This window comes from Nocardia sp. XZ_19_231, from assembly GCF_015355705.1.
Lineage (GTDB): Bacteria > Actinomycetota > Actinomycetes > Mycobacteriales > Mycobacteriaceae > Nocardia > Nocardia salmonicida.
On the sequence record NZ_JACUZI010000002.1, the window covers coordinates 1,087,156 to 1,144,175 of the forward strand.

At 67.9% G+C, this 57,020-nt stretch carries 54 protein-coding genes and 1 riboswitch (1 of these 55 running past the window's edge); of the genes, 35 read left to right on the forward strand and 19 right to left on the reverse strand.

All coding sequences use genetic code 11. From position 1 onward, the window contains the following. Positions 1-56: 56 nt before the first annotated feature. From IBJ82_RS12080 to IBJ82_RS12100, 5 genes are all read left to right on the forward strand, one after another. On the forward strand, positions 57-248 hold the full coding sequence (locus IBJ82_RS12080; RefSeq protein ID WP_194825960.1) for a PspC domain-containing protein: 192 nt from the start codon (positions 57-59) through the stop codon (positions 246-248). Positions 249-339: 91 nt separating this feature from the next. Further along, entirely contained in the window at positions 340-648 is a 309-nt protein-coding gene (locus IBJ82_RS12085; protein ID WP_056818233.1) for a DUF6802 family protein, read from the forward strand. Between the two features lie 130 nt (positions 649-778). Continuing rightward, a complete protein-coding gene (locus IBJ82_RS12090) occupies positions 779-1,093 on the forward strand; it encodes a type VII secretion target (RefSeq protein WP_194825961.1) in 315 nt (104 codons plus the stop codon). Positions 1,094-1,141: 48 nt separating this feature from the next. Next, positions 1,142-2,737 carry a hypothetical protein gene (locus tag IBJ82_RS12095; RefSeq protein ID WP_194825962.1) on the forward strand — a complete coding sequence of 532 codons (1,596 nt, stop codon included), beginning with the start codon at positions 1,142-1,144 and terminating at the stop codon, positions 2,735-2,737. 25 nt (positions 2,738-2,762) lie between these two features. Continuing rightward, positions 2,763-3,104, forward strand: coding sequence for a hypothetical protein (locus IBJ82_RS12100; protein ID WP_056818229.1), 342 nt, complete (start codon positions 2,763-2,765; stop codon positions 3,102-3,104). A 64-nt stretch (positions 3,105-3,168) separates the two neighbouring features. Here IBJ82_RS12100 and IBJ82_RS12105 read toward each other — a convergent pair whose 3' ends face one another. After that, the gene (locus IBJ82_RS12105) at positions 3,169-4,023 is read right to left on the reverse strand and encodes a dienelactone hydrolase family protein (protein WP_194825963.1); all 855 of its coding nucleotides are present in this window, start codon (positions 4,021-4,023) and stop codon (positions 3,169-3,171) included. A 36-nt stretch (positions 4,024-4,059) separates the two neighbouring features. Here IBJ82_RS12105 and glmS point away from each other — a divergent pair, with 36 nt between their 5' ends. Beyond that, positions 4,060-5,940 carry a glutamine--fructose-6-phosphate transaminase (isomerizing) gene (glmS, locus tag IBJ82_RS12110; RefSeq protein ID WP_194825964.1) on the forward strand — a complete coding sequence of 627 codons (1,881 nt, stop codon included), beginning with the start codon at positions 4,060-4,062 and terminating at the stop codon, positions 5,938-5,940. Between the two features lie 35 nt (positions 5,941-5,975). Here glmS and IBJ82_RS12115 read toward each other — a convergent pair whose 3' ends face one another. Continuing rightward, the gene (locus IBJ82_RS12115) at positions 5,976-6,401 is read right to left on the reverse strand and encodes a plastocyanin/azurin family copper-binding protein (protein ID WP_194825965.1); all 426 of its coding nucleotides are present in this window, start codon (positions 6,399-6,401) and stop codon (positions 5,976-5,978) included. 71 nt (positions 6,402-6,472) lie between these two features. Here IBJ82_RS12115 and IBJ82_RS12120 point away from each other — a divergent pair, with 71 nt between their 5' ends. The 7 genes from IBJ82_RS12120 to tsaD all read left to right on the forward strand — a co-directional run bounded on the left by IBJ82_RS12120 (position 6,473) and on the right by tsaD (position 12,951). Continuing rightward, a complete protein-coding gene (locus tag IBJ82_RS12120; RefSeq protein ID WP_194825966.1) occupies positions 6,473-7,945 on the forward strand; it encodes a bifunctional ADP-dependent NAD(P)H-hydrate dehydratase/NAD(P)H-hydrate epimerase in 1,473 nt (490 codons plus the stop codon). Then, the gene (gene alr, locus IBJ82_RS12125; RefSeq protein ID WP_194825967.1) at positions 7,942-9,105 is read left to right on the forward strand and encodes an alanine racemase; all 1,164 of its coding nucleotides are present in this window, start codon (positions 7,942-7,944) and stop codon (positions 9,103-9,105) included. Before IBJ82_RS12120 ends, alr begins: the two co-directional genes overlap by 4 nt. Continuing rightward, on the forward strand, positions 9,102-10,178 hold the full coding sequence (locus tag IBJ82_RS12130; protein WP_194825968.1) for an alpha/beta fold hydrolase: 1,077 nt from the start codon (positions 9,102-9,104) through the stop codon (positions 10,176-10,178). Before alr ends, IBJ82_RS12130 begins: the two co-directional genes overlap by 4 nt. Further along, complete coding sequence (tsaE, locus tag IBJ82_RS12135) at positions 10,171-10,626, forward strand: tRNA (adenosine(37)-N6)-threonylcarbamoyltransferase complex ATPase subunit type 1 TsaE (protein ID WP_194825969.1); 456 nt, start codon at positions 10,171-10,173, stop codon at positions 10,624-10,626. The genes IBJ82_RS12130 and tsaE overlap by 8 nt, the downstream gene beginning before the upstream one ends. A 65-nt stretch (positions 10,627-10,691) precedes the next feature. Next, a complete protein-coding gene (tsaB, locus tag IBJ82_RS12140) occupies positions 10,692-11,384 on the forward strand; it encodes a tRNA (adenosine(37)-N6)-threonylcarbamoyltransferase complex dimerization subunit type 1 TsaB (RefSeq protein ID WP_194825970.1) in 693 nt (230 codons plus the stop codon). 29 nt (positions 11,385-11,413) lie between these two features. Next, on the forward strand, positions 11,414-11,908 hold the full coding sequence (rimI, locus tag IBJ82_RS12145; RefSeq protein ID WP_194826240.1) for a ribosomal protein S18-alanine N-acetyltransferase: 495 nt from the start codon (positions 11,414-11,416) through the stop codon (positions 11,906-11,908). Continuing rightward, positions 11,905-12,951, forward strand: a complete 1,047-nt coding sequence (tsaD, locus tag IBJ82_RS12150; protein WP_194825971.1) for a tRNA (adenosine(37)-N6)-threonylcarbamoyltransferase complex transferase subunit TsaD — start codon at positions 11,905-11,907, stop codon at positions 12,949-12,951. Before rimI ends, tsaD begins: the two co-directional genes overlap by 4 nt. 52 nt (positions 12,952-13,003) lie before the next feature. On the opposite strand, the gene IBJ82_RS12155 is transcribed toward tsaD, so the two are convergent. Next, positions 13,004-14,488, reverse strand: a complete 1,485-nt coding sequence (locus IBJ82_RS12155; RefSeq protein WP_194825972.1) for an Hsp70 family protein — start codon at positions 14,486-14,488, stop codon at positions 13,004-13,006. A 351-nt stretch (positions 14,489-14,839) separates the two neighbouring features. Between IBJ82_RS12155 and groES the strand changes: the two genes are divergently transcribed. Together groES and groL are read left to right on the forward strand one after the other, a co-directional pair. After that, positions 14,840-15,139: a co-chaperone GroES gene (groES, locus tag IBJ82_RS12160; RefSeq protein ID WP_056818214.1), complete on the forward strand. Its 300-nt coding sequence runs from the start codon at positions 14,840-14,842 to the stop codon at positions 15,137-15,139. Positions 15,140-15,223: 84 nt separating this feature from the next. Continuing rightward, complete coding sequence (groL, locus tag IBJ82_RS12165) at positions 15,224-16,834, forward strand: chaperonin GroEL (protein ID WP_194825973.1); 1,611 nt, start codon at positions 15,224-15,226, stop codon at positions 16,832-16,834. Positions 16,835-16,895: 61 nt separating this feature from the next. Here the strand turns inward: groL and IBJ82_RS12170 are convergent, their stop codons facing one another. The 3 genes from IBJ82_RS12170 to IBJ82_RS12180 all read right to left on the reverse strand — a co-directional run bounded on the left by IBJ82_RS12170 (position 16,896) and on the right by IBJ82_RS12180 (position 18,208). After that, positions 16,896-17,147, reverse strand: coding sequence for a hypothetical protein (locus tag IBJ82_RS12170; RefSeq protein ID WP_194825974.1), 252 nt, complete (start codon positions 17,145-17,147; stop codon positions 16,896-16,898). 1 nt (position 17,148) lies between these two features. Beyond that, the gene (locus IBJ82_RS12175; protein WP_370585279.1) at positions 17,149-17,766 is read right to left on the reverse strand and encodes a sigma-70 family RNA polymerase sigma factor; all 618 of its coding nucleotides are present in this window, start codon (positions 17,764-17,766) and stop codon (positions 17,149-17,151) included. A gap of 148 nt (positions 17,767-17,914) precedes the next feature. Then, entirely contained in the window at positions 17,915-18,208 is a 294-nt protein-coding gene (locus IBJ82_RS12180; protein ID WP_022567299.1) for a WhiB family transcriptional regulator, read from the reverse strand. A 621-nt stretch (positions 18,209-18,829) separates the two neighbouring features. On the opposite strand from IBJ82_RS12180, the gene IBJ82_RS12185 reads away from it, so the two are divergent. The 3 genes from IBJ82_RS12185 to IBJ82_RS12195 all read left to right on the forward strand — a co-directional run bounded on the left by IBJ82_RS12185 (position 18,830) and on the right by IBJ82_RS12195 (position 21,494). Continuing rightward, positions 18,830-19,663: a hypothetical protein gene (locus IBJ82_RS12185; RefSeq protein WP_194825976.1), complete on the forward strand. Its 834-nt coding sequence runs from the start codon at positions 18,830-18,832 to the stop codon at positions 19,661-19,663. A 156-nt stretch (positions 19,664-19,819) separates the two neighbouring features. Continuing rightward, positions 19,820-20,398, forward strand: coding sequence for a sigma-70 family RNA polymerase sigma factor (locus tag IBJ82_RS12190; protein WP_194825977.1), 579 nt, complete (start codon positions 19,820-19,822; stop codon positions 20,396-20,398). Next, the gene (locus tag IBJ82_RS12195) at positions 20,391-21,494 is read left to right on the forward strand and encodes an anti-sigma-D factor RsdA (RefSeq protein ID WP_194825978.1); all 1,104 of its coding nucleotides are present in this window, start codon (positions 20,391-20,393) and stop codon (positions 21,492-21,494) included. Before IBJ82_RS12190 ends, IBJ82_RS12195 begins: the two co-directional genes overlap by 8 nt. Before the next feature lie 170 nt (positions 21,495-21,664). On the opposite strand, the gene IBJ82_RS12200 is transcribed toward IBJ82_RS12195, so the two are convergent. Continuing rightward, positions 21,665-22,078 carry a DUF5319 domain-containing protein gene (locus tag IBJ82_RS12200; RefSeq protein WP_022567296.1) on the reverse strand — a complete coding sequence of 138 codons (414 nt, stop codon included), beginning with the start codon at positions 22,076-22,078 and terminating at the stop codon, positions 21,665-21,667. Between the two features lie 221 nt (positions 22,079-22,299). Here IBJ82_RS12200 and guaB point away from each other — a divergent pair, with 221 nt between their 5' ends. Both guaB and IBJ82_RS12210 read left to right on the forward strand, forming a co-directional pair. Then, positions 22,300-23,844 (forward strand): IMP dehydrogenase, encoded by a 1,545-nt coding sequence (guaB, locus tag IBJ82_RS12205; RefSeq protein WP_194825979.1) that lies wholly within the window; start codon positions 22,300-22,302, stop codon positions 23,842-23,844. Positions 23,845-24,112: 268 nt separating this feature from the next. Further along, the gene (locus tag IBJ82_RS12210) at positions 24,113-25,267 is read left to right on the forward strand and encodes a GuaB3 family IMP dehydrogenase-related protein (RefSeq protein ID WP_194825980.1); all 1,155 of its coding nucleotides are present in this window, start codon (positions 24,113-24,115) and stop codon (positions 25,265-25,267) included. 5 nt (positions 25,268-25,272) lie between these two features. Here IBJ82_RS12210 and IBJ82_RS12215 read toward each other — a convergent pair whose 3' ends face one another. Then, positions 25,273-26,073, reverse strand: a complete 801-nt coding sequence (locus IBJ82_RS12215; protein ID WP_194825981.1) for an alpha/beta fold hydrolase — start codon at positions 26,071-26,073, stop codon at positions 25,273-25,275. Between the two features lie 132 nt (positions 26,074-26,205). Here IBJ82_RS12215 and guaA point away from each other — a divergent pair, with 132 nt between their 5' ends. Next, positions 26,206-27,780 carry a glutamine-hydrolyzing GMP synthase gene (guaA, locus tag IBJ82_RS12220; protein WP_370585280.1) on the forward strand — a complete coding sequence of 525 codons (1,575 nt, stop codon included), beginning with the start codon at positions 26,206-26,208 and terminating at the stop codon, positions 27,778-27,780. A 1-nt stretch (position 27,781) separates the two neighbouring features. On the opposite strand, the gene IBJ82_RS35070 is transcribed toward guaA, so the two are convergent. From IBJ82_RS35070 to IBJ82_RS12240, 5 genes are all read right to left on the reverse strand, one after another. Continuing rightward, the gene (locus IBJ82_RS35070; protein ID WP_255532877.1) at positions 27,782-27,916 is read right to left on the reverse strand and encodes a hypothetical protein; all 135 of its coding nucleotides are present in this window, start codon (positions 27,914-27,916) and stop codon (positions 27,782-27,784) included. 87 nt (positions 27,917-28,003) lie between these two features. Continuing rightward, entirely contained in the window at positions 28,004-28,216 is a 213-nt protein-coding gene (locus IBJ82_RS12225) for a hypothetical protein (RefSeq protein WP_194825982.1), read from the reverse strand. Further along, a complete protein-coding gene (locus IBJ82_RS12230) occupies positions 28,209-29,927 on the reverse strand; it encodes a PspC domain-containing protein (RefSeq protein ID WP_370585281.1) in 1,719 nt (572 codons plus the stop codon). Before IBJ82_RS12230 ends, IBJ82_RS12225 begins: the two co-directional genes overlap by 8 nt. A gap of 65 nt (positions 29,928-29,992) precedes the next feature. After that, entirely contained in the window at positions 29,993-33,820 is a 3,828-nt protein-coding gene (locus IBJ82_RS12235) for a WD40 repeat domain-containing protein (RefSeq protein ID WP_194825983.1), read from the reverse strand. 84 nt (positions 33,821-33,904) lie between these two features. Next, positions 33,905-34,534 (reverse strand): MspA family porin, encoded by a 630-nt coding sequence (locus IBJ82_RS12240; protein WP_194825984.1) that lies wholly within the window; start codon positions 34,532-34,534, stop codon positions 33,905-33,907. 704 nt (positions 34,535-35,238) lie between these two features. Between IBJ82_RS12240 and IBJ82_RS12245 the strand changes: the two genes are divergently transcribed. Both IBJ82_RS12245 and IBJ82_RS12250 read left to right on the forward strand, forming a co-directional pair. Then, on the forward strand, positions 35,239-36,567 hold the full coding sequence (locus IBJ82_RS12245; RefSeq protein ID WP_194825985.1) for an ATP-binding protein: 1,329 nt from the start codon (positions 35,239-35,241) through the stop codon (positions 36,565-36,567). Between the two features lie 167 nt (positions 36,568-36,734). After that, a complete protein-coding gene (locus IBJ82_RS12250) occupies positions 36,735-37,370 on the forward strand; it encodes a response regulator transcription factor (RefSeq protein ID WP_194826242.1) in 636 nt (211 codons plus the stop codon). On the opposite strand, the gene IBJ82_RS12255 is transcribed toward IBJ82_RS12250, so the two are convergent. Next, positions 37,371-38,504, reverse strand: coding sequence for a serine/threonine-protein kinase (locus IBJ82_RS12255; RefSeq protein ID WP_194825986.1), 1,134 nt, complete (start codon positions 38,502-38,504; stop codon positions 37,371-37,373). 199 nt (positions 38,505-38,703) lie between these two features. On the opposite strand from IBJ82_RS12255, the gene IBJ82_RS12260 reads away from it, so the two are divergent. The 4 genes from IBJ82_RS12260 to IBJ82_RS12275 all read left to right on the forward strand — a co-directional run bounded on the left by IBJ82_RS12260 (position 38,704) and on the right by IBJ82_RS12275 (position 42,751). Continuing rightward, complete coding sequence (locus IBJ82_RS12260; protein WP_228536854.1) at positions 38,704-39,444, forward strand: hypothetical protein; 741 nt, start codon at positions 38,704-38,706, stop codon at positions 39,442-39,444. A gap of 201 nt (positions 39,445-39,645) precedes the next feature. Beyond that, complete coding sequence (locus tag IBJ82_RS12265; RefSeq protein ID WP_194825987.1) at positions 39,646-41,217, forward strand: DNA polymerase Y family protein; 1,572 nt, start codon at positions 39,646-39,648, stop codon at positions 41,215-41,217. Between the two features lie 95 nt (positions 41,218-41,312). Further along, positions 41,313-42,239: a sucrase ferredoxin gene (locus IBJ82_RS12270; protein ID WP_194826244.1), complete on the forward strand. Its 927-nt coding sequence runs from the start codon at positions 41,313-41,315 to the stop codon at positions 42,237-42,239. Positions 42,240-42,313: 74 nt separating this feature from the next. Next, a complete protein-coding gene (locus IBJ82_RS12275; protein ID WP_194825988.1) occupies positions 42,314-42,751 on the forward strand; it encodes an N-acetyltransferase in 438 nt (145 codons plus the stop codon). A 74-nt stretch (positions 42,752-42,825) separates the two neighbouring features. On the opposite strand, the gene IBJ82_RS12280 is transcribed toward IBJ82_RS12275, so the two are convergent. After that, complete coding sequence (locus IBJ82_RS12280; RefSeq protein WP_194825989.1) at positions 42,826-43,782, reverse strand: SDR family NAD(P)-dependent oxidoreductase; 957 nt, start codon at positions 43,780-43,782, stop codon at positions 42,826-42,828. Between the two features lie 132 nt (positions 43,783-43,914). Between IBJ82_RS12280 and IBJ82_RS12285 the strand changes: the two genes are divergently transcribed. From IBJ82_RS12285 to IBJ82_RS12305, 5 genes are read left to right on the forward strand one after another with little or no spacing between them, the layout of a single operon-like run. Continuing rightward, entirely contained in the window at positions 43,915-44,370 is a 456-nt protein-coding gene (locus IBJ82_RS12285) for a hypothetical protein (protein ID WP_063816123.1), read from the forward strand. Between the two features lie 58 nt (positions 44,371-44,428). Further along, a complete protein-coding gene (locus IBJ82_RS12290; RefSeq protein ID WP_194825990.1) occupies positions 44,429-47,884 on the forward strand; it encodes an error-prone DNA polymerase in 3,456 nt (1,151 codons plus the stop codon). Between the two features lie 51 nt (positions 47,885-47,935). Further along, positions 47,936-48,982, forward strand: a complete 1,047-nt coding sequence (locus tag IBJ82_RS12295) for a M48 family metallopeptidase (protein ID WP_194825991.1) — start codon at positions 47,936-47,938, stop codon at positions 48,980-48,982. A gap of 53 nt (positions 48,983-49,035) precedes the next feature. Next, positions 49,036-50,037 (forward strand): DUF4349 domain-containing protein, encoded by a 1,002-nt coding sequence (locus tag IBJ82_RS12300; protein ID WP_194825992.1) that lies wholly within the window; start codon positions 49,036-49,038, stop codon positions 50,035-50,037. Then, positions 49,997-50,221 carry a DUF167 domain-containing protein gene (locus tag IBJ82_RS12305; protein ID WP_056818173.1) on the forward strand — a complete coding sequence of 75 codons (225 nt, stop codon included), beginning with the start codon at positions 49,997-49,999 and terminating at the stop codon, positions 50,219-50,221. Before IBJ82_RS12300 ends, IBJ82_RS12305 begins: the two co-directional genes overlap by 41 nt. Position 50,222: 1 nt before the next feature. On the opposite strand, the gene IBJ82_RS12310 is transcribed toward IBJ82_RS12305, so the two are convergent. After that, positions 50,223-50,705 carry a tRNA (cytidine(34)-2'-O)-methyltransferase gene (locus tag IBJ82_RS12310; protein ID WP_228536855.1) on the reverse strand — a complete coding sequence of 161 codons (483 nt, stop codon included), beginning with the start codon at positions 50,703-50,705 and terminating at the stop codon, positions 50,223-50,225. A 46-nt stretch (positions 50,706-50,751) separates the two neighbouring features. Between IBJ82_RS12310 and IBJ82_RS12315 the strand changes: the two genes are divergently transcribed. Further along, positions 50,752-51,078, forward strand: a complete 327-nt coding sequence (locus IBJ82_RS12315) for a DUF3017 domain-containing protein (RefSeq protein WP_235569656.1) — start codon at positions 50,752-50,754, stop codon at positions 51,076-51,078. Between the two features lies 1 nt (position 51,079). Here the strand turns inward: IBJ82_RS12315 and IBJ82_RS12320 are convergent, their stop codons facing one another. Beyond that, on the reverse strand, positions 51,080-52,027 hold the full coding sequence (locus IBJ82_RS12320) for an oxygenase MpaB family protein (protein WP_194825993.1): 948 nt from the start codon (positions 52,025-52,027) through the stop codon (positions 51,080-51,082). A gap of 140 nt (positions 52,028-52,167) precedes the next feature. Between IBJ82_RS12320 and IBJ82_RS12325 the strand changes: the two genes are divergently transcribed. Next, the gene (locus tag IBJ82_RS12325) at positions 52,168-52,803 is read left to right on the forward strand and encodes a TetR/AcrR family transcriptional regulator (protein WP_194825994.1); all 636 of its coding nucleotides are present in this window, start codon (positions 52,168-52,170) and stop codon (positions 52,801-52,803) included. A gap of 3 nt (positions 52,804-52,806) precedes the next feature. Here IBJ82_RS12325 and IBJ82_RS12330 read toward each other — a convergent pair whose 3' ends face one another. Both IBJ82_RS12330 and IBJ82_RS12335 read right to left on the reverse strand, forming a co-directional pair. Then, entirely contained in the window at positions 52,807-53,952 is a 1,146-nt protein-coding gene (locus IBJ82_RS12330; RefSeq protein WP_194825995.1) for a homoserine O-acetyltransferase, read from the reverse strand. Beyond that, the gene (locus IBJ82_RS12335) at positions 53,949-55,265 is read right to left on the reverse strand and encodes a bifunctional o-acetylhomoserine/o-acetylserine sulfhydrylase (RefSeq protein WP_194825996.1); all 1,317 of its coding nucleotides are present in this window, start codon (positions 55,263-55,265) and stop codon (positions 53,949-53,951) included. Before IBJ82_RS12335 ends, IBJ82_RS12330 begins: the two co-directional genes overlap by 4 nt. Positions 55,266-55,347: 82 nt before the next feature. Next, a riboswitch (SAM riboswitch) is annotated at positions 55,348-55,458 on the reverse strand. 409 nt (positions 55,459-55,867) lie between these two features. Between IBJ82_RS12335 and IBJ82_RS12340 the strand changes: the two genes are divergently transcribed. Then, positions 55,868-57,020, forward strand: the 5' portion of a protein-coding gene (locus IBJ82_RS12340; RefSeq protein ID WP_194825997.1) for an NADP-dependent isocitrate dehydrogenase. It continues 65 nt past the right edge of the window; 1,153 of the gene's 1,218 nt are visible here — the first part of the coding sequence; it begins with the start codon at positions 55,868-55,870; its stop codon lies beyond the right edge, outside the window.

Below are 57,020 nucleotides of genomic sequence, written 5' to 3' on the forward strand. Positions count from 1 at the left end.
TGGGGGTGTTCGGTCGGCACAGTGGAGATATCACCGCTCCACAGGAAGGCAACATCATGACCGCCCCCGTCCGCCGCATCACCCGTTCGACCAGCAACAAGTGGATCGCAGGCGTCTGCGGTGGCCTCGCCGAACGCTACGGCTGGAACCCCAACATCGTCCGCCTGGTCTTCGTCGTCTCCTGCCTGCTGCCCGGTCCGCAGTTCCTGATCTACCTGGCGATGTGGATCCTCATCCCGAACAAGTAGCCCCGAACCTCCCGGCACCCGCTCGCGGATGACAAGATGGTGGCAACCCCGCCACGTCGTCATCCGCGAGTTTTCCGTTGGAGGAGCAGTCATGGTCACCTCGGGTGAGTTCCCCGGCCTCGGCCTACCCGACATCGACGCCCACTCGTCCCTGGGCGGCCTCGGCCCCGTAGAACTGAACAACCCATCCCTCGACCTCGACCACGACGGCGTCGTCGACTCCCTCTCCACCGGCGACGCCGACTCGACCAGCATCTGGTCCGACTACGACCACGACGGCCTGGCCGACCACGTCACCGTCGTCGAGGAGGACGGCGACTACGCCGCCTGGGAGTACCACCGTCATCCCGACGGGACGTCGGAGTGGCGCAAGACCGATCAGGGGAACCTGGAGAAGTAGCGCACGAGGGTGTCGCTGTGGTCGAATCCGAGCACAGCGGCATTCGTCGTGTGATCGTGGAACCGATCCCGGTCGTGGCGCGTCTAAGGGAGTAGTGCGCCTGTCGGCGCTTGACCAGAAGGAGGGGGAAGTGGGCAATTCGGTTACGGTCGATCCGACGGCTCTGCGTAAGGCTGCCTCGAACTTGAAGGCGTCGGCGGCTGACCTCGGGACGTGCTCTGCTGATGTCAAGGGCTGGTCCTTCACCGCCGCGCAAGCCGGTCGCGAGTACGGCGCCGAGGGGACGAAGGTCGGGGGCGTGATCGGCAAGGTCGAGACCTGGTTGAAGAACTGGCAGACCGCGATCGACAAGACGGGCGTTCAGTTCGGTACCAGTGCCGATACTTACGCGACGGTCGACGATGCCAACGTCAAGAAGATCACCGCTGCCGGGGTGAACCTGTGATGCGCGCGCTCGTGTCAACACATTCGGCCGTGGTGTACAGGGGCATCCATGGCTGACTCTCCGACCTGGGCGAATATTCCCACCGGTGGTAGCGCCGACGAGATGCTCGACCTCGGCGCGGAAGGTTTGCAGTATTTCGTTGAATACCTGCCGCGCTATGGAAAAGCGTCAGCGGCTACACACGCTCCAGCTAGGGCAGAATTGCTCGCGGGAGCGAACAGTAATTTCGATTCGATCTACGCGAAATATGATACCGAACGCGGTATGGATATCGCGGCAATCGATCGTATGTCCACGGCTCTGTCCAAGGTAATGGCTAAATTGCCCGGCGAGATCGACGAGCAGCGGCGGCAGCTCTCGGCGCTGCCGTCGATATGGCAGGGGCAGGCAGGCGACTCGGCATCGAATATGCTGAATACGCAGATTCTCCGTGCCGAACAAGATCGCACCGAAGCCGCGACGATAGCGCTGGAGCTCAGCAATGCTTCGACTGCGCTGCGCACTGCCGTGCGGCACAAAGCGGTTACGGTCCAGAGCTTTTGGTCTCCCAATACGCCTGATATACCGCAGCAGAACAGCAGCGGGATGAGTCGCACTGCGATCGATGCTTACATACAAGAAGTAGCGTATGAACCGGATTCTGACGCAGGCAAGAAGGCGAAGCAGTGGCTGGTCGATATCTTCATGCCGCATGTCCACGCGACGTACGACAAATTCATTCAGCTCTGTAAAGAGGTCGACACCGAGATTCGTCGAATTTACGGCGTTCTCGTCGAAGCCCTGAACAAGCTGGATACCGGCGCTTACCCGATGCCGCAGGATTCCAGCAAGCCGCAGACACCCGTGACGACGGAGCAGACCACAACGAAAGATACGTCGAAGGGTGACACCACGTCGACCGGCGGCACGCCAACGACAACGGAGGACACGTCGACCAAACCGGCGACCACCGAGGACCCGTCGACCACCAAGGACGACGATGATGACGATGACGATGACGACGACATCACCGATACGATCAGCGAAATCACCGATACGGTCAGCGAAGTGATGACCGGTCTCACGTCGCTCGTGTCATCGGTGAGTGAACTCGAATCGCTCGTCACGAGTACGGCGGAGACGATCAGTTCCGGACTCACGTCGCTCAGTACTTCGGTCCAAGAGGGTTTCGCGTCGATATCGAGCCAGCTGAGCAGCTTGATGTCCGGTGGTGCGACATTCGATCTGAACGGCACCCAGGTCAGTGTGGGAACCGATGCGAACGGCCAACTCACGGTGAGTACCACCGACTCTGCCGGAAATTCACACGAATACGGCATGACGCTCGATGCGAACGGCATCCCGGTGATCAGCGACGACCAGACCAGCGGCGAAATCGGTTCGGGCACACCGGAGACCGGCACTGGCCAAGGGCCGACCGGTCTAGAAGACACGGATGAGGGGACGTCTTCGGGCGCGACACCGAACCCGACCGGTTCCCTCAACGCCAAAGGCTATGCCGCAGAGAACATGCCGGGGGCAGGCTCGACGCCGAGTGCGGACAACGAGCCCGACGGCGAACATTGGGCGGAAGAATATCCCGTGAGCCAGCAACCCGATCCGGGTGACTCCGGTGCGGTCCTGGCTGAGGCGGGACCGCTGTGAATCAACGAATTGAGGGGGTTTCGTCATGAGTCGATCGCGGATCGACGAAGGCGCCTACGAGTTCCTTCGCCGGGTGCAGATTCTGGACGACGAGTACGACCAGATGCGCAACAGCCTCGCCGTCCACAACAACGGTCACGAGATACTCGCCGAGATTCAAGCGGTCAGGGAGCGCGAAGCCGCCGAAGCAGAAGAGCGGGAACGGCTCGAAGCGGAGGAACGCGAGCGTCAGGACGCCGCGGCCAGAGAACAACGCGAAGCCATCGCGCGATCTATCGCGGCTCGGCGCGCCAATGACCGCGCTGCTCCGCTGGACGACGACGATCCCGAAGCCGAGTACTACCAGCGCAAGAGCTGGCTGGTCTGAATCGGCGGCGCGACGCCGGATGGTGATCGCGCCGGGCTGACGTTGCTCGGTCGGCCCGAAGGCTTTAGCCGCGGATCAGCTTGGCAACTGTGCCGATGGACAACTTCGGCGCCTCGACCTCGACCTCGGCGTGCGGGTCGACGACCTTCGTGTGGGGGAGCTCGGCTTCCGGGTCGGCGAAGGCCGCGTACTTCTTGTCGGCGAGGACCGTGGCGAGGAGGTAGCCGGTGACCAGGGCTCGGGTGGTTTTGTCGGTTTTGTGTTCGTAGCGGCCCGCGCCGAGGGCGGCGAAGAGGCGGCGGCCTTCGATGATGCCGTTGTGGGAGGCGCCGTTGATGGTGCGCAGGATCGACGGGCCGGACCAAGCGGCGGCCAGGGCGCGGGCGTTGGAGCTGACCGAATCGAGGTCGTCGCCGGTCAGGATCAGGCCGGGCGTGTCGATTTCGGGGGCGATGTTCTCCGCGACGGGGGAGGTGGGGGCGGGGAAGAGCGACACTACGGCGGCTACCCGGCGTTGAGCTGCGGCGATCACGGCGGCGCCGGCTCCCATACCGTGACCGGCGAGGGCGAGGCGGTCGGGGTGGACGCTGATGGTGCCGTCACCGAGGCGGACCTTGGTGACGATGTCGAGCGTGGTGAGCAAGTCGGCGCCGAGGTCCAGGTGTGACGGGATCGGGCCGCGCTCGGTGTCGGGCGCGGCGACCACGAAACCCCACGACGCGATGTGTTCGAGCAGGCTCTTGTAGTTCTCGGCGCTGGTCAGCCAGCCGTGCGCGAACGCGACAGCGGGCAGGTTCAGTCCGGACTCGGGTGTGTACACCACACCCGGCTGACCTGCGATCCCTAGGTTCCCGCGCAGCACCCGGTGAGGGCCGCGCATGGACAGGGTGCTCAGGAGCGATTTTGCAGACACCGACACGGCGAGAAGAGTATCCGATCAGTAGGGTGGGGGACCATGTGCGGAATCGTGGGCTACGTCGGATACCGGGATGCGCTCGGCGTTGTCGTCGACGCGCTGCGGCGCATGGAGTATCGCGGATACGACTCGGCGGGGGTCGCGATCCTCGACGGAAACGGCGCTCTCGCGGTCGAACGTAAGGCCGGGCGGCTGGCCAATCTGGAAGCCGAACTCGGCGAGGCGGGGACCGAGCGTTTCGCCGGTTCGACCGGTATGGGGCACACCCGCTGGGCCACCCACGGCGCGCCCACCGACCGCAACGCGCACCCGCACCGCGACATCTCCGGCAAGCTCGCCGTGGTCCACAACGGCATCATCGAGAACTTCGCGCCGCTGCGCCGCGAGCTGGAGGAAACGGGCGCGGAGCTGCTCAGCGACACCGATACCGAGGTAACGGTGCATCTGGTGTCGCGCGCCTACGCCGAAGGCCCGACCGCCGGTGACTTCACCGCGAGTGTGCACGCCGTGCTGCAGCGCCTCGAGGGCGCGTTCACGTTGGTGTTCACCCACGCGGATCATCCCGGCACGATCGTGGCGGCCCGCCGGTCGACGCCGCTGGTCGTCGGGGTCGGCGAGGGCGAGATGTTCATCGCCTCCGACGTCACCGCGTTCATCGAGCACACCCGCGAGGCGGTCGAGCTCGGTCAGAACCAGGCTGTGGTGATCACCAAGGACGGCTACGAGGTCACAGACTTCGCGGGCAACACCGACGGGGTGGTCAGCCGACCGTTCACCATCGACTGGGACCTCGCCGCCGCCGAGAAGGGTGGCCACGACTACTTCATGCTCAAGGAGATCGAGGAGCAGCCCACCGCCGTCGCCGACACCCTGTTGGGGCATTTCGTCGTCGACGAGAAGGGTGGCCGGATCGTTCTCGACGAACAGCGCCTCGCCGACCAGGAACTGCGCGAGTTCGACAAGGTGTTCGTCGTCGCCTGTGGCAGTTCGTATCACGCGGGCCTGCTCGCCAAGTACGCGATCGAGCACTGGACCCGGGTGCCGGTGGAGGTGGAGCTCGCCAGCGAATTCCGCTACCGCGACCCGGTTCTGGACCGGTCGACGCTGGTGGTGGCGATTTCGCAGTCCGGTGAAACCGCGGACACCCTCGAGGCGGTGCGTCACGCCAAGGAGCAGAAGGCGCGCGTGCTGGCCATCTGCAACACCAACGGGGCGCAGATTCCGCGCGAATCCGACGCGGTGATCTACACGCGGACCGGGCCCGAGATCGGCGTCGCGTCGACCAAGGCATTCCTGGCGCAGGTCGCCGCCAATTTCCTGGTGGGTCTGGCGCTGGCCCAGGCGCGCGGAACCAAGTACCCCGACGAGGTGGCTCGCGAGTTCGCCGAGCTCGAGTCGATGCCGAAGCTGATCTCGCGCGTGCTCGAAACCGCGCCGCAGGTGCGGGCCATCGCGCGCGAGCTGGCGCACGTGCCGACGGTGCTGTTCCTCGGTCGCCACGTGGGCTACCCCGTGGCGCTGGAGGGTGCGCTCAAGCTCAAGGAACTGGCCTACATGCACGCCGAGGGGTTCGCCGCGGGCGAGCTCAAGCACGGGCCGATCGCGCTGATCGAAGACGGCCTGCCGGTGATCGTGGTGATGCCGTCGCCGAAGGGGCGCGCGGTGCTGCATTCCAAGCTGCTCAGCAACATTCGCGAGATCCAGGCGCGCGGGGCCCGCACGATCGTGATCGCCGAAGAGGGCGACGACACGGTGCGCCCGTTCGCCGACGACTTGATCGAGATCCCGGCGGCGCCGACGCTGTACCAGCCGTTGCTGTCCACGGTGCCGTTGCAGATCTTCGCCGCCGAGGTGGCGCAGACGCTGGGCTACGACGTGGACAAGCCCCGCAACCTGGCCAAGTCGGTCACTGTCGAATAGGGCCCTTGGCCGGCCTCATCGTGAGGCCGGCAGGCTCACTTGACCGTGATGGAGCCGCGCATGTCCGGGTGCAGGGTGCACAGGTAGCGGTAGGTGCCTGGTTGGGTGAAGGTGTAGGACCATTCGCCCTTGTCGATGATGGGGCTGTTGAGGCCCATCGCCTTGTCGCCGATGCCCTGCACGTTGTGCGGGACCTTGTCGGAGAACTTCCAGGTGACCGTCTCGCCGACCTTGATGGTGGCGTCGGCGGGGGCGTAATTCATGCCGCCGACCTCGACCGTGAGGTTGGTGGGTGGGTGTTGTTGGGTGCTGGTCGTGGTGGTGACCGGGCGGGGTTTGCGGGTTGTGGTGGTGGCGGCGTTTCCGGAGTCGCCGGAACAGCCGGCGGACAACAGGGCGGCGGCCACGACGAATCCGGCGACAAACCGGGCGGATGCGGCGCGGTGACGAACCATCGACATGGGTGTGGAGCGTAGTCTGCGAGCGATCCTGGGCCGGTCGGCGGCCCGTTTCGGGCAGCTGGGAGGCGACTATGTCGGATCGGCGTGGCTACTACACCGTCGACGAGCTTCGGGCCGCGGAAGCTGAGCTGTTCACGCGGGTGCCTGCGGGTACGCCGATGCGCCGGGCGGCCTTCGGGCTGGCAGGGGTGGTCGTCGACGAATTGCGTTCGCGGACCGGGGGAGTGGTCGGGCGGGCAGTGGGGTTGCTCGTCGGGTCGGGGGACAACGGTGGGGATGCGTTGTGGGCGGGGGTCTTTCTGCGACGGCGCGGTGTTCGGGTATCGGCCGTTCTGTTGAATCCTGAACGGGCGCATAAAGAAGGGCTCACTGCCCTGCGGGCGGCCGGGGGACGGGTGGTCGACCAGCTCGCTTCAGTTGATCTGGTGATCGACGGAATCGTGGGGATCTCCGGGCGAGGCCCGTTGCGTCCGGAGGCGGCGGAAGTGGTTGCGGGCCTCGATGTTCCGATCATCTCGGTCGACCTACCCAGCGGGGTCGATCCTGAGACGGGCGCAGTGGACGGGCCCGCGGTGACGGCGGATGTGACGGTCGCGTTCGGTGCCTATAAGCCGGTGCATGCGTTGGCGGTGCCGCGCTGTGGGCGAATTGTGTTGGTGCCGATCGGATTGCGGCTTCCAGACGCCGGGTTGGTGCAGCTCGATCCGGCGGCGGTGGGGGCCGGTTGGCCGGTGCCGGGGCCTGCTGATGACAAATACAGTCAAGGAGTGACGGGGGTCTGTGCGGGGAGTGCGAAGTATCCGGGGGCGGGGGTGTTGTGTACGGGGGCTGCGGTGGCGGCTACGTCGGGGATGGTTCGGTATGCGGGGTCCGATACCGAGGTATTGGAGAAGTTTCCCGAAGTTGTTGCCAGCTCGTCGATCTCGGAGACGGGGCGGGTGCAGGCCTGGGTGGTCGGGCCGGGTGGTGGTACTGATTCGGCGGCTCGGGATCGGTTGGCTGAGGTGCTGGGTACCGATCTGCCGGTGTTGGTGGATGCGGATGGGTTGACGATTCTCTCCGAGGAACCGGGGCTGGTTCGGAGGCGTTCGGCTCCGACGGTGCTCACGCCGCATGCGGGGGAATTCGCTCGGTTGACCGGGGCTGCGGTGGGGGGCGATCGCGTGGGGGCGGTGCGGGGGCTGGCCGAGGAATGGGGCGTGACGGTGTTGCTCAAGGGGCGGGCGACGATCATCGCTTCGCCGGGGGAAGCGACGCTGGTCAATGACGCGGGTGGGGATTGGGCCGCGACGCCGGGGTCGGGGGATGTGCTGTCGGGGATTATCGGGGCATTGCTCGCCGCGGGGCGCGAGGCGAGGTGGGCTGCTGCCGCGGGGGCTCGGGTTCATGCGCTGGCGGCGAATTTGGCTGCTTATGGGGGTCAGGAGGCGGGGGCGCCCATCTCCGCGATGCCGTTGCTCGGGCATGTTCGGGGGGCTGTGCGGGTGTTGCGGGAGATCGGTGACGGTTCTCAGGAGCGCGGCGGGGGTATGGCCCAGGTATGAGAGATTCGGTGGGTCCTGGCACGATCGTGGGTGTGAATGCGCAAGTGGAGACGGTCGTCGACTTGGATGCCATTGCTCATAACGTGCGGGTGTTGCGGGAGTATGCGCAGGGGGCCGCTGTGATGGTGGTGGTCAAGGCCGACGGGTACAACCATGGGGCAGTCGAGGTGGCTCGGGCCGCGTTGGGGGCGGGGGCTCGGGAGCTCGGGGTGACCACGGTCGGCGAAGGGCTGGCCTTGCGGGCGGCGGGGATCACGGCTCCTGTTCTCTGCTGGCTCAATACCGTTGACGCCGATTACGCGGGTGCGATCGCGGGGAACCTCGAGATCGGGGTGTCTTCGCTGGCGCAGTTGCGGGCGGTGGAGCGAGCCGCGCTCGTGGTGGGTCAGACCGCGACGGTGACGGTGAAGGTCGATACGGGGCTCAATCGCAACGGGGTGTCGGTGAGGGAGTATCCGCAGGTCTTGCGGGCTCTGCGGGGGCTCGTCGACGGGGAGGTGGTGCGGTTGCGGGCGATCTTCTCCCACCTCGCGCATGCCGACGAGCCGGGGCATCCGATGATGGATCAGCAGCGGGAACGGTTCATCGAGGCGATCGCGCTGGCCAAGGAATACGGGCTCGAACCCGAGCTCGTGCATCTGTCGAATTCGGCGGCCACGTTGACCAGGCCCGATCTGCATTTCGACATGGTTCGGCCGGGCATCTCGGTGTACGGGCTCTCGCCCATCCCGGAGCTCGGGCAATTCGGTTTGAAGCCGGCGATGACCTTTCAGGCGGAGGTCGCGCTGGTGAAACAGGTGGAGGCGGGGGAGGGCGTGTCGTACGGGCATCGCTGGATCGCGCCGCGCGACACGACGATCGCCCTGGTGCCCGCAGGGTATGCCGACGGTGTATTCCGGTCGCTGAGTGGGCGTTTCGAGGTGTGGTTGGGCGGGGCGCGACACCGTAATGTCGGACGGGTGTGCATGGACCAGTTCATGGTTGACCTCGGCGACAACGCGGGCGGAGTGCGGGAGGGTGACCGCGCGGTGCTGTTCGGCGGCGGCGCGGGACAGCCACACGCGCTCGACTGGGCGCGGGCGCTGGACACCATCGACTACGAGGTCGTCTGCGCGCCGCGTGGTCGCGTGGTCCGCCGCTACGTGGGGACGGGCCGATGACCCGGCGCACGGTGATCCGTCGCGGCGGTTTGGCGACCGCGGGGCTGCTCGCGGGGCTCGCCATCGCCCACACCTTGCGCCAGATCGGCGCCCGGGTGCGGTGGCCTGCCGAACGGGATGAATATCGCGACGAGAACTTCGCCCTGATCGACGAGGACGAACCGGGGTCGGTGCTCGCCGACGACGGCGTATCGCTGGCCACCCGCACCTTCGGTGACGATTCCGCCGAGGTCACGGTCGTTTTCGTGCACGGATTCTGCAACAGCATGGAGTCCTTCCACTTCCAGCGCCGTGATCTCGCGCAGCAGTGGGGATCGCGGCTGCGGATGGTCTTCTTCGACCTGCGCGGACACGGCCGCTCCGGCACGCCGAGCACCGACAGCTGCACGGTCGCCCAACTCGGTCACGACGTCGCCACCGTCATCCGCGAGTGCGCGCCGAAGGGGCCGGTGGTGCTGGTCGGTCATTCACTCGGCGGAATGGCGGTGCTCGCGGCGGCCGCGCAGTTCCCGGAGCTGTTCGCGACACGGGTACGCGCCGTCGGGCTGCTGAGCACCGCGGCCGCGGAGGTGACCGCGACCGGGATCTCGCAACTGATTCGGCATCCCGCGGTCGACGGCTTCCGGCTGGCAGTGCGAACCGCGCCGACGCTGGTGCAGTTCAGCCGCAGTGCGAGCAAGCACGTGGTGACGCCGATCCTGCACGTCAGCTCGTTCCACGGCGCGGTGAGTCCGACACTGTCGCGATTCACCACGATGATGATCGACCGCACGCCGGTCGGCACCATCGAGAAATTCCTGAAAGCGATTGAGCTGCACGATGAATCGGCCGCATTGCCCGTCCTGGGCGAAATGCCGGTGCTGATTCTCGGCGGCGCGCACGACGTGGTGATCCCGTTCCGCAACTCCCGCGAACTGGCGGCGGAACTGCCGAGCAGCGAACTGGTCCGGGTGCGTGAGGCGGCGCACATGCCGCATATGCAGTTCCCCGAGGTGAGTCTGGCCGCACTCGATCGGCTGCTGGCGCGCGCGGGGATCACCGACACACGCGGTGAGGAGGCCGTCGGTGGCTGACCCGCACCAGCGCGTGCTCGACACGGTCGAGGACACCGAAGCGTTCGGCCGCGAACTGGCGGCCACCCTGCGCCCGGGTGACCTGGTCGTTCTCGACGGCCCGCTCGGCGCCGGTAAAACCGCGCTGACCAGAGGAATCGCCGCCGGACTCGGTGTCGCGGGCCGGGTCAGTTCGCCGACGTTCATCATCGCGCGAGCGCACAAGGCCGGGGTGCGTCCGGACGGCACGCCCGGGGTGGCGATGGTTCATGTCGACGCCTATCGGCTCGCCGGCGACCTCGACGAACTGGACTCGCTCGACCTCGACACCGACCTGCACCACGCGGTCGTCGTCGTGGAATGGGGCAAGGGGGTGGTCGAACACCTCGCCGACCGGCACTTGCGAGTGCAACTCGCCCGGGAGTCGGAATCCGATGTGCGCACGGCGATCTGGGAATGGATCGAATAACGCGCGATCACCCGCGCACCGGTGCGCGCCGAGCGCCGATACCACCCGGTATTGTTGAGACAATCATGCTCGTACTAGCAGTCGACACCGCGACACCCGCCGTTACAGCGGGATTGGTGCACCTGTCACCTGCCGTTGAACCCGGCACCCGGCCCGCCGTGGCGACGCTCGCTGCCCGCGTGAAGGTCGACGCCCGCGCGCACGCCGAGGTCCTCACCCCGCAGATCCTGGAATGCCTGGCCGAAGCGGGGGTGAGCCGCGGTGAACTCGACGCGGTCGTCGTCGGGCTGGGACCGGGACCGTTCACCGGGCTACGCGTCGGGATGGCCACCGCGGCCGCCTTCGGCGACGCGCTAGGGCTACCCGTGCACGGGGTGTGCAGTCTCGACGCGATCGCCGCCGACACCATCGGTGAGAAGCGCGATCCCGGCGAACTGCTGGTGGTCACCGATGCGCGCAGGCGCGAGGTGTACTGGGCCAAGTATCTGAACGGGGCGCGGGTCGCCGGTCCCGAGGTGAACAAGGCTGCCGACGTGCCGGTGGGCGATGCCTCTGCCGTCGCCGGGTCGGCCGCGCACGTCGACTATTTCGATCTACCGGTGCTGCCCAGCGAGACGCCGTCGCCTGCGGGGCTGGTCACCGTCGCCGCGTCCGCGCTACTGGCCGGAGACGTGCCGGAAGCGCTGGTGCCGCTGTATCTGCGTAGGCCCGATGCGGTGGAGAACAGCTTCCGCACCCTCGACCGAACCGGGGCGTGAGTGCCGTGACCGATTACCTGATCGCTCCCATGACGCTGCCCGATATCGACCGCTGCGTCGAACTGGAGCACCTGCTGTTTCCCGAGGACGACCCGTGGCAAGCGGTGTCGTTCCGGTCCGAGCTGGCGGGTGGGCACAACCGCTACATCACCGCGCGCGATGCCGACGGGACGATGGTCGGCTACGCGGGCATCGCGCTGCTCGGTGACGATGCCCATCCCGAGGCCGAGGTGCACACGATCGGTGTCGACCCGCAATGTCATCGGGGTGGCATCGGCACGCTGCTGCTCGAGGCGCTCTTGGCCACGGCGGCCGAACGTGGCGGGCCGGTGTTCCTCGAGGTGCGCACCGACAACGCACCTGCCATCGCGATGTACGCCAAGCACGGTTTTCACATCATCGGGCTGCGCAAGAACTACTACCACCCCAGCGGTGCCGACGCGTACACGATGCGGCGTCCGGAACTGACCGCCGCGGCCGACGAGTGGGCCGCGCGCGGTCGGCAGGACGAGGTGTTGTCGTGATCGTCATGGGGATCGAGAGCTCGTGCGACGAAACGGGAGTCGGCATCGTGCGCCGTCATTCCGACGGCTCCGTCGAACTGCTCGCCGACGAGGTCGCCTCCAGTGTCGACCAGCACGCGCGCTTCGGTGGCGTGGTGCCCGAGATCGCCTCGCGCGCCCATCTCGAGGCGATCGTGCCCGCGATGCGTCGCGCGCTGGCGACCGCGGGAATCAGCAAGCCCGACGCGCTCGCCGTCACCATCGGGCCGGGACTGGCCGGTGCGCTGCTGGTGGGGGTGGCCGCGGCCAAGGCCTACGCGGCCGCGTGGGATGTGCCGTTCTACGCGCTCAACCATCTCGGCGGGCATGTGGCGGTCGATACGCTGGAGCACGGGCCGATGCCGCCCGCGGTGGCGCTGCTCGTCTCCGGTGGACACACGCATCTGCTGCAGGTCACGGACCTGGGTGAGCCGATCACCGAGCTCGGCAGCACTGTCGACGATGCCGCGGGCGAGGCGTTCGACAAGGTCGCGCGACTGCTCGGTCTCGGCTATCCCGGTGGGCCTGCCCTCGACGCTGCCGCCGCCTCGGGCGACGCACGGGCGATCGCCTTTCCTCGCGGCATGACCGGGCCCCGTGACGCGCGCTACGACTTCTCCTTCTCCGGCCTCAAGACCGCGGTGGCCCGCTACGTCGAGGCCGCGCAGCGTCAGGGCATCGCTGCCGACCAGTTGCCCATTCCCGATATCGCCGCGTCCTTTCAGGAGGCGGTGGCGGATGTGCTGACGATGAAGGCAGTGCGCGCGGCGAACGACGTCGGTGTCGACACGATCGTGCTCGGGGGCGGTGCCACCGCCAACTCGCGCATTCGATCGCTCGCCGAAGAGCGTTGTGCTGCCGCGGGTTTGACGCTGCGCGTACCGAAGCCGCGGCTGTGTACGGACAACGGTGTGATGATCGCGGCGCTGGGGGCGCATGTGATCGCGGCGGGTGCGCTGCCTGCTGAACTGACTGTCGCCACAGATCCGGGGCTGCCGGTCTCGGTGAGCGCCCTGCGCGGCTAGCGTCCGTCCTGGCCGTCCGTAAGGCCCCATGGAGAACCGCCGCCTCAGCTCGTCAATCGGCTGGCGGTAAGGGGATTTCGTCTGTCGTGGTGGCCGACGGGATCGGGAGGGTGCTGTTGGCCGGCGCCTGCGTGGGAGAGGTGTTGGGGGTGGAGGGGCGTTGCCTGCCGCCCGCGGAGGAGCCGCTGTCCATGGGACCGAGGGGGGACTCGGGGTAGGGGATCTGCGGGAGGTTCGGGTCGGGCCGCAGAGTGGGGGCCGTTGTCGAGGTGGGCGCGGACGGCGTGGTGGCGTTCGTGCTCGTCGACGGCGCCCCGGTCGTGGCCTTGGGCGCTTCGGTGGCGGGTGGGGCAACGGTGGCGCCGGTGCGTTCGGTGCTCTCCCGATTGGCGGGGGCGGGTGCCGGGGAGGACCCCGCCGGTAAGGGGGATTGACGCACGGTGCTGCTCGTACCGGCCGGCGTGACATCGGGGGTGTCGGGCGTCACGGCTTGCACGCCGTAGCCGATCACCAGGCCGACCACCACCACCGCGCCGACGAGGGTGCCGACGACCTTGGCGAAGGTGCCACTCGGTGCGTCGGAGTTCGCGCCGCCCGATAGTCCGGACGGCGCCGCGGCGTCGGCGACCAGCGCGGCGCCCTTGGCGATCACGGCCTCGGGGTCGGGCACGGTGAGCACGGGCACGTCGAGGCGCGAGGCGAGGATGTCGATGACGCACGGGATATTGGCGCACCCGCCGATCACGGCGACCGCGTCGGGATACTTCGGCGCCCGGGTGAACACCGACGACGAGAAGAGCGCGATATTGCGCAGCAGGCCGCCGATGAGCTCCTCGAAATCAGGGCGGGTGAGCTCGAGCCCCTGTCCCGCGACATGATCGATGGTGACGACGGGTGCCTGCGACAGGTGTTCCTTGGCGGCCCGGCCACGGTTGGTCAGGGTGGTGCGGTTGGGCCGGGTGCCACGACGGGCGTAGTGCAGGTCCACCAGGTGGTGGTAGATCAGCTCGTCGATCGCGTTGCCGCTCAGCGTCGGCGTGCGTTCGGAGTGCAGGACCACGCTGTCGACTTGATCGGCCACGGTGACAGTGAGTCCGGTTGCGCCCAGGTCGATCACGGCGACGGTGGGGTAGCGGTCGAGCAGTCCGGTGTGGCGCAGGTAGGCGAGGGCGGCGGCGCCCTCGGTGACCAACCGCAGATCGCGGTGGCGGGCGCACGCGGCCCGAATGGCCTGTGCCTGTTCCTTGTTGCGGTAGGCGACGGCGACGCTGGTCGGCGGACGCGAGCGGGCCGACTCGACCCGACGGTGGCTGCCGGAGTAGCGCCCGAGCGGTTCGCCCGCCATCGCGGCCTGCGACACCGGTAGCTGGGTGGTCATCAACTCGATCGAGGACGCCACGAGATCGCCGAGATCGGAGTGGGCCTCATCCGCGGAAACGACCCGGTAGTCGAAACTCTGCTCGCCGGCCGGCCCCGTCGCGACCAGTGCCGAGCACACCACCTCGTTCCCGGCCGAGATGCCGAGGGATGTTCGCATGTTCACCTCCCTTCAAGCCGATGGTGCTCTCCGAGCGGATGGCGCCTTTCCTGTGCTATGTCACAGCCTGTTATGCGAACGTTACAGATTGTGGCAGGCGATGTGAAGATCACTGGCGAGTGTGGGCGTGTCGAAAATGCGACATGGCAGAACCCGACCTTGAGTGCTGGCACTCTCGCGTATAGAGTGCTAGTCGGCACTGTGTAGCTGTACTTGTGCCAGTCGACTTCTGGGCTTCGGCTCCGGCACCCGCGACGACGGGGCTGTGCGCAGGGTCGCGAGCTGACCGAAACCCGGTCCGGGACACCAGTTCCGGACAACCGAATTTCCCCTGAAAGTGGAGGGCTCAACGTGGCGAGCGTGAACATCAAGCCGCTCGAGGACAAGATCCTCGTCCAGGCCAACGAGGCCGAGACGACGACGGCCTCCGGCCTGGTCATCCCGGACACGGCCAAGGAGAAGCCCCAAGAGGGCACCGTCATCGCCGTCGGCGCGGGTCGCGTCACCGACAAGGGTGACCGCATCCCGGTCGATGTCAAAGAAGGCGACGTCGTCATCTACAGCAAGTACGGCGGCACCGAGATCAAGTACCAGGGTGGGGAATACCTCATCCTCTCGGCGCGCGACATCCTGGCCGTCGTCACCAAGTAAGGCCAACGCCGCATCAGCGTTCCGCCCCGGCGTCTTCACAGGCCCGGGGCGGATTGCGTTCACAAACAGGAGCTGAATCCTCTTATGCCCAAGCAGATCGAGTTCGACGAAAAGGCTCGCCGGGCTCTGGAACGCGGTGTCGACAAGCTGGCCGACGCCGTCAAGGTGACCCTCGGCCCCCGCGGCCGGCATGTGGTGCTGGCCAAGGCTTTCGGTGGCCCGACCGTCACCAACGACGGTGTCACCATCGCGCGTGAGATCGACCTCGAGGACCCCTTCGAGAACCTCGGCGCACAGCTCGTCAAGAGCGTCGCCACCAAGACCAACGATGTCGCGGGCGACGGTACGACCACCGCCACCGTGCTGGCCCAGGCGTTCGTGCGCGGCGGCCTGAAGAACGTCGCCGCGGGCGCCAACCCGATCACCCTCGGCCAGGGCATCGCCGCTGCCGCCGAGAAGGTGTCGGAGGTGCTGCTCGCGCTGGCCACTCCCGTCTCCGGCGAGAAGGCCATCGCCCAGGTCGCCACCGTTTCCTCGCGTGACGAGGAAATCGGCGAGATGGTCGGCAAGGCACTCACCACGGTCGGCAAGGACGGCGTCGTGACGGTCGAGGAGTCCTCGACCACCAACACCGAACTCGTCATCACCGAAGGTGTGCAGTTCGACAAGGGCTACCTCTCGCCCTACTTCCAGACCGATCCCGAGACCCAGCAGGCCGTGCTCGAGGACACCTACGTCCTGCTGCACCGCGACAAGATCAGCTCGCTGCCCGATCTGCTGCCGCTGCTCGAGAAGATCGCCGAGTCCGGCAAGGCCGTGCTGATCGTGGCCGAGGACGTCGACGGCGAAGCGCTGTCGACCCTGGTGGTCAACTCGATCCGCAAGACCATCAAGGCCGTCGCCGTCAAGGCGCCGTTCTTCGGTGACCGTCGCAAGGCGTTCCTCGACGACCTGGCCGTCGTCACCGGTGGCACCGTGATCAACCCCGATCTCGGCGTCACCCTGCGCGAGGCCACCATCGAGCAGCTGGGTCAGGCGCGTCGCGTCGTCGTCACCAAGGACGAGACCGTGCTGATCGACGGCGCGGGCGCCGACGAGGACATCAAGGGCCGTAGCGCGCAGCTGCGTCGCGAGATCGAGGCCTCGGACTCCGACTGGGATCGCGAGAAGCTCGAAGAGCGTCTGGCGAAGCTGGCCGGTGGCGTCGCGGTGATCAAGGTCGGCGCTGCCACCGAGACCGCGCTCAAGGAGCGCAAGTACCGCGTCGACGACGCGGTCGCCGCAGCCAAGGCCGCGGTCGAGGAGGGCATCGTCCCCGGTGGTGGTTCGGCGCTCGTGATCGCCGCTGCCGCGCTGGCCGAGCTGCGTGACTCGTTCACCGGTGACAAGGCCGTCGGTGTCGAGGTGGTTCGCAAGGGCCTCGAGGCGCCGCTGTACTGGATCGCCAGCAACGCCGGTCTCGACGGTGCGGTTGTCGTCGCCAAGGTCTCCGAGGGCAAGGAAGGCTTCAACGCCGCCACCCTGACCTACGGCGACCTGCTCGCCGACGGTGTCGTCGACCCGGTCAAGGTGACCCGCTCCGCCGTGGTGAACGCCGCCTCGGTCGCACGGATGATCCTGACCACCGAGAGCGCCATCGTGGAGAAGCCGGCCGACGCCGACGACGACCACGGGCATCACGGTCACTCGCACTAACGCGAACAACAACGAAGGCCCCCTGATCGCGAGCGCGATCTGGGGGCCTTTCGTTTATCCGCTAGCTGGCTACCGGCGGATCTTCGGCATCGAGCGCGGCCAGTAAACGGCCGCGCAGAGACGGAGGCGGTGGAGTGGGGGTTGCGGACGCGAGCTGGGCGAGGGCTTCGCGGGTAACGCGAAGCTCCCGCAGGAACTCGGTACACAGGGTTGGGTCTTCGGTATCGATGATGGTCTGGATCGCGTGATGGTCTTCGTCGTCGATCAATCCGAGCGCGACGGTGTGCGCGAGATCGATCTGGGCTTCGTTCATCTCACGTCACCCCCAAACTTTTCTTCAGTCGTGTCAATCCGTCCCGAATCCGGGACTTAACGGTCGGTAACCCGATGCCGAGGTATGTCGCTACCTCCGCGTAGGTCCGCCCGCCGTAGTAGGCGAGCGAGATCGCCTCGCGTTGGGTCTCGGTGAGGGTCGAGAGCCCGCGCTGGACGGCCTGTTGTTCTAGTCTGCGTTCCACCTCCTCGGTGACCTCGTCGAATTCGTGGCCGAGCACCCGGATCCCGTACGCGACCTCGCGCTGGGTGTGGGCCTGCTCGGCGCGAACCCGGTCGACCGCGCGCCGGTGTGCCAGCGTCATCAGCCAGGTCACCGCCGACCCCTTGGCGGGGTCGAAATTGGTGGCGGTACGCCAGATCTGGAGATAGACCTCCTGAGTGGTCTCCTCCGCGTACCCGGGGTCGTGGAGCACCCGCAGGACCAGGCCGAAAACGCGCGCAGACGTTCGGTCGTACAGCTCGGCAAAGGCCTGCTGGTCGGACAGACTGCATCGTTCCAGCAGTGCAGCTAGCTCGACTCCCTCGGCCGCGCGTGCGGTAACCGCAGAATCCACGATCGGTGGAAAGGCTTCGCTTCGGAACCCATTCTGTGTCATCGGTCACGAATCTAGCCCGAAGCTATGACCTCCCGGCGACCGGGGGTGTCTTTATTCGGGGTGCCAGCTGTTTGCTAGAGATTCGGCGCGCCACGGCCAACGGATTGGAACGGATTTGCCAACCCGGCCAGACAGGCTCGATGGGATCTCAGACGGCCATCCGGCGACGGTTGCGGCGAGCGTGCATCTCGCGTTCGGTCTCGGACATGCCGCCCCAGATGCCATAGGGCTCGCTGACCTTGAGGGCATGGGTACGGCACTGCATGAGGACGGGGCAGGCCCGGCAGATCTCCTTGGCGCGCATTTCGCGCGCCGTGCGGGCGCGGCCACGTTCGCCGTCGGGGTGGAAGAAGACCGCGGAGTCCTGACCGCGGCACGAGCCACGCATCTGCCAGTCCCAGACATCGGCGTTCGGTCCGGGGAGGTGGGTGGGCATGGGCATGTGAACTCCTTGTGGCGCGAGCTCGTCAGCGTTGTCGAGCGAGTGGTGCGGCAGGTCTTCGCGCCACCCGGTGGGGGGTGGCCGGCTCGACGGTGCCTGACGGTGCCGCTCGGAGGTCGCTGCGATTTCGCGCAGCGCCAACCGTGGCGATGAGCTACGTTAGGTGCAGGCGGGAAATTCCGTCAATAGTTCGGCGCATGAGTTCAGTAAATCTGCAACGCTGAAATTTAACCTACTCACTATTTACATTTCACACCCGATCCCTCCATACTGTTTGGTTGGCTATGGATCGGGTGTCTTCGCGTATCCGCTGCATCCGCGGTTTTCCCAGGTCGCGCCGGTAGAAGCCTGGTTCGCACGGGTGGCGTCCGCCGCGAGTGGGTGTGCTGGATCACAACGGCCCTCTCGGCCGGACTGCGTGTAGATGGCGAAAACGGGGCGCGAAGGTTAATTGCGCGAAACGCATGTGAATTCGAGACTTTCCGGTGGCGGCATCGAGGAGCGGAGATTTACCTGATGGCAACATCGGCGCTCGAGATAAATGCTGACTGTTAGCTGAATGGCCGTCTCCGCGTCATAACACGTGATCTGTCCCGGGCGCGTGGCGGCTAGAGTCTCGTCGTGCAGACAACGGCCTCACCCGCGGATATCGGTTCCGAAATACTCGTTTCGACTGCCTTCGGCCCCACTCCCGGGCTGGCCGCTACGGAGTTGCCGGAGCCCGCGGACCCGTTGTCGCGGTGGTACCGCGCGGTCGCGCTCGGCGGGCAGGGTCGCTACGCCGCCGCCCGTGCTGACCTGCGAATATTGGCCCGAACCGCGGCAGATCCCGGCCTGCGATCCCTCGTCGAGAGCACCCGGGGATCGTTGCTTCGCCAGCTCGGCGACCACGCGGGCGCGGCAGCGTTCGACGGCCGCGCGGCGGCGATCGCGCTCGGCGCCACCGGAGCGGCCCGCGCCGAGGCACTCGCCGACGCGTATACGGGGCTTGCGGCCGACGCGCTCGGTACGGGCCGACTCGGCCTGGCCCGCACGCTGCTCGGGCGCGTGCGACCACTGCTCGCCGACGCGCCCCCACGAGCTGAGGTGCGCTGGCACTGGGTGCGCGCCGAGACCGCGCTCGCGGGCGGCGAGGCGAGCGAGGCGCTGCGCGACGCGGTCGAGGCCGTCGACCTCGCCGCGGCGCTGCCGTCGGTCCGCCACCAGGTGAAATCGGCACTGCTCGTCGCCGCCGCGACCGCCGCGACCGGTGACCTCGCCCGGTCGGCGGAACTGGCCGCGCGGGTCGACGCGGCCTGTCGCGAAAACGGCCTTCTCCCACTGCTTTGGGCCACCGCGATGCTGCGCTCGGGGGTCGCCGAACCGGCGCAAGCGCGCGACGCGGCGAACGAAGCCGCAGATCATGGCGCCCGTCTACGGGCCTGGGGTGGAGACATCGCCCCGCTGGGCGCCTGATTGCTCCGGATGATCTTTCTGAGAGCGCGGTTAGAAGCGACCACGCCCGCTGGCGGCCGATCGGGGGGTCGCTATTGTTAGTCCCGTTCCGCCTTTTCGGTGGAAGCTCGGTCACATTCGACCGCGCCACTCGTAACGCCAGGAAAATCTCTGACGATGACGCATATGGGCGAAGAGTTGGACCTCGCCGTCGCTGCGGCTGCGCAGGGCGACAGGACCGCTTTAGCTCGGGTATTGGAACTGGTCCGTCCCTTGGTAGTTCGTTACTGCAGGGCACGGATCGGAGCCGCGGAGCGCGGACAGCTCTCCGCGGACGATGTTGCGCAAGAGGTCTGTTTGGCTGTGATGACCGCCCTGCCCCGCTATCAGGATCAGGGTCGGCCCTTCATGGCCTTCGTGTACGGAATCGCTTCGCACAAGGTCGCCGACGCCCATCGCAACGCCGCCCGTAACAAGGCGGAGGCGATGGCCGAAGTACCAGATGTCATATCCACCGAACACGGGCCGGAACAGCGGGCTCTCGACTCGGAGACGAGCAGGCAGATGAACACTCTGCTGGCAACGCTCCCCGAGAAGCATCGAGAAATCCTGATCCTGCGTTTGGTCATGGGTCTGTCAGCAGAGGAAACCGCAGTCGCCGTGGGCAGCACGGCGGGAGCGATACGGGTTGCCCAGCACAGGGCACTCGCGAAACTGAAGTCACAAGTGGCGAGGGCAGGTGAAATGTATGGCTAGGGATGGCGAGCGCGGTCTAGGCGACCGGAAAGCGTGGCAGCGAGGATCGCACGACAGCGGTCCCTACGCCGCCGAGGACACCGGCGACTCCGGACCGGTCGACATCGCGGCGGTGCGCGGCGATGACGCGCTGATCGACGCGATCGCAAGCGACGGTCCGGTTCGTACCGACAGTCCCGAAGAGTTCCAGCTGGCGTCGTTACTCGCGGATTGGCGGGCCGACATACTGGCCGAGCCGATGCCCGCGGGTCCTGATCTGGACACCGTGTTCGCGGCAGTCAATCAGGAGATCGGCGCACGGCAGGTTCGAGTCGGAGCTTCCTCGCGCGGACGTCTACGACTGGTCCGCCCGATTTTCGGGGCAGCAGCGGCATTGTCGCTGGTGTTCGGCGGTATCACGGCCTTCGCTTACAGTGCGGCCCCCGGCGATCCGCTCTGGCGGGTCAAGGAGGTCGTGTTCAGCGAGCAGGCGCAGTCCACCGTCGTACAGTACGCCGACGAAGATCTGCTCGCCGCGCAGAACCTGCTCACCTCGGGCAATCCGGAACAGGCGAAGGCCAGGCTGGAACAGGCTTCGGCCAACGCGGGCCAGGTCGACGACCAGGGCAAGCGTGAGGATCTGATCGCGCGCTGGAACCTGCTGCGTGATCAGCTGATCAAGGTCGCACCGGAGATCGGCGCACAACTGCCGCCGACCACCACCGCCCCGGTCAAGCCGAGCTCGCCGGTTCAGGTCCCCCCGACGACGAACCCGGGCACCACTGCTCCGGTGGCGCCGACCGGTCCCGGTGCGGAAAACACCGAGCCGTCCGATCCGCCGCCGGTCATCTTGCAGTCTCCCGGCCCGGAGACCAAGCCGCTGTTGCCGCCGGTCGAGCAGACGCAACCGCCGGTGACCACCCAGCCGCCGGTGAGTCCGCCGCCGGCCACGGTCGACCCGACGACACCGCAGACGACCATCGCCGAACCACCGCCGGTCACCGTGCCGACGGTGGTCCCGACGTCGTCACCGTTGCCGCCGATCCTGCCGCCCACGCAGCAGGTGCCCACGCAGGCGACGATCCTGCAGTCGCCACCCGTGGTGCCCTCTTCGTAGTAGAACGATGAGTTGAACAAAAACGAAGGCCCCGAACAGGTTCGGGGCCTTCGTTTTGTGCTGGGGGGAGTTCGGATGCGGGCCTGCGTGGTCCCCCACGCACGCGTGACCGAGAGCGGGGGAGGGCAGGTGTCCGCGACAGACTCAGCTGTGCCGAGTCGACGCAGAGCTCAGTTGTCGAACCCGTCGAAGCCGTCGCCGTGGAACGCCTCGTTCATCGACGCGTCCGCGTAACCGCGGCAGTAGTCCCACGTGACGTAAGCCTCGGGGGTGGGATCGTAGGCGGGCTCGTGCGGACGGACAGTGCCGTCGACGAGTAGCTGCAGCAGGTTGGCCCGCAGCATGTCCCAGTCGTGGTAGTGATCTTGCCGACAATCCTCACAGCTGACGACGAGACCGCGGATTCCGCGATGTGCCAGCAGGGCTTCGTATACGGCGAGGTCTGCGAGATCTTCCTCGACCGCGAGGCGCTCATGAGGATCCAACGGCTCACCGGGCTCGATCGCATCGAGCGCGGCAGACGGATCGGAGGGGTCTCCGGCGAAGGGATCCGGCGGCAGGCCAGGTGGTAGATGGTCACGCACATCCCCACGGTACGCAGTACTTGGTGCATCGCGCCAGCGATGCACCGGGCAAGTTTTGCGGAAGGGCTCACTTCGCAGGCGTCTGCGGCCGCCGGATACCATGGAATGCAGGCGTCGGCGACTTTGTTCTTGCCGACCATCCGAAAGCTTTTTCCGCTCGAGCACCGACGCACTGTGTCTACCGCGTCGGTTGCTATGACGACCAGGAGGGGTCGATCCGAATGAGTATTCCCGTGTCGGGCGAACGAACCGCGGTGCGCCCTCCTACGGGGGGCGACGATCCGACCAAGATCGCCATGCTCGGCCTCACGTTCGACGACGTGCTGTTGCTGCCTGCCGCCTCGGATCTCATCCCCAGCTCGGTCGAGACATCCAGTCGACTGACCAGGGACATCACCCTGCGTACGCCGCTGGTGAGCTCGGCCATGGACACCGTCACCGAGGCGCGCATGGCCATCGCCATGGCGCGTGCGGGCGGTATGGGCGTGCTGCACCGCAACCTCTCGGCCGTCGATCAGGCCGCCCAGGTGGAGACGGTGAAGCGCTCCGAGGCGGGCATGGTGACCGATCCGGTCACCTGTCGTCCCACCGATACGCTCGCCGAGGTCGACGCGATGTGCGCCCGCTTCCGCATCTCGGGTCTGCCGGTGGTGGACGAGACCGGCGCGCTGGTGGGCATCATCACCAACCGCGACATGCGTTTCGAGGTCGATCAGGATCGCCGCGTGGACGAGGTGATGACCAAGGCACCGCTGATCACCGCGCGTGAGGGTGTCACCGCCGAGGCCGCGCTGGGTCTGCTGCGCCGCCACAAAATCGAGAAGCTGCCCATCGTCGACGGCAACGGCCGCCTGCGCGGGTTGATCACGGTCAAGGACTTCGTCAAGACCGATCAGTACCCCAACGCCACCAAGGACCGCGACGGCCGCCTACTGGTCGGTGCCGCGATCGGCGTCGGCGAGGATTCCTGGTCGCGTGCGATGACGCTGGCCGACGCCGGGGTGGACGTGCTGATCGTCGACACCGCGCACGGCCACCAGTCGCAGGTGCTGCAGATGGTCGCCAAGGTCAAGGCCGAGGTCGGTGACCGGATCCAGATCGTCGGCGGCAATGTCGCCACGCGCGCTGGTGCCGCCGCGCTCGTCGAGGCGGGCGTCGACGCGGTGAAGGTGGGTGTGGGCCCCGGCTCCATCTGCACCACCCGGGTGGTCGCCGGTGTCGGCGCGCCGCAGATCACCGCGATCCTCGAAGCCGTGGCAGCCTGCAAGGCCGCCGGTGTGCCGGTGATCGCCGACGGTGGCGTGCAGTACTCCGGCGACGTCGCCAAGGCCATCGCCGCGGGCGCGTCCACCGTGATGCTCGGCTCGCTGCTCGCGGGCACCGCCGAGTCGCCCGGTGAGCTGATCCTGGTCAACGGCAAGCAGTTCAAGAGCTACCGCGGCATGGGCTCCCTCGGCGCCATGCAGGGCCGCGGCCAGGCCAAGTCGTACTCCAAGGACCGCTACTTCCAGGACGACGTGCTCGCCGAGGACAAGCTCGTCCCCGAGGGCATCGAAGGCCGCGTTCCGTTCCGTGGCCCGGTCAACCAGGTGATCCACCAGCTCGTCGGTGGCCTGCGTGCCGCGATGGGCTACACCGGTTCGCAGAACATCGAGCACCTCCAGGGCGCGCAGTTCGTGCAGATCACCGCGGCGGGTCTCAAGGAGAGCCACCCGCACGACATCACGATGACCGTCGAGGCCCCGAACTACACCGGGCGCGGCTGAGTACAATAGATGCGTTTGTGCGCCGGGAGGTACGCTCCCGGCGCACAAGGGCAATGCAGGCAGGCTCCGAGTCCGCCGCCTACTGGCACTCCTGGCCCCGTACGACCCGACCTCGAGGAGGGGCCGCCGCGCAGCGGCGGTTCGCGGCCGGGTCGCCGGTCAGGCGCCGCCGCGTAGGCGACGAAGGAGCAAGCGGCGGTGCCTGACCGGCGGCCCGTGGTGGCCGCGAACTCGAGCGCGCCAGCGCTCCAAAAACACAGGAGCAACTGTGCGTGACATGGTCGAAATCGGTATGGGCAGGGTCGCCCGTCGAACCTACGAGCTCGATGACGTCGATATCGTCCCCTCGCGGCGGACGCGTTCGTCCAAGCTGGTCTCGTTGGCCTGGCAGCTCGATGCCTACCGTTTCGAGATCCCGGTGCTCGCGCACCCCACCGACGCGCTGGTCTCGCCGGAGTTCGCGATCGAGCTGGGTCGCCAGGGCGGCCTCGGTGTGATCAACGGCGAAGGCCTCTGGGCGCGCCACGCCGACGTGCAGTCCAAGATCGATCAGCTGCTGGATCTGGTCGACAAGGGGGGTTACGAAAAGGCCATCTCGCTGCTGCAGGAACTGCACGCCGCGCCGATGCAGCCCGACCTGCTTGCCGCCGCCGTCGCGCAGGTCAGGGCGGCCGGGGTGACCACCTCGGTGCGCGTGAGCCCGCAGAACGCCCGTGCGCTGACCCCGGCGCTGCTCCAGGCAGGCATCGACCTGCTGGTCGTGCAGGGCACCATCATCTCCGCCGAGCACGTCGGTGGCGACGAGCCGCTCAACCTCAAGACCTTCATCTCCGAGCTGGATGTGCCGGTCGTGGCCGGTGGCGTGAGCGATCACCGCACCGCGCTGCACCTGATGCGCACCGGTGCGGCGGGCGTCATCGTCGGCTACGGCTCGTTCCCCGGCGCCACCACCACCGGCGAGGTGCTCGGCATCGGCGTCCCGATGGCGACCGCGATCGCCGACGCCGCCGCGGCCCGTCGCGATTACCTCGACGAGACCGGCGGCCGGTATGTGCACGTCATCGCCGATGGCGACGTGGCCACCTCGGGTCAGCTGGCCAAGGCCATCGCCTGTGGCGCCGACGCCGTGATGCTCGGTGTGCCGCTCTCGGCGTCGGCCGAGGCGCCCGGCCGTGGCTGGTACTGGCCCTCGGCCACCGCGCACCCCTCGGTGCCGCGTGGTTCGTTCCTGCCGGTCGACGAGGCCTGGCTCGACGGCCCCGACGGCGCGGTGGCCCGCCCGAACCTCGAGCGCGTGCTCTACGGCCCCTCCGACGACCCGTTCGGTTCGCTGAACCTGGTCGGTGGCCTGCGTCGTTCGATGGCCAAGGCCGGCTACTCCGACCTCAAGGAATTCCAGAAGGTCGGGCTCAGCGTCCGCTGAAAGCGCTAACGCACGTGGGTCAGTGAGACCCGATCCCGCAGGAACCGGGAGATCGCGGTATTGACCGGTTCCGGGTGGGTCATCGTGACGGCCAGGCGGGCGCCATCGATCTCCACGAAGGTGGAGGCGGTGAGCCCGTCGGCCAGCGTGCGAGCCCTCGCGCCCGCGATGCCGCTCTGCGTGGCGTGGATGATCAGTGCCGGGCAGGTGATCTCGCGCAGCCGGTCGAGCACCGAATCGCGCCCGAGCAGGCAGCCCACGGCGGCGTCGAGTCCGCTGTGGGCGTCGCCGACCCAGCGCCGGGTCCAGATGTCGCGGTACCAGGTGTCGTCGCCGATGAGCCAGTCGGCCAGGCGGCCCGCGGCTTCCTCGCGGGAGCTGCGGTCGTGCCACTCGTCGAGGAACCGCTGGGTGGCAGTGGACTGGTCGAGGGTGGGCCCGTGCGCCTCGGTGCTGATCAAGATCAGCGCGGCGACCCGTTCCGGCGCGACCAGCGCGGTCCGCAAGGCTGTGAAGCCCCCTTGCGCTGTCCCCCCGATGATGGCGCGTTCGGCGCCGACCGAATCGAGCACGGTCAGCGCGTCGCGGGCCGCGGTCCAGTAGGTGAAGGGCAACCGCTGGTCTTTGGTGCGCCCGTGCCCGCGCGCGTCCCAGGCGACGATCCGGAATTCGGGAGCGAGTGCGGCCTGTTGCGAGGCGAACATCGTGCGATCCATGAAGAATTCATGGGCGAGCAACACCACCGGACCTGTGCCACCGCTGTCCTCGTAGTAGATGTCTGCATCGATCGCGCGGGCGAATGGCACGAGCACGAGGATAGCCAGAGCCACCGCGCCACGCCTAAGAATGTGGGCGCGTCGTGCACAGTCACTACGGCGAGTCCGGGCTCCGACGATGCCCGCTGCTTGCTCGCCGCACCCCGTCACTAAACTGTGGCGGTGGCAGATACTCAGAGACCGGTCCTCGTCGTCGACTTCGGCGCGCAGTACGCCCAGCTGATCGCCCGACGGGTGCGTGAGGCGCGGGTGTTCTCCGAGGTGATTCCGCACACGATGACAGTGGAAGAGATCGCCGACAAGCAGCCGCTGGCCGTGATCCTGTCCGGTGGTCCGTCGAGCGTATATGCCGAGGGCGCACCGCAACTCGACGCGCGGCTGTTCGATCTCGGCGTGCCCGTGTTCGGCATCTGCTACGGCTTCCAGGCGATGGCGCAGGCACTGGGCGGCACGGTGTCGCACACCGGCACCCGCGAATACGGCCGCACCGAACTGAACATCGACGGCGGTGTGCTGCACGGCGGTCTGCCGACCATTCAGCCGGTGTGGATGTCGCACGGTGACGCGGTGACCGACGCCCCCGAGGGCTTCGAGGTCACCGGCACCACCGCGGGCGCCCCGGTCGCCGCGTTCGAGGATCGCGCGCGTCGTCTGGCCGGTGTCCAGTACCACCCCGAGGTGCTGCACTCCCCGCACGGCCAGCAGGTGCTCAGCCGCTTCCTGCACGAGCTCGCAGGCATCCCCGCCCAGTGGACCCCGGCCAATATCGCCGAGTCGCTGATCGAGAGTGTGCGCGAGCAGATCGGTGACGGGCACGCCATCTGTGGTCTGTCCGGTGGTGTCGACTCCGCCGTGGCGGCCGCGCTGGTGCAGCGCGCGATCGGCGATCGGCTCACCTGTGTGTTCGTCGACCACGGTCTGCTGCGGGCCGGTGAACGCGAGCAGGTCCAGCAGGACTTCGTCGCCGCGACCGGCGCCAAGCTGGTGACCGTCGACGCGGTGGACAAGTTCCTCGGCGAACTGAAGGGCGTCTCCGATCCCGAGGAGAAGCGCAAGATCATCGGTCGCGAGTTCATCCGCTCCTTCGAGGACGCGGTCGCGGGCATCGTCATCGAAGAGGGTGCGGTCGAAGGCAGCGACCCGAAGGTCGAGTTCCTGGTCCAGGGCACCCTGTACCCGGACGTCGTCGAATCCGGTGGCGGCACCGGCACCGCGAACATCAAGAGCCACCACAATGTCGGCGGCCTGCCCGACGACCTCGAGTTCGACCTGGTCGAGCCGCTGCGCCTGCTGTTCAAGGACGAGGTCCGCGCGGTCGGTCGCGAACTGGGCCTGCCCGAGGAAATCGTTGCCCGCCAGCCCTTCCCGGGCCCCGGCCTCGCCATCCGGATCGTCGGCGAGGTGACCGCCGACCGGCTCGAACTGCTCCGCCAGGCCGACGCCATCGCCCGCGAAGAACTCACCGCCGCCGGTCTGGACAAGCAGATCTGGCAGTGCCCGGTCGTGCTGCTTGCCGACGTGCGCTCGGTCGGTGTGCAGGGCGACGGCCGCACCTACGGTCACCCGATCGTGCTGCGTCCGGTGTCGAGCGAGGACGCGATGACCGCGGACTGGACCCGGCTGCCCTACGACGTGCTGGAACGGATCTCGACGCGCATCACCAACGAGGTGGCCGACGTCAACCGCGTGGTCCTCGACGTGACGAGCAAGCCGCCGGGCACCATCGAGTGGGAGTGAACTAAGCCGGTCGCGGCGGCGCCGCCTGGGTGAGCAGGAGCCTGCCTAGGAGGAAGCCGCCGGTGTGCGGTCGGTGGGTGGCTGGTGGCAGGACCTTCGCCAGCGGGGTTTCCGGTTTCTTATCGGATTCGTCCATCGCCCTTGTCTTCCAACTGGTCTCGTCCAACAGCAATGGCCCGTCACGATGACGGGCCATTGCTGGTTTCCGGTGGTTGTCCTTCGGTCAGTGGTGTCTACGGCTGGGGGTCAGCGTGAGCAGCAGTCCGATGACGATGGCCGCGATCACCACGCCCCAGCCGACGGGCAGGATGCCGCCCTCGTCGGGGGTGGGTGCGCCCAGCAGTGCCCAGACGCTCACGGCCAGCGCGATCAGGCCGGTGGTGAGCAGGGTGAACGCGGGTCGGCGCCGGCTCTCGACGCTGTTCTGCTCAGCCACGATTCACCGCCGCCTCACCCATGTTCACCGCGACGCGCAGGTCCAGGACCGGGGTACCGGGGGTGTTGGGTCCGGAAATGCCGTTGGTGCAGTGTGATTCACCCATGTCGACCTCGCAAGTAGTTTTCACGGTCATGTTCTCCGGTAGCAGGACGGTGGCCTCGCCCATGTTCACCGACACCTCGACGGTGCGAGATTCGGTGAGGTTCAGCTCGCGCAGGTCCAGCGTGCCCGAGCCCATGTTCACCGCGTAGGTCGGCTGTAGTTCGGTGAGCGCGACCGGCGCCCAGTTGTGGTCGCCCATGGTGGCGCTGTCGAATTCGATCGGCCCGATCAGGGAGGCCAGCACCACGAAACCGGCCAGCGGGGCGGTGAGTACCAGCAGCCCGTACCCGCGCCGCAGGAACGCGCCGACGACGAGGCCGAGTCCGACCACGGCCAAGGCGAAAGCCGCGATCCGTGCCGGGGTCATCCATTCGACACCCGAAGCCGCGGCGGCGCCCGCCAGCGCCGCGGCGAGGATCGCCAGGCCGATGGTGACCGGAGTCAGCCGGGAGCGTGGACGTTTCGGTGCCGGTGGCGCTACGAGGGTGTGCTGGGGTGCCGCTTCCAGGAGTTCCCAGGCGAGTGGGGCGACGGCGAGCGGATCCCAGCCGTTGGGTACCTGCGCGTTGATGCGAGCGGGTTCCGGTGCGGGAGAGATGGTTCCGGGGAGGTTCTTGCGCAGAACCGCGGTGGCGCCGATCTCTTCGGCTTCAGGTGTCTCGATGACCTCGGCTTTCGGGCTGTCCGCACGCTTGTCGAGATCGACGGGCGCAGCCGAATCATCAACCGGACGAACCGGATCCGCTGTCTGCTCGCTCACGCCGGCGGCTCGTGCATCCGAAGTCGAGTCGGTGGCGTCGAGGCGATCGGTCGGCGCCGAATCCACGGTCGGATCGGCATCTTTCTGCCTGGGCTCGCTGGATTCCGCCGGCGTCACAGTGATTCGGACCGTGTCTACCGAATCCGAAGTGGTTTCACCGGTTTCGTCGATGTCCTTGTGCAGGACGACCGTCTCGGTGGCGTCGACACGCAATAGCGGGGTCGATTCGGCCGTGGCCGCGCGGACGGTCGCCGGATCGGGCACGTAGGCGTCGGGGAGTTTGGTGTAGGGCGTGTACATCCCCGTCGGCGGAACCTCCGGGTTGTACGGATAGCCGCGCACCGGGACGCCGGTCGGGTAGCCCGCACCCGGGTAGCCCGTCGTGCCGAGCGGAGCGCGGTAGGCATCGAACCCCGCGGGCAGCTCGGGATGACGCAGATACAGCATCCACCAGCCCGCGAGCATCAGCCCGAAGCTGACCACCCCGCCCCCGCCCATCCCCAGCCCGATCGGCCCCATGGTCGACACGGCGATAGCCAGCGCGACGATCAACACGATCGTCTTGGTCTGCGAATGCGACCCCCGTTCGTGGGACGACAGGGCCTGCGCCGCCGACACCTCGTTGCCCGCCGACCCCAGCACCAGCCAGGCCAGCAGGTACAGCACGATCCCGGCCCCACCGAAAATCGTCGACACCACGAAGGCCACCCGCACGAGCACCGGGTCCACCCCGTACCGCAACCCGAAACCCGCCGCCACCCCGGCGATCGGCCCCTGCCGAGGCAGCCGGACGGGCCGCGTCTGCCACATCTGGTGAACCTGGTCGGAGAAGCTCGTTCTGCTCATGCCATCCATGGTGTGCCGAGCCACCCCTTTCGCACATCGGGGGTAACCCTGATAATTGCCCGGGTTCAGGGGCAGGGGGAGCGGAAGGCGACGTTCGCGACCTGCCCACGCCAGACAGCTTGGGTGAGTCGGCCGGTGGACGCGCAGATCCGTGCGGCGACGGTCTCGGCGTCGAGATCCCACACGCCGAGCTGGCCGTTGTCTGTGACGATCACGAGCTGTTCGCCACGTGGGTGCATGGTTACCTGTCGGGTGCGACCGTCGGCGGGGCCGAGCGAGCCGCCGTACTTGCGTGGTGCGTGGGGGTCGTCGAGGTTCCACAGGCTGGTTGTGCCGTCGTCACTCGAAACGGCCAGCTCGGTGCCGTCCGCTGAGGCCGATATCCAGCTGATCGGGCCGATTTCGGTGCGGATCGTGTCGATGAGCGGGGTGAAGGTCTCTGGTGCGTCGATATCCCACAGGCCGAAGCGATCGCCCTTGGTGATGGCGATGGTCCGGTTGTCGGGCAGGAATGGGGACGACTGTAGGCCGGTGGTGAGTTCCGTGTCGGTTTCGGCGATCAAGCGTGGGTGCGTAGGGTCGTCCAGATTCCAGATCTGGCTGAAGTAGTGAACGTCCGAGTCGATACGGCGGTCGGCGAGGACCATGGCGACCAGGCTGCCATCGAGGCTGAATTCGGCGTTGACGACCTTCCCGATCCGCGCGGTGATCGGTAGTCCGAGGGGCTCGGGCGCGATGCGGTCGGTGACATCCCACATCTGGACGGAGTCGGTGAAAGTGAGCAGCATCCGGTCGCCCTTTACCGTCGAGTAGATGGCCTCGCCGGTCGGCCAGCTGGGCAGTGGTCGCGGATGACGTGGATCGTCGAGGTCGTAGACGATCCGCCGGTGGCCGTCCCGATCGTGCAGGCTCAGAGTGCGTCCGTCCGGACTCAGAACTGGGTTCGACACCCCCGGTGCCTCCGGGATCGTGGTCAGTCGGGCCGGGCGACGGACATCGGTGGTATCCCAGACCATCACGTCGCTGGTCCGAGTCAGCATGGCCATCCGGTCGCCGGTTCGATCGAACATTGCCTCTGCGGGCTCCTTGGGAATCACGTCGACCGTCGAGCGGGGCAGTGTCCAGGTGCGCAGCAGTCCGTCGTACCCCGCGCCGAGGAGCATCGGTTCGTCGGGGAGAAACAGCAGGGACGTCGGTCCGCCTCTGCACACGGAATGCCGGATCTGTGGGCAGGCGGCCGGGGTCACCGACAGGGCGGGGCTCGCTTGCACCGGCTGGGCCGGGTCGGAGATGTTCCACAGTCGCGCGGCCTCGTCGGAGCCGGTGACGAGGAGGTTCCCGTCTTGGTGGAAAGCGAGCGAGGTCAGCACATCGTTGTCGATTCGGGTAGCGGAACCGAAGGTGCGTGGGTGGTGCGGATCGGTGATGTCCCAGAGTTCGAACTGGCTCGATGCTGCGCTGCTGGTGCTCGTCCTGCCTTGCGTGCCGATGGCCAGTCGGGTGCCGTCCGGGCTGAGTGCGGATCGGAGATATCTGAGGCCGGTGGATATCGGCGGTCCGATGGGACGCCCGACCGTGGTGTCCCACAACTGCATGGTATCGGCGGCGGCGTAGGTGTCGCGAGTGACAGTGCCGACGGCGAGAATCGTGCCACCAGAGCCGAATTCGGCGGTGTGGAAGGCGTTATTGGCGCCGGGTAACGACAGGTTGAGAGTGCGCGAGGGCCGTGACCGATCGCGAATAGCCCAGAGGGTGAGCGTCGAGCCGTCGATTTCGGCAAGTCGTGTTCCGCTTTGATCGACCGAGATCCAGTTGGCGCGAGAGGTTTCGAAGGTGTGGATCAGGCGGGGATCCTCGGGGCGAGCGAGATCCCACAGCTGGGTACCGGAATTGCCGAGGGTGACCGCGTCGGTGCTCCCGGGGATGAATTCGAGATGGTAGGTCCCCGTGCCGAGCGAGGTAGTGAGTCGGCGTGGTCGCACGGGATCGCGCAGATCCCAGAAGACGGTATCTCCCACATAAGCGATCGAAACCAGTAGCGAGTCGGCCGCGCGATAAGCCAGCGTGGAGACACCGCGCTCGTGGGCGGGAACACTGACGGCCAGTGGTGAATCCTGGCTGTTCAACAATTGGGTGCGCGTCGCATCATCGGGCCGGATTCGATACGCGGCCATCAGGAATTGCGCAGAGATCGACGGGTCGCTGCTTCTGGTCCGTTGCGCCGCGGCCACCAATTCGGCATAGTCGCGGTCCAGCGCGCGCTGATCGGCGAGCCTGTTGCGGTCGATCGCGATGACCCCGGTGGCGAGCAGTGCGAACACAACCATGACCGCCACGATCCGCCAGCGCCCACTGTTGCGTGCCGACCGCCGAGAGGCGTGAAGAAAGGTACGCACGCGCGGACTGATCGGTACCCGGCCGGTGTGCTCGTTCGCGTTGTCCAGTCGGGTCCCGCGATAGAGCAGCGCTGAATCCTGTTTCGCTGCTTCCCATTCCGTCGCATCGTGTTCGAGCCTCTGCCGGACCAAGTGCCCGACCCGGTCGGTGTCGATCCAGCCGCGCAGCCGGGGCCACGCGGTCAGCACGATCTCGTGAGAGAACTGCACCGAGCCCGCGTCGAGGGCGATCAGCCTGCTGGCCGCGAGGACTTCGAGCGCTTCCGCTGAGGCGTCGGGATCATCGCTGCGGCCGAGCAATTCGGCACGGTCGACCGTGCGCCTGGTGTCACGTCCGTCCTGTCCGACGGTGACGAGCGAACCGAGCAACTCCTGAGCGGCAGTCCGCTGCCCCGGAGTCAGCTCGCTCCAGGCGAGTTCGGCGGTCTCGGCGACCGAGCCCGCCACACCGCCCGCCTTGCGGTACCCGGCGACGGTGAGTTTGCGGCCTTCGCGTTGCTGCCAGGTCGCGGCCATCACATGCGACAACAGGGGCAGCGCGCCGGGATCGTAGCCGTTGGCGCTGAGGTGCCCGCCGAGCCCGCGCAGTTCGGTGAGCACCAGCTCTTCCAAGCCGGGTTCGAGGGTGAGCCCGGCGGCGGCCGCCGGTCCGGTGATCGCGTGCGATACCTCGTCCATGGACATCGCGCCGAGCAGATAGTTGTTGTGCTGCAAGCCGTTCCGCAGTATCGGATAGTGCAGGCACTGTTCGTAGAAGTCGGCACGCAGCGCCAGAACCACGGTCAGTGCATCGGGGAGGTCGGCGAGCGCCGCCAGGAAGGCCGCGCGCTCGCCATCGTCCTGACACAGGGTGAACAGTTCCTCGAACTGGTCGACGATCAGGACCCGCACATCGTCGGTCAGCGCCGCGGCGAGTCCGGCGGTCGGCGTCGCACCCGGCGTCATGGTGGCGGCGGGCAGGTCGATGGCCGGTCGCAGGCCCGCCGCGAGCAGCGAGGACTTGCCCGCGCCCGACGCGCCGATCAGCACGACGATGCCGGTGGTGGCGCGGACCAGTTCGACGAATTCGGCGGTGGCCTGCTCGCGTCCGAAGAACAAGGTGTGCTCCTCGGGTAGGTAGGCGCGCAGGCCGGGGTAGGGGCAGGTCTCGCCGTCGCCCGCGGTTGCCGTCCAGGTGACCGACTCCTGCCACAGTCGTCGCCACTCGTGCAGGTCGGCGAGCTTGCGCGGTAGATCGCGCTGGGCCTTCTCGGTCATCTCGACGAGCGTGAGGACCACCGGCAGCAGCGATTCGAAGCGAGCGGGCACATTGCGCCCGGCCTTCCAGTCACTGATCCGCTGCGGTGACGGCGTGGCCGCCTGGGCGCCGCGCATGCGCCGCTCGGTGGCCGTGGCGACCCTGCGCAAGGTCGGATTGCCCGCTGCGGCATAGAGTTCGGCGAAACGCTGGGCGAAAAGCGCACGCGGCGAAGAACTCTGCTCGTCACTGTTGGTCAAGGAACCCCCCGTTCGATGAAAACGACCGAGGGTCATGGTATTCGGCTCGATCGGGACCCGGCGAGTCGCCGGGTCCGGCTCGGCCTACAGGAACATGGTGTCGCCGAAGATCGAGTTCGTCGCGCTCACCTGTCCGGTGCTCGCGGTGACCGTTGCCCACGAGTAGACGTTGAGCGGCCCACCGCAGTTGCCCACCATCAGATGGAAGTCACGGTTCACCAGATAGGTGGTGCCCGAACCGAGGGGCATGGATCCCACATCGATCTTCTTGATCTCGCCCGGCGCCAGCGACAGGCTCAGATCGAGACCGGCCGAGATGGACGGGCCGATGTCGGCGGACACATCGGGACCGGACGAGCCGAACCCGACGGTGGCCCCCGCGTCCACCGAGATGCCGCCGTCGAGCCCGACCGACAGGGTCAGGTCCACCGCGCAGGCGACGAGATAGCCGGAGCTGACTTTGCCGGTCGCGCCGGGCGGTGCGGTGACGTAGGCGGTGTTGTCGAGAAACACCTCGCGATTGGTCGGCATCGCGTTGAGCGGGGGGACCAACCGGTAGGACTCCTCGGTATGGCCGAGGGTGAGTTCGAAGCCGACGGGCCCGTGATAGGTCGTCTCGTGCGGTGCCATCGGCGTCGCCGAAGCGATCGACGTCATCCCGATGGTGCTCAGTCCGATCGTGGCGGCACCCAGCACGGTGGTGATGATGTTCACGTGTTCCTCCCCTGAAGCGGCGGCCGTGATTGCGGCCTGCCATCAACGTAGGAAGAGCTTCTGCGGCCGGGCTTTCGGAGTGCCCGCCCATCGGCTTAAAAGACCTGTTGAGGACCCTGTGGCCGAGTTTCCGGTCCGGCGGTCCACCGCCGGCGTTCCGGTCCGTCACTGGATCGGCCATACACCCAGGTAGGGCATTATTTTTGTCCGGACCGGACAGGTCGGCGCCCAGGTCAGCGGCGGATCGTCGATATCGGGGACGATATCGGGGACTTTCCTGATGTCGGCGCCCCGCCCCGCGTGCCACTATCGAGAGCATGGATCCGTCTGTTCCCGCTCGCGAGGCCACCCAGGGGTACCCCCACGGGTACGGCAGTGTCCCTGGGAACGACGCGCACCCCGCATCCGGCACACAGAACGGGTTCCGACCCGCGGTCGGCAACAGTGCGGTGGGTCGTGCACCGGTGTCCGCGAACGGGATTCGACCGGGTAACTCGGTCGGGCCTTCCGATGGGCCGGGGGCCGCGGCGAATCCGCGGCCCGGTGGGCATGGGCCGCGCGGTCGTTTCGTAGAGCGCGCGTTCGGGGGGCAGCCGGCGGTTTATGGGGCGCCGCAGCACTACCCTCCGCCGCCGCAGTACCGGGCCGCGCAGGGTTATCCGGGTGTCCCGCAGGGCTATGGCGTGCCTCGCGGCTATCGGCCCATGCTGCCGGTCCCCGGTCCCGAACCGGTGGGTGCGCCGTTGCCTGAGCCCCCGCGCATGGTCCGTCGCAGTGGTGGGCGGGTGGTCGGCGGTGTCGCGGGTGGTCTGGCCGACCATCTCGGCGTCGATGTGATCAAGGTGCGGCTGGCGTTCGTGCTGCTGTCCGCGATTGTCGGTGCGGGGCTGGTGGCGTACGGGCTGCTGTGGATCTTCACGCCCGGTGGCGCGGACGCCGTGAAACCGACCGGTGACGAGCGCAGGCAGGCGATCGGGCTGGCCCTGCTCGGGCTCGGGCTCACGGTGACGGTGGGGTGGCTGTTCCAGGGGACCGCGGCGCAGGTGATCGCGCCGATCGTGGTGGTCGCGGTCGGCGCCGCGCTGGTGTGGCGTGAATACGATGTGGCCGCGCCGGGTCCACGGGCCCTGTTCGGGCTGCCCGCGCGACCCTCGGTGGTCACCTGGTCGCGCATCGTGGCCGGGGCGACGCTGATCGTGGTCGGGCTCGGGGTGGTGGTGCTGGCCAGGATCGATCTCAGTTCGCTCGGGTCCGCGCTGATCGCGGTGGCGGTCACCCTGGTCGGTGCCGGTCTGCTCACGGTGCCGCTGTGGTTGCGCATGGTCCGCGCGCTCAATGCCGAGCGCGGCGCTCGCATCCGCAACGAGGAACGTGAGGAGATCGCCTCCCATCTGCACGATTCGGTGCTGCAGACGCTCGCGCTGATCCAGCGTCAGGCCGAGGACCCCCAGGAGGTGCTCCGCCTGGCCCGCAGTCAGGAGCGCGAACTGCGCAAGTGGCTCTTCGACGACACCGCGCCTGCCCAGTCCAGCCTGGCCACCGCACTGCGCACCATCGCGGGCGAGGTGGAGGACCAGCACGGCGTGAAGGTCACCCCGGTCACCGTCGGCGATGTCGCGATGGACCCCGGCGACACCGGCGCTGGCCTGCCGAAGGAACATTTCACCGCGCTGCTCGGCGCCACCCGCGAGGCACTGGTCAACGCGGCCAAGCACGCCGACGTCCCCGAGATCGACCTGTTCGCCGAGACCGAACCCCACCAGGTGAGCATCTTCGTGCGCGACCGCGGCGCCGGTTTCGACGTGTCGGCGGTGCCTGCCGACCGGCGCGGGGTGGCCAAGTCGATCTGCGCCAGAATCGAGCGCCGCGGCGGCACCGCCGAGATCGACTCGACCCTCGGGCGTGGCACCGAGGTGCGGATCGTCATGCCGCGCACCGACTCGGGGACCTCGGAGCCGGACGAGGTCGCGAGCGAGGACGCGCCGCCCCCCGATGACCGCGCGTCGACGCAGGACCATCCGACCGATCCCTGAGCACGCGATCGCACCGAACCCGAGCCGATTTCGACGCCCGGACACCGCGGTGTGGTACCGATACCAGCAGATCGAGACGGTTCTATATCGACGCCCGGACACCACTGTGTGGTACCGATGACAGCAGGTCGATCGAGACGGTTCTACTGAGGAGTCTTGTAGTGAGTGTGCGGGTGTTCCTGGTCGACGATCATGCGGTCTTCCGGTCGGGGGTGCGGGCCGAGTTGAGCCGCGAGACCGATATGGAGGTCGTCGGTGAGGCGGGGGCGGTGGCCGAGGCGGTCGCCGGGATCGATGCCGCGAAGCCGGATGTGGTGCTGCTCGACGTGCACATGCCCGATGGCGGTGGGGTGGCGGTGCTGAGCGGAATCGCCCAGGGGCCGGTGTGTTTGGCGTTGAGCGTGTCCGACGCGGCCGAGGATGTGATCGCGGTGATCCGGGCGGGGGCGCGCGGGTATGTCACCAAGACGATTTCCGGTGCCGAGCTGGCCGACGGCATCCGTCGGGTCGCGGGCGGGGACGCGGTGTTCAGCCCGCGGTTGGCCGGGTTCGTGCTCGACTCGTTCACCGGGCGCTCGCCCGTTCCCGAGCCGCCACTCGATCCAGAATTGGACTCGCTCACCCCGCGTGAGTTGGAGGTGCTGCGCTTGCTCGCGCGTGGTTACACCTACCGGGAGATCGCCGAATCCTTGTTCATCTCGGTGAAGACCGTCGAGACGCACGCGTCGAATGTGCTGCGCAAGACCCAGCAGTCCAATCGCAATGCGCTCACCCGCTGGGCGCACCGACGACGGATCGAATGATCACATCACGGCGATGATCATCGCGATCAGGATGATCAGGCCGATCAGCACGCCCGCGCCGATGGCGAGGGGGGCGCCGTTGGGCAGATTGTCGATGAAGCTGCCGGTGCGCTGTTGGGGTGCGGCGGCGGTGGCGGCGACCGGGGCCCGGTGCGGACGCGGGAGGGGGGAGGAGTTGGGGCTGCGTAGGCCGCTGGCGGAGTTGCGGGTGGACCAGGCGGGGATGGTGCCGTCTTCGGTGCGCAGCGGCACACCGAGGATGTAGGCGCCGGTGCCGGGGCCGAAGGCGGCGGTGAGGATCTCGTCGCGGGCCTCGGCCATGGTCGGGCGGCGCTGGGGTGCGGGCTCGAGCATGTGCAGCAGCGGCTGGGTGAGGATGCCGCTGCGGGTGGGCGGGATGATCCGGCCCATCGCGGCCGCGGCGACGACGTCGTGCTCGTCGGAGTCGAAACCGAACGGCGGCTGGCCTTCGAGCGCGGTGTAGAGGGTGGCGCCGAGGGAGAACACGTCGCTGGCCTCGGTGGGCCGGGCGCCGCGCGCGACCTCGGGCGGGAGGTAGGCGGGGGTGCCGGTGATCACACCGTCGGGTTCGTCACCCTGGGCGTCGCCCGCGCCGCGCGAGATGCCGAAGTCGCTGAGTTTGGCCAGGCCCACACTGTTGCCGCGGTCGGCGACGAGGATGTTGCCCGGCTTGATATCGCGGTGCACGATGCCCGCGGCATGCGCGGCGGCGAGCGCGTCGGCCACCTGCGCGCCGATCTGGGCGACCTCGACCGCGGGCAGCGTGTCGACCAGCGCGAGCGCCTTGGCCACGCTGCGCGAGGGTAAGTACTCCATGACGAGCCACGGCTCGCCCGCCTCGATCACCACGTCGTGCACGGCGACGGCGTGGATGTGCGACAACTTGGCGGCCACCCGACCCTCGTGCACGATGGCGCTGCGGATTCGCTCGGCCTCGGCCGCGCTCAGTCCCGCGGTGGACAGCACCTGCTTGATCGCGACTTCCCGGTTCAGCAACCGATCGGTCGCGAGCCAGACCGCACCCATGCCACCCCCGCCCAGCTTGGACTGCAGGCGGTAGCGACCCGCGACCAGGTAGTCGGGGCCGATATGGGGACGAGCACGTTCGGTCACGGGTGCGAGGGTAGCCGAATATGGCGCTGACTGGCCGGGATCTTCGGGGTGCTTCGCGGTGGACACGGGGTGGGGGCGGGTGTCACGCTGGTCGCTATCGAACGTATATTCGAATACGATCGATAGCTGAAACGGTGCTGTCGTTTCGGCGCGGGGCGGTTTTCCGCTCGCGGGTCCATCGTGGAAGTAGGTGGTGTTGATGGGTTCGGAAGCGTTGTCGCCCGATCGGGGCATGCTCGACGAGCTGCGTAGGCGCATGGCCGCAGTGCCGGGACGTGGTGAGTCCGCCACCGGGCACATGCCGCGTGAGCAGCAACTGCGTCGAGATTTGTTGCCGGTGCCGCCGCCGCTCGCCGACCTGCTGCCCGAGGGCGGGCTGCCCAAAGGGGCGGTGGTCGCCTACACCGGCGCGCACTCCCTGCTGACCGGGCTGCTCGCCGCCGTCACCGGAAACGGCGGCCACGCGGCGGTGGTCGGCCTGCCCCGGCTCGGTTTGCTGGCCGCCGCGGAGATGGGTGCCCGGTTGTCCCACCTGGCGGTGATCGCCGACCCCGGCCCCGACCCCGCCGAGGTGGCCGCGGTCCTGCTCGACGGCCTCGACCTGGTAGTCCTCGGCCTCGGCGGCCTCGCTGTCCCGCCCGCCCGTTGTCGCGTTCTCGCCGCCCGCGCCCGCAATCGCGGCGCCACCCTCGTCGTCGCGGGCGAATGGGCCAATCCGACCCTGCGCCTCGACTCCCGCGTCACCGGCTATCGCGGCCTCGGGGCCGGTCGCGGACGCCTGCGTTCGGTCTGCCTCGACGTGCGCGTCAGCGCCAAGGCGGGCCAGACCCGCTATGGCCGCATGGACCTGTGCGCCCAGGTAGGGCGCACCGAATGGCTGCCTCGCGAAACCGTGAGCGGTGCAACGGAAGTCACCGCGCTACATGAGGCTGTCTCATGACCGCCGACCTGTTGTCGGGTTCCGGCCGATGGGCGTGAGGGGATCCACCGACTGTCCGACGGCTGTCGGGCAGTCGCCGCGGGTCTCCCGTTCATTCCCGAGTCGCTCTCGGCACGCCGTTGCGGTTGCCGATCGCCTACCGCATTCGTGGTGGGTGCCTCGGTTCGGACGTGGTGGGGCGTGTGGATCGGTGGTGTCGTCGTGACGCGCGTCGATCGGGTGCTGGCGGTGTGGTGCCTGGACTGGCCCGCGGTGGCGGCGGCCGCGGTGGAGGGGGTGTCGGCGGAGCGGCCGATCGCGGTGTTGCGGGGGAGTTCGGTGGTGGCGTGTTCGGCGATCGCGCGGGCCGAGGGCGTGCGGCGGGGGATGCGGCGGCGAGACGCGCAAGGGTGTTGTCCGGGACTTGTTGTCGTGCAGGATGATCCGGATCGGGACGCGCGGTTGTTCGAGCCGGTGGTGGGGGCTGTCGATGAGACGGTGCCGGGCGTCGAGGTGTTGCGGCCCGGGCTCATCGTGCTCGGGGCGCGCGGTGCCGCACGGTATTTCGGCTCCGAGGAGGCCGCGGTGGTGCGGTTGATCGACGCGGTCGCCGTAGCGGGAGCGGAGGCGCAGATCGGGATCGCCGATGCCATGTCGACGGCGGTGATCGCGGCCAGGCGCGGGGCGATCGTGGTGCCGGGGGAGGGCGCGAAGTACCTCGCTGGGCTCCCGGTCTCCGAGCTCGCGGTGGAACCGAGCCTGGCCGCACCGGAGCGCACCGAGTTGGTAGACCTGTTGCGGCGCTTGGGATTGCGCCGCATCGGTGATTTCGCGCGCCTGTCTCCCGCCGAAGTGGCCTCCCGGTTCGGCGCCGATGCCGTGCTCGCCCATCGCACCGCCCGCGCCCTGCCGGAACGCCCGCCGTCGGCGCGCCGGCCCGCTCCGGAACTGACCGTCGAGCTGGCCTGCGATCCGCCCATCGACAGGGTCGACGCGGCCGCGTTCGCGGGCAGGCAACTGTCCACCCGGCTGCACGCGGTGTTGTCGGCGGCGGGCGTGGCCTGCACCCGGCTCGCCGTCACCGCGCGCACCGAGGCGGGCGAGGAACTCACCAGGATCTGGCGCTGCGCCCGCCCGCTCACCCCCGCCGACACTGCCGACCGCGTCCGCTGGCAGCTCGACGGCTGGCTCACCCACCGCGCCCGCCCCACCGGCCCGATCGTGGAGCTCACGCTGGAACCGGTCGAGGTGGTCGCCGCCGGTGCGCTGCAACTCGGTCTGTGGGGCGGCGAGGGCGAGGAGACCGAACGTGCCCGCCGCGCCCTGGTCCGCGTGCAGGGACTGCTCGGCGGCGAAGCGGTCCGCATCGGCGTGCTCAGCGGCGGCCGCGGCCCCGCCGAACGCATCACCATGATCGCCCTCGGCGACGAACTGACCCCCGCCGCCGACCCCACCCAGCCCTGGCCCGGTCGACTCCCCGAACCCGCCCCCACCCTGCTCCTGCTGCACCGCCCGGTCGTACACCTGACCGCCGCCGACGGCGCCCCCGTCCTGGTCACCGACCGCGGCCTGTTCACCGCCACCCCCACCCGCCTGCGCTGGGGCCGCAAGGAATGGGCTCTGCTCGGTTGGGCAGGCCCGTGGCCGGTCGCCGAACGATGGTGGTCCACCGCCGAACCCACTTCCCTGGCCGTGCGCGTCCAAGTCCAGCTCGACGCCGACCCCACCGAAATCCGCGCCGTCCTGCTCGTCTACGACGCGATGCGGTGGCACGCCGAGGGCGTCTACGAGTAGCCCACCGCCCCGGTTCTAGAGTGAAACGACGCTTGTCCGGGGACAGCCCCGGAAGGCTCGGTCGCGGGAGGAGTGCTGTGAACCCATTCGAGGGCATGTTGTGTACGGCGGCCGCGGCCGACCTTCCGCTTCTCGGTACCGCGGGGCACTTCACCGGATGGCTGTGTATCGAGCATCCCGGTGCGTGGGGCGGTGATGTGATCGGTGATGAGGTGCTCGGTCCGGAGATCACCGCTGAACTGGCGGCGCGTACGTCCGCGGCGCGGGTTCGGCCGACGCTGATCCGCCGTCCGGGCCGCAACGAGTTCACCGGTACCCGCACGGTGCTGCTGGTCAGTTCGCGGCCGGAGGGTTCCTGGTGTGAACGGTTCGAGATCACCGACCTGCGCCAACTCTTCGACATCGACCTGCATCTCGTCGACGGACCGGCCCCGGGAATCGGTGTGCGGGTGGATGATCCGGTGGTCCTGGTCTGCGCCCACGGTAAACGCGACCAGTGCTGTGCCCTGTTGGGTCGCCCGATCGCCGCCGCTCTGGCCGCCGATTACCCGGGACGGGTCTGGGAGGCCTCGCACACCGGTGGTCACCGCTTCGCCCCCGCGGTCGTCCTGCTTCCCTCCGGCCTCACCTACGGCCGTGTCGATGCCCCTGCCGCCAAGGCGATGCTCGAAGCGGCCGATGTCGACGAGGTCTCCCTGACCGGTCTCCGCGGCCGCAGCTGCTACCCCCCGATCTCCCAGCTCGCTGAAGTGGCTGTGCGCGAACAGTTCCCGGCCGGCGCCACCGATCTCATCGTCCACCCCGACCCGGCTCCCACCGATGACCCGACCCTGGCGGGCGCCGCCGTCGTCACCCACCGCGACGGCCGCCGCTGGCGCGTCACCGCCCGCACCGTCCCCGCCGCTCCCCGCCAAGCCAGCTGCGGCGCCGCCCCCAAACCGGCCACCTACCTGGAACCCGCTGCCGTAGAACAACTCTGCGAGCCATCCACCATCCAGCCCGAACAGTCCGCCGACCGCTGAGGGTCGGTGGACTATCGGAACTACGGCGGAATGGCTCTTCCTCGCGATCACCCGGCGCCCCTAACGTCGACTCCATGAGCGACATCCGGGAAATCGGCAAGGACGAAACCGAACTGGCGGGCCCTGCCCTGCTGGAGCTTCGCCCACGGTGGGAGACGACATCGCGGCTGACCGAGTTCATCGACACCGAACTCCGCCCCGCGGGCTACCGGCTGGTCGGGATCTTCGAACCGGGTTCTCTCGCAGCGCTAGCGGTGGCGGGATTCCGCGAATCCCACTCCACCGCCTGGGGCCACCACCTCTTCATCGACGATGTCTCCACCCTCCCCGCGGTGCGCGGTCGAGGCCACGCCGACCGCCTGCTCGACTGGCTCACCGCCGAGGCCAAGCGCCTGCGCTGCACGGCGATCCACCTGAACTCCGGCGTCGGCCCCACCCGAGCCGCCGCCCACCGCCTCTACATGCGCCACCATCTGGCCATCACCGCCCACCACTTCACCCTCGACCTGTAGTGAATCGCGGGCGGACCCGGGAGCCGTTCCCGAATCCATCTGGGCCCGAGGCGAACTGAGTGACTACGCGGGGGTCACCAGTGTGTGCCGGGTACCCAGCGGGCCGCGCGACGCAGAGCGGTGCCGGTGACTTTTCGGGCGGCGGAAGGGGTTTTCGGATCTGCCCGAGGGGTCGGGACGGGGGCGGGGGTGTCTTCGGCCGATTCGCCCTTGGCCGCAGGGGAATCCGGCAGCGCGCGGTAGTAGCGGTGCAAGATGCGGTCGCGGAGTTTGGGGGTGATGATGCCGCCGTATTCGGCGAGGGTGCCGAGGGGGACGTCGATGCGTCTCGGGCGTTCGGCGAGGGCGCGGACGATCGTGCCCGCGGCCCACTCGGGGGATTCGGAGGGCCCCTGGTCGCCGCTGGGGGCGATCATCGGGGTGCGCACCAACGGCATGTGAATGGTGGTGAAAGTGACTCCGTCGGCGAGGGTTTCGATCGAGGCGACCTCGGTGAACTTGTCCAGGGCCGCCTTGCTGGCGAGATAGGCGGCGAAGCGGGGAGTGGCCACCTGCACGCCGGCGCTGGAGATATTGACGATGTGGCCGAAGCCGCGTTCGCGCATCTGCGGCAGCAGGGCCAACGTCATCCGCAGCGCGCCGAAGTAGTTGACCGCCATGGTGCGTTCGAAGTCGTGCAGGCGGTCGGTGGAGCGGTGGATGGCACGGCGGATGGACCGGCCCGCGTTGTTGACCAGCATGTCGACATGGCCGTGCTGCTCGAGAATGGCCTCGACCGCCGAATCCACGGATTCGGAATCGGTGACATCACACGGGTAGCCGTAGGCCAGCCCGCCCGCGTCGACGATCTCGTTGACCACCGCGGCCAGTTCGTCGGCGCGGCGCGCGAGCAGGAACACGACCCCGCCCTTGTCGGCGACCGAGAGTGCGGCGGCCCGTCCGATCCCGGAGGACGCGCCGGTGATCACAACATGCCTGCCGGTGAGATCGCGCCGCTTGCGGCCCCGTTCACCTGGAGAAACCTGAGACATCACTGCTCCTTTGCAGCTCGTTGTCTCGAACTTACTCCAAAGTAAGTTCGAGGACCAGGTTCCTCGGGAAACTCGAAAATATGTTCGAATGCCTCTCGCCATTATTCGAACGTATGTGCGATACTGGTGCGCATGGCGGACGATCGGATGGCGGACATCTATGCCGCGGTGCGGCTCGGCGGTGGCGACCCTGATGCGGCGCGCGCGGCGCTGACCAGGCTGTGGAGTGAAATAGGGGAAGGCGGCGACCCGTTGCATCGCTGCGTGGTGGCACATCACCTGGCGGATGTGCAGGAGTTGCCGGAGGGTGCGTTGCTGTGGGACCAGCGGGCGCTGGCCGCGGTGTTCGGGCCGGGCATTCCGCTCGATGAGGGGCTGCGCGGGTTCCTGCCCTCGCTGTATCTGAACCTGGCCGACAGTCACCGCCGCGTCGGTGACTTCGAGATGGCGCGGATGCAGTTGGCGATCGCGCGCGGGCACTTGGATGTGCTCGCCAACGATGCCTACGGCGCGGTGATCCGCTCGGGTCTCGGGCATGTGGAGGCCGCGCTGGAATCGCGGTCGATGGAGCGCCTGCCCGCGAATTGAGTTGTCTTCCAACACGAAAGGGATGCGGTGATGCGGGGGTCGTGAGAGGAGTGGGTGCATGGGCTGGAGCAACGGTCCGCCGACCTGGTCGGAACTGGAACGGGTACTCTCGGGCAAGCCGAGCGGCAGGCCCGCGGAGGGCATGCACCCCGGCGACGGCGGCGACAGTCCGGCCTGGTCACGCAAACGCGGCGAGTACCACGCCGCCGGGCTCGACCGGCCGACCGGCCCGACGGTGCCCTATGCGGAGCTGCACACCCACTCCGCTTACAGCTTCCTCGACGGCGCGAGTCAGCCGGAGGAGCTGGTGGAGGAGGCGGTGCGGCTCGGTCTGGAAGCGCTCGCGCTCACCGACCACAACGGGTTCTACGGGACCGTCCGGTTCGCCGAGGCGGCCAGGGAATGGGGAATGCCAACGGTTTTCGGTGCCGAACTGTCACTGGGAACCGATGCGAAGGCGGCGCCGGGCCGAGGGGATGCGGTCCGGCGCCGTTCTGTACCTCGGGGCGGGTTACGGGCCACTGCCGATGACGTGGTCGAGCGAGGGCACGCGCACGCACCGGACTCGGTGCCGCGCACCGGATCTCCCGACCCGTTCGGCCCGCATCTGCTGGTGCTGGCCAGGGGGCAGGAGGGGTACCGGCGACTCTCCAGGGAGATGACCACGGCGCACATGGCCGCGGGGGAGAAGGGCGTGCTGCGCTATGACCTCGACACGCTCGCCGCGGCGGCGGGCGGGCACTGGCACATTCTCACCGGCTGCCGAAAAGGTCACCTGCGCACCGCGCTCGAACACGATCTGCGCGGTGGCGATATCCGGCTGCCGAAAGCCGAAGCGGCACTGCGGGATCTGATCGAAAGATTCGGCGCGGATCGGGTGAGTGTGGAGCTCACCCATCACGGCATCGCCACTGATGACGAGCGCAACGCCCTGCTGATCGCGCTGGCCGACCGGCTCGATGTTCCCGTACTCGCCACCACCGGTGCGCATTTCGCGTCACCGGCGCAACGTCGCCGGGCGATGGCGCTGGCCGCTATCCGTGCCAGGAGCAGCCTCGACGAGATGGCGGGCTGGCTCGCCCCCACCGGCGGTGCGCACCTGCGTTCGGGTGCGGAGATGACGCACCTGTTCGCCGACTACCCGCACGCGGTGGCGAACGCGGTGACGCTGGCTCGCGCATGCGCGTTCGACCTGGGGCTGATCGCCCCGAACCTGCCGCCGTTCGAGGTGCCGCCCGGCCACGACGAGAACTCCTGGCTGCGCGACCTCGCCTATACGGGCGCGGCGCGCCGCTACGGGCCGAGGGAGCGAAACACCAAGGCGTATCAGCAGATCGACCACGAACTGGCGGTGATCGCGGACCTGAACTTTCCCGGATATTTCCTGGTGGTGCACGACATCGTCCAGTTCTGCAAGGACAGCGACATCCTGTGCCAGGGCCGGGGTTCGGCCGCCAACTCCGCGGTCTGCTACGCCATCGGCATCACCAATGTCGACCCGGTCGGCAACCAATTACTGTTCGAGCGGTTCCTCTCACCCGAGCGCGACGGGCCACCCGATATCGATGTCGATATCGAATCCGACCGCCGCGAGGAGGCCATCCAGCACGTCTACGCCAAGTACGGGCGCGACTTCGCCGCTCAGGTGGCGAACGTGATCACCTACCGGGGTAAGTCCGCGGTGCGCGATGCCGCACGGGCACTGGGCTTCTCGCCAGGACAGCAGGACGCGTGGAGCAAGCAGGTGAGCCGCTGGTCCGGGGTGGCCGCCGAGACGGGCACCGATATCCCGGACACGGTTCTCGAACTCGCGGGCGAACTCGACGGGCTGCCCAGACATTTGGGCATCCACTCCGGCGGCATGGTGATCTGTGATCGACCGATCGCCGATGTGTGCCCGGTGGAGTGGGCACGGATGGCCGGGCGCAGTGTGCTGCAGTGGGACAAAGACGATTGCGCCGCGGTCGGTTTGGTCAAGTTCGACATGCTCGGCCTCGGCATGCTCTCGGCGCTGCACTACATGATCGACCTGGTGCGTGAACACAAGGGCGAGACAGTGGAACTGCACGCGCTCGACCTCACCGAAGCGGGCGTCTACGAGATGCTGCAACGTGCGGACTCGATCGGGGTGTTCCAGGTGGAGTCGCGCGCGCAGATGGCGACGCTGCCCCGGCTCAAGCCGCGTAATTTCTACGATCTGGTCGTGGAGGTGGCGCTGATCCGCCCCGGACCGATTCAGGGCGGCTCGGTGCACCCCTATATCCGCAGGCGTAATGGCAAGGAACCGGTGGTGTTCGACCATCCCTCGCTGGAGCGTTCGCTCACGCGCACGCTCGGCATCCCGCTGTTCCAGGAACAGCTGATGCAGATGGCGGTCGATGTCGCCGGTTTCAGCGCGGCCGAAGCCGATCAGCTGCGCCGCGCGATGGGATCCAAACGTTCGCCGGAGAAGATGCAACGGTTGAAGGCCAGGTTCTACGAGGGCATGCGCAAGCTGCACGGCATCACCGACGAGGTCGCCGACCGCATCTACGAGAAGCTCTACGCCTTCGCCAATTTCGGTTTCCCCGAAAGCCATTCGCAGAGCTTCGCCGCGATCGTGTTCTATTCGTCGTGGTTCAAGCTGCACCATCCGGCCGCGTTCTGCGCCGGGTTGTTGCGCGCGCAGCCGATGGGTTTCTACTCACCGCAGTCGCTGGTCGCCGACGCCCGCCGTCACGGGGTGCGCGTGCACGGCCCCGATATCAACGCCAGCCGTGCCGAACCCACCCTCGAGAACGCGGGCACCGAGATCCGGCTCGGCCTGTCGGGCGTGCGCCACATCGGCACCGACCTCGCCGACCGCATCGTCGCCACCCGCGCCGAACACGGCCCCTTCACCTCGATGCTCGACCTCACCGGCCGCATCGAACTGACCATCCCCCAGACCGAATCCCTCGCTACCGCAGGCGCGTTGAGCACCTTGGTCGACACCTCGACCGAGCACTCGCCGACGAGCTCTCGGCGGGCGGCGCTGTGGGCGGCGGGAGCGGCGGCCCAGGAACGCGCGAACCTCCTGCCCGGCACCGGCCCCGCCGTCGCGGCACCCGCTCTGCCCGGCATGAGCGCACTCGAACTCGCCGCCGCCGACGTCTGGGCCACCGGCATCTCGCCCGACACCTACCCCACCGAATTCCTTCGCGCCCATCTGAATTCGCTCGGTGTCGTTCCCGCCTGCGATCTCCTGCTAGTCGAGGACGGCGCGCGCATCCTGGTGGCAGGCGCTGTCACCCACCGTCAGCGCCCCGCCACCGCCGCGGGCGTCACCTTCCTCAATCTCGAAGACGAAACGGGCATGGTCAATGTGGTCTGCTCGGTCGGCCTGTGGGCCCGCTACCGCCGCCTCGCCCAGAACGCCACCGCCCTGCTCATCCGTGGCCGCATCCAGAATGCCGAGGGCGCCGCCAGTCTTGTCGCCGACCACCTCGAACATCTCGACCTGCGTATCGTCGCCCGGTCCCGCGACTTCCGCTGATCTCGCGGTCACCCGGTATCCGTTGGGTATCTTGGTAATTGGGGGTACAGCATGAACGCGCACGTTCGGCAGGAATCGGAGTCGGAATCCGCGGGGCCGGTGCTGGTCGCACGACGGACCATGTTCTTCGTGCTGATCGGGGATCTGGTTGTCTCGCTGCCGTCGGTCGTGCTCAGCGGATGGCTCATCTGGGGACTGTCGGCGCTGGTCGGGGACTGGCTCGTGGTCGTCGCCGCGCTGGTGTGGCCGGTATCGGGCGCGTGCGTTCTGCTCGTCGGTGTCCTGATCTCCGGTGCGACAGCGCAGGCCAGCCGGTCCGCGTCGCCCGAGCACGCGGAAGTGGTCGCCGCGTGGGCGGTGGTCGCCGCCGTTGCCCGGATCGACGAATCTCGCTATATGCCATGGGTTCACGACGTCGCCAGGGTGAACGGAGAGGTGTACGGATACGCGACTCTGGGCGGACACGTCGTCGTGACCCGGCATGCCGTCGACGTGTTCACGCGAGGGGAACTGCAGGCGGTACTCGCGCACGAGTTGGGCCATCAGTTGCTGGGACAAATGTGGTTACGGTGGCTGATCAAGTGGTATCGGGGTCCTGCCGACCTGCTCTTCGCACTCGCTGTGGGCGTTGTGTCCAAGGTCGTGTCGTTGCTGCAAGTCGGACCTCGGTGGATCGCCCACCGGCTGTATCGGGGGCCTCGGCCGGTCATCCTCCTCGGCGTGCTGGTGGTCGCCATCGTGCCGACCGCAGCTGTCCTCGGCTCGGGTTGGGCGATTCTCGCCGTGTCGACCCGCTTTCTCGGGCTGCCGACCGCCTTGGTCGTGGTGGTGGTCCTCGCTGCGCAGCCCCTCGCGCGAGCCAGGCTGTCCCAGTGGCAGGAGTACGGTGCCGACCGAGTAGCGGTGAAACTCGGCTACGGCCAGGATCTTCGAGGTGTACTACGACGACTGCAGGCGGACTGGGACGCTACCCCTGTCGAGCAGCGCCTTCTGACTCGCTTGATTCATACCCACCCGTCGCCCGACAGCCGCCGCCGCGCGGTCGAAGCGCTCGAACCCCAACGGCACACGGCGACGGCCGACGATCAGCCGTCATGACCAGGTCGCGCGAGCGCCCCCGCTCCGGCTCTCCCACGCACTACGCTGCGATCATGCGCAAGCTTGCCGTGGTGATGATCGCGATGCTCGGACTCCTGTTCCTGGCCGGGTGCGGCGATGACGACAGCGAGGACCAGGCTGGTCAAGCCTCCGCGCCCACCGTCCTGGGCGGGCCCGCACCCGCTGTGGCACCCGGGTTCCGGGAGGGCGCACCGCAGAAGGACAGTCCGGCGCCGACGGATCAGTCGAACCGGAAAGAGGTGATCACCGGGTCGGTGGATGTCACCTCGGCCGATCCGATCGCCGCCGCCGCGACCGTCACCGGGCAGGTCGACGCCGTCGACGGCCGGATCGACAGCCGCACCGAACAGCCCGGCACCGACAAGCGTGCCGCTCGCGCCGTGCTCAGTGTTCGGGTGCCCGCCGACAAGACCGACGCCTTCATCACCGGCCTCGGCGGGGTCGGCACGGTCACCAGGGTGAGCACCAATCGCGACGACGTCACCATGCAGTGGCAGGACCTCGACGCCCGCATCCGCGCACTACAAGCCTCCGTCGACCGGCTCAAAGCGCTGATCACGGCCGCAACCAACACCGCCGATCTGATCGACGCGGAGGAGGCGCTGTCGAGCAGGCAGGGCGAACTCGACAGCCTCACCGCGCAGAAGCGCAGCCTCGACGATCAGGTGGCGCTGTCGACGCTCACCATCACGCTCACCGCCGACGACAAGAACGCACCCGGCGACCCGGACAACTTCTGGGACGGCATCGTCTCGGGCTGGCACTCGCTGATCGACTGGTTGCAGGACGCGATCGTCTTCGTCGGCAAGGCTGTGCCGTGGCTGGGCTTCCTCGCCGTGATCGGCGGATTGCTGTATGCCGCACTGCGATTGCTGCGCAGGCGCCGCCGCGCCGGAACGCACGTGCCCACCGCACCGGCGGCCGTTGTCCCCGCGCAGGCAACCACCGCACCAGGTGCCACCGAACAGGCAGCGTCGGCGAAGGAGACCCCCGGTGCCCACAGTGCGGGCGACGATCAAACCGAACAGCCGTAAAGGCCCACTGGTCGAAACCGCCGAAGACGGCTCCCTCACCCTCTACGTTCGCGCCCCGGCCGTAGAGGGCAAGGCCAACAAGGCAGCCATCGAACTACTCGCCGACCATTTCGGTGTCGCCAAATCCGCCGTCCGGTTGACCGCGGGCGCCACCTCACGGTTCAAGCGCTTCGACATCGACTGAGTCAGACCGCGCCCGGAAAGCCCAACTGCCGCCACGCCTCGTACACCGATACTGCCGCCGCGTTCGACAGATTCATCGAACGTCGCCCCGGCAGCATCGGAATGCGGACCTGCTCGGTGATCCGCGGGTCGGTCAGCACTTCCTCGGGCAGTCCCGTCGGCTCGGTGCCGAACAGCAGCGCGTCGTTGTCGCGATAGGCGATATCGGTGAAACGGGTGGTGGCCTGGGTGGTGAAGGCGAAGACCCGGCCGGGCCGGATCGCCGCGAACGCCGTCGCCAGGTCGGGATGCACGGTCACCACCGCGAGGTCGTGGTAGTCCAATCCGGCCCGTCGCAGTTTGGACTCCGAGAGATCGAAGCCGAGCGGCTCGATCAGGTGTAGCGCGCAGCCGGTCCCCGCGGCCAACCGGATCGCATTGCCGGTATTGGGCGGAATCACGGGCTCGTGAAAGATCAGGTGCAGCACAGCGGACCACTCTGTCATGCGCCACCCCGTCCGCGCGCAGGCGGTATCTGGAACAATCGGGCTCGTGAACGAGGCGGAGACGACCGGCAAGCACCGGGTCGCGCGGTTGAGCGCGGGGGAGCAGTACCTGCGCAGTCATCTGCCGATGACCGTGGTGACCGCGCTGATCGTGATCGCGGTCGGCTTCGTCGCCTGGGATCGGTGGCGTCGCGGCGCGCTGATCTTCGGCAGCGCCGCCCTGGTGGCCGCCGCGTTCCGGCTGTGCTTGCCGACCGTGCAGGTGGGCTTGCTCGCCGTGCGCAGCCGCCCGTTCGATGTGGCCGCGCTGACCGCGCTCGGCAGCGCCATCGTCTTCCTGGCGGCCACTATCAACACCCTCGGCGTTTCCTAGTTCAGGCGGAGGTCCTGTCCCACAGGCTGTGGGTGCCGTTGCTGCCGTAGAGCGCGCGAGCATCGCTCGGGCTGATCGTCGTCCGGGTTCGCGGCGGTGCGGCGCCGGCGTGGGCGGCCAAAATCTGCCCGGTCATCTTCGCGACGTACGGACTGGCCATGATCAGGCCACGATTGTCGCGACGTGCGACGGCCCAGACGAGTGCCTTGCCCGGAACGCGCACCGCGGCGTCGACGACACGGGGCATGTCGAATCGGCCGAGCTCGCGCATCCAGGCTGGCAGCGTCGAGATCGTCGCCAGCGACAGCACCCGGCCACCGGCCGCGAACGTCACGCCTTTGCTCACCGACGGCCACAGCAGGAAATGCATCGCCTCGACCGCCCGCTCGCTGACGCACAACTGCGGCCGAACGCGCTCGAAGTACGCGCGCACCTCGGCACGATTGCGCGGCACATCCGCGGGCTTGCAGGTCTGCAGCTCGGCGGCGATCACGCACTCGGCCCAGTAGCGGTCCTCCTCGGCGGGACTCAGCGGCCCGGGTCCGAACATCTCGTAGGCCTTGAGGACCGAATGCCATCCGGTGACGTGGATCCACAGCTGGGAGTCGGGGTTGTTGGCGCTGTAGCGCTTGCCGCTGATCGGTTCGATGCCCGTCATCGGCGCGTGCACCTTCATCAGGTGCTCGGCGGCCTGGATGGCGGTGCGGCCGTCACCCAGCGCGACCAGCAGGAAGTAGGACAGCGTGTGGTCGAGGCGGGTGGCGGGATTGTCGTAGATCCCGTGTGAATCGGCGACCGCGGCGGTCAGGAACGGATCGAAGTGTTCGAGGGTGACCGCGCGCTGGAATCCGATCAGCGCGGTCGGCGCCGCCCACACCTTCCAGGTGGGGGAATCCGGTCCGAAGAAACCGTGGTCGTCGCGACGGAGAGTCGACGCATCGAAAGCCATTGCACATGCCCCTTTGCAGTGCGAGGAATAAGTGAATACAACACCACCGTAGCAATGGCTCGACGTGAATACAACGGTTGCGTAGGATTCGTGACGACAGGGTTGGCGGGTATCGTCGGCGAGCGAAAGGCAGGTGGGCGGTGACCTCGACGCAGGAGCAGCGACCTCGGCGCCGCTATGCGCCGCGCCTGCCGCCGGAGCAGCGCCGCGCGCAACTTCTCGACGCCGCGTTCACCGTCCTTGGCCGGATGGAACTGCACGAGCTGAGCATGGAGGCCGTCGCGCAGGAGGCAGGCGTCGGAAAACCTGTGCTGTACACGGTGTTCAAGACCCGTGCCGAACTCGTCGAAGCGCTGCTGGAACGCGAACGTGAACGCGGACTGGATCAGATCGCCGACACGCTGCCCGAAGACCTGCTCGGCGCCGACCCCTTGGCCGCCGCGTCGGCGACCGTCGAAGCGTTCGTCGGTGTGGCACTGGCGAATCCGACCCGCTGGCGGCTGATCCTCGCCACCCCGGCGAGTGCGCCCGACGAATACCGTGCTGCTCTTCGTGCTTCGCGCGCCGAGATCTTGGAACGCGCGGAATCGCTTGTCCGCATGGGCATCGCCGTGCTGCCGCGGTGGTCGGGCATGGACGCCGGACTACTCGCGAACTCGACCCTCACCATCGCCGAAATGCTCGGTCGGTTGGGAGTCGGCGAGCCGGAAGAGTATCCGCGCGAACGACTTCAGGCCTACGTCCGCTCGATCGTCGCCCTGCTGACGGGACCGTGAAGGTCAGCGGTTCTCCCGCGCGAGGCGCATCGTCTCGGTGAGCAACTTCGACACCGCGGCGGCCTCGGTGAGGAACCCGTCGTGCCCGTCGCGTGAATGCACGACCTCGAGCCCCGCGCAGCCGGGCAGACCTTCGGCCAGCTCAGCCTGAGTGTTCAAGGGGTACAGGCGATCCGAGTCGACCCCGCCGACCACACACGGCACCGATGTCGAAGCCAGCGCGGCAGCGATACCGCCGCGTCCGCGACCCACATCGTGGCGGTTCATCGCCTCGCTGAGCAGCACATAAGTAGCTGGATCGAACCGCTGGACCAGCTTGTCGGCCTGGTGCTCGAGGTAGCTCTGCACCGCGTAACGCCCACCGGTCCACGGGTCTTCGTCGTCCTGGGCCCTATTGGTGAAGCGGTGGTCGAGTTCGCCGTCGGTACGGTAGGTCAGGTGCGCGATGCGCCGGGCCAGTCCCATACCGGTCATCGGCGCGCGACCGGTGCCGTGATAGTCGCCGCCCTGCCAGTCGGGATCGGCCGTGATGACGGCCATCTGGGTGGTCTGGGTGCCGATCTGATCGGCGGTCGCGCGCGCGCCCACGGCCAGCACGAGCGCGGCGCTGACCCGCTCGGGCAGGCCGATGATCCACTCGAGCACCCGCATGCCACCCATCGAGCCGCCGACGACAGCGCCGAGCCGCTCGATCCCGAGCACCTCGAACAACTGTGCTTCGGCCTGCACCTGGTCACGGATGGTCAGCTCGGGAAATCTTGCGCCCCAGGGCTTTCCGTCGGAAGCGAGCGAGGACGGGCCGGTGCTGCCCTTGCAGCCGCCCAGCACGTTGGTCGCGATCACACACCACTCGTCGGTGTCGATCGGCGCGCCGGGCCCGACCATGCCCTCCCACCAGCCGGGCGCCCCGTCGGGCCCACCGACGACATGGGAGTCGCCGGTGAGCGCGTGTTCGACGAGCACCACATTGTCCAGGGTGGGCGAGAGCTCGCCCCAGCGTTGCACCGCCAGCCGCACATCGGGGACGACGGCGCCGTTCTCCAGCGCCACATCCCCGATGGCGACCACGCCGACGCGCCCGTCCGGCGGTGGCAGCAGGGCCACTCCGGTTCCGGGTCGGGCGATCGGCGATTCGGTGCTCACGGTCACGTCGTCGCCGCCGCGAAACCGGCCCGCAGATCGGCCAGAATGTCGTCGATTCCCTCGATGCCCACCGCGAGCCTGACCAGGCCGGGAGTGACGCCGGCCGCCAGCTGCTCTGCGGGCGTCAACTGCGAGTGCGTGGTCGACGCCGGGTGAATCACGAGTGAACGCACATCACCGATGTTAGCTACATGGCTGTGCAGGCTGAGCGCGTCCACGAACTTCTTGCCCGCGTCGACGCCGCCTGCCAGCTCGAACGCCACGATCGCGCCCGCACCCTTGGGTGCCAGCTCCTTGGCCCGCGCGTGCCAGGGCGAGGACTCGAGGCCCGCGTAGAACACCGCGTCGACGCCCGGCTGCTCGGCGACGAACTTCGCGACCTTCTCGGCATTGCTCACATGCCGCTCGACCCGCAGGCTCAAGGTCTCGATGCCCTGCGCGATGAGGAACGCGTTGAACGGCGACACCGCCGCACCCAGGTCACGCAGCAACTGCACCCGAGCCTTGAGTGCGAACGCGGGCGCGCCCAGGTCGGCGAACACCGCGCCGTGGTAGCTCGGATCGGGCTCGGTGAAACCGGGGAAGCGCGCGTTGCCGTCGGCGTCGCGCACGGTCCAGTCGAACGTGCCGCCGTCGACGATCACGCCCGCCACGGCCGCGCCGTGCCCACCCAGGTACTTCGTCGCCGAATGCACGACGATGTCGGCGCCGTGGGCCAGCGGCTGGATCAGGTACGGGGTGGCGACGGTGTTGTCCACGATCAGCGGAATGCCGTTCGCGTGCGCGACACCGGCGATACCGGGGATGTCGAACACCGCGCTGCTCGGGTTGGCGATGGTCTCGCCGTAGAACGCCTTGGTGTTCGGCTGGATCGCGGCCTTCCACTGCTCGAGATCATCGGGGTCCTCGACGAACGAGACCGTGATCCCCAGCTTGGGCAGCGAGTAGTGGAAGAGGTTGTAGGTGCCGCCGTAGAGGTGCGGGCTGGACACGATGTGGTCGCCCGCGCTCGCCAGGTTCAGGATCGCGTAGGTCTCCGCGGCCTGGCCCGAGGCCAGCAGCAGCGCCGCGACGCCGCCTTCGAGCGCGGCCACACGCTGCTCCACCGCGTCCTGGGTGGGGTTCATGATCCGGGTGTAGATGTTGCCCGGCTCGGCGAGACCGAACAGCGCGGCGGCGTGATCGGTGTCGCGGAAGGTGTAGGAGGTGGTCTGGTAGATCGGCAGTGCCCGCGCGTTGGTGGTCGCGTCGGGGGCCTGGCCCGCGTGAACCTGCTTGGTCTCGAAGGACCAGTTCTCGGGCAGGGAAGAGTCAGTCATGTCGTGCTCCAGAGGGTGTCAGCCGGGGGGATCTCGTCAACTGGGTCGGATCGACTGGCAACAACACATGGGGGCCTCCTGCAATGCGCGCTTGCTCTCGACTTTCGAGAGCCCGGTCATCACCCGGAGCACCCCACCGCAGCTGGAGGGTTGCCGACCAGCGAGCCGGGGCTTGGCGCTGGTACTCATGACCTTGCCGTCATGTTAACCGGAGATCTCCCGAGGGCGGAAACTTCCCCCGCATTTCCCGCCGAAGATCACTCGATGGGCGGTGTGGCAGGCCTCGGCGTGTCGTCGTGCACCGCGGATCCGCCGGGATCCGATCACGGCCGTACCCCGCCGTGTTACTACTCAGTAGCCGGTCAAGGCCCGATCGGGTACCGGCACGCGGTCGGGGCGGAGTAGCTTCGAGGAGTCCCGCACAGCGGGCCCTCCCATCGCGGTGAGGTGGGGGACAGCAGTACGCTCGTCTTGTTTGCACCACACGTCCCGCAGACAACGCGGGGCATATACGTTGTCTGTTGGAACTGCTGGGGTCCGCTCACAAGCGTGTTCGCCTAGCCGTGCAATAAGGGCACCCACCGAGGAGGACACGAAGATCCATGTCCAAGATCAAGGTTGAAGGCACCGTTGTAGAACTCGACGGCGACGAGATGACCCGGATCATCTGGCAGTTCATCAAGGACAAGCTGGTCCATCCCTATCTCGACGTGAACCTCGAGTACTACGACCTCGGCATCGAGTACCGCGACAAGACTGACGACCAGGTCACCGTCGACGCGGCCAATGCCATCAAGAAGCATGGCGTCGGCGTCAAGTGCGCCACCATCACCCCGGACGAAGATCGGGTGAAGGAATTCGGCCTCAAGAAGATGTGGCGCTCGCCCAACGGCACCATCCGAAACATTCTGGGTGGCACCATCTTCCGCGCGCCGATCATCATCTCCAACGTGCCCCGTCTGGTGCCCGGCTGGACCAAGCCGATCATCATCGGCCGTCACGCCTTCGGCGACCAGTATCGCGCCACCGACTTCAAGGTCTACGAGGCGGGCACCGTCACGCTGACCTTCACCCCGGAGGACGGCAGCGAGCCGATCATCCACGAGGTTGTGAAGATGCCCGAAGACGGCGGCGTCGTCATGGGTATGTACAACTTCAAGAAGTCGATCGAAGACTTCGCGCGGGCCTCGTTCAACTACGGCCTGCAGCAGAACTACCCGGTGTACCTCTCCACGAAGAACACCATTCTCAAGGCTTACGACGGCATGTTCAAAGACACCTTCCAGGAAGTCTTCGACGCCGAGTTCAAGGCCGAGTTCGACGCGGCGGGTCTCACCTACGAGCACCGCCTGATCGACGACATGGTCGCCTCCTCCATGAAATGGGAGGGCGGCTACGTCTGGGCCTGCAAGAACTACGACGGCGACGTGCAGTCCGACACCGTGGCCCAGGGCTTCGGCTCGCTCGGCCTGATGACCTCGGTGCTGCTCACCCCGGACGGCAAGACCTGTGAGGCCGAGGCCGCGCACGGCACGGTCACCCGGCACTACCGCCAGCACCAGCAGGGCAAGCCGACCTCGACCAACCCGATCGCGTCGATCTTCGCCTGGACCCGCGGCCTCGAACACCGCGGCAAGCTGGACAACACCCCCGAGGTGATCGGCTTCGCACAGGCGCTCGAGGACGTGGTCATCAAGACCGTCGAGGGCGGTCAGATGACGAAGGACCTCGCCGCGCTCGTCGGTGGCGACCAGG

Coding starts and splice junctions, on each gene's coding strand:
- IBJ82_RS12080 (WP_194825960.1), top strand. CDS start 57: ATGACCGCCCCCGTCCGCCGCATCACCCGTTCGACCAGCAACAAGTGG.
- IBJ82_RS12085 (WP_056818233.1), top strand. CDS start 340: ATGGTCACCTCGGGTGAGTTCCCCGGCCTCGGCCTACCCGACATCGAC.
- IBJ82_RS12095 (WP_194825962.1), top strand. CDS start 1,142: ATGGCTGACTCTCCGACCTGGGCGAATATTCCCACCGGTGGTAGCGCC.
- IBJ82_RS12100 (WP_056818229.1), top strand. CDS start 2,763: ATGAGTCGATCGCGGATCGACGAAGGCGCCTACGAGTTCCTTCGCCGG.
- glmS (WP_194825964.1), top strand. CDS start 4,060: ATGTGCGGAATCGTGGGCTACGTCGGATACCGGGATGCGCTCGGCGTT.
- IBJ82_RS12115 (WP_194825965.1), bottom strand. CDS start 6,401: ATGTCGATGGTTCGTCACCGCGCCGCATCCGCCCGGTTTGTCGCCGGA.
- IBJ82_RS12120 (WP_194825966.1), top strand. CDS start 6,473: ATGTCGGATCGGCGTGGCTACTACACCGTCGACGAGCTTCGGGCCGCG.
- alr (WP_194825967.1), top strand. CDS start 7,942: ATGAGAGATTCGGTGGGTCCTGGCACGATCGTGGGTGTGAATGCGCAA.
- IBJ82_RS12130 (WP_194825968.1), top strand. CDS start 9,102: ATGACCCGGCGCACGGTGATCCGTCGCGGCGGTTTGGCGACCGCGGGG.
- tsaB (WP_194825970.1), top strand. CDS start 10,692: ATGCTCGTACTAGCAGTCGACACCGCGACACCCGCCGTTACAGCGGGA.
- rimI (WP_194826240.1), top strand. CDS start 11,414: ATGACGCTGCCCGATATCGACCGCTGCGTCGAACTGGAGCACCTGCTG.
- IBJ82_RS12155 (WP_194825972.1), bottom strand. CDS start 14,488: ATGCGAACATCCCTCGGCATCTCGGCCGGGAACGAGGTGGTGTGCTCG.
- groL (WP_194825973.1), top strand. CDS start 15,224: ATGCCCAAGCAGATCGAGTTCGACGAAAAGGCTCGCCGGGCTCTGGAA.
- IBJ82_RS12170 (WP_194825974.1), bottom strand. CDS start 17,147: ATGAACGAAGCCCAGATCGATCTCGCGCACACCGTCGCGCTCGGATTG.
- IBJ82_RS12175 (WP_370585279.1), bottom strand. CDS start 17,766: ATGACACAGAATGGGTTCCGAAGCGAAGCCTTTCCACCGATCGTGGAT.
- IBJ82_RS12180 (WP_022567299.1), bottom strand. CDS start 18,208: ATGCCCATGCCCACCCACCTCCCCGGACCGAACGCCGATGTCTGGGAC.
- IBJ82_RS12190 (WP_194825977.1), top strand. CDS start 19,820: ATGACGCATATGGGCGAAGAGTTGGACCTCGCCGTCGCTGCGGCTGCG.
- IBJ82_RS12195 (WP_194825978.1), top strand. CDS start 20,391: ATGGCTAGGGATGGCGAGCGCGGTCTAGGCGACCGGAAAGCGTGGCAG.
- guaB (WP_194825979.1), top strand. CDS start 22,300: ATGAGTATTCCCGTGTCGGGCGAACGAACCGCGGTGCGCCCTCCTACG.
- IBJ82_RS35070 (WP_255532877.1), bottom strand. CDS start 27,916: ATGGACGAATCCGATAAGAAACCGGAAACCCCGCTGGCGAAGGTCCTG.
- IBJ82_RS12230 (WP_370585281.1), bottom strand. CDS start 29,927: ATGAGCAGAACGAGCTTCTCCGACCAGGTTCACCAGATGTGGCAGACG.
- IBJ82_RS12245 (WP_194825985.1), top strand. CDS start 35,239: ATGCTGCCGGTCCCCGGTCCCGAACCGGTGGGTGCGCCGTTGCCTGAG.
- IBJ82_RS12260 (WP_228536854.1), top strand. CDS start 38,704: ATGGGTTCGGAAGCGTTGTCGCCCGATCGGGGCATGCTCGACGAGCTG.
- IBJ82_RS12270 (WP_194826244.1), top strand. CDS start 41,313: ATGTTGTGTACGGCGGCCGCGGCCGACCTTCCGCTTCTCGGTACCGCG.
- IBJ82_RS12275 (WP_194825988.1), top strand. CDS start 42,314: ATGAGCGACATCCGGGAAATCGGCAAGGACGAAACCGAACTGGCGGGC.
- IBJ82_RS12280 (WP_194825989.1), bottom strand. CDS start 43,782: ATGTCTCAGGTTTCTCCAGGTGAACGGGGCCGCAAGCGGCGCGATCTC.
- IBJ82_RS12285 (WP_063816123.1), top strand. CDS start 43,915: ATGGCGGACGATCGGATGGCGGACATCTATGCCGCGGTGCGGCTCGGC.
- IBJ82_RS12290 (WP_194825990.1), top strand. CDS start 44,429: ATGGGCTGGAGCAACGGTCCGCCGACCTGGTCGGAACTGGAACGGGTA.
- IBJ82_RS12295 (WP_194825991.1), top strand. CDS start 47,936: ATGAACGCGCACGTTCGGCAGGAATCGGAGTCGGAATCCGCGGGGCCG.
- IBJ82_RS12300 (WP_194825992.1), top strand. CDS start 49,036: ATGCGCAAGCTTGCCGTGGTGATGATCGCGATGCTCGGACTCCTGTTC.
- IBJ82_RS12310 (WP_228536855.1), bottom strand. CDS start 50,705: ATGACAGAGTGGTCCGCTGTGCTGCACCTGATCTTTCACGAGCCCGTG.
- IBJ82_RS12320 (WP_194825993.1), bottom strand. CDS start 52,027: ATGGCTTTCGATGCGTCGACTCTCCGTCGCGACGACCACGGTTTCTTC.
- IBJ82_RS12335 (WP_194825996.1), bottom strand. CDS start 55,265: ATGACTGACTCTTCCCTGCCCGAGAACTGGTCCTTCGAGACCAAGCAG.